Genomic DNA, 43,485 nt, shown 5'->3' with positions numbered 1-43,485 from the left:
AGCGCGATCAGGCCAAGCGCGAACGCGAGGCCCTCGGTCCGCTGGAAACGCCGGAGATTGCCGCCGCCGAAAAGGCGCTGGCCGACGCCCAAGCCGAATTGGTCGCTGCCCGCGAAGCTGTGGAAGCTGCCGAGACCTCTCGTGGTGACGCCGCCCGCGCCGAGCAGGACGCCCGCACCAAGGCCCGCGAACTGGAAGACCGTCTGGGTCGTCTGCAAACCGAAGCGCGTGGTCTGGCGCAACTGCTCGTCACGGGTAAGCGCCAGCATGCCCCAGCGCTGGATAAGGTTTCGGCCAGTAAGGGCTATGAGGCCGCACTGGCCGCTGCTCTGGGCGATGATCTGGATGCCGCGCTAGACAATGCTGCCCCTGCGCACTGGGCCGGAGCCGAGGCCTCGCCGCATAGCTGGCCGGATGGCGTCGAGCCTTTGTCGGCCCATGTGAATGCGCCCGAACAACTTGCCGCACGTCTGGCTTTCTGCGGCGTTGCCCCGCGTGACCGCGTCGCCGACCTCGCCCGCAGTCTGCCGCGCGGTGCGCGTCTGGTGACCAAGGAAGGCGACCTTTATCGCTGGGATGGTTTCGTCAGCCGCGCCGAGGCTCCGCGCCCCGCCGCCGTGCGACTGGCCCAGCGCACGCGCCTGTCGGAATTGGAAGCCGAGATCGACGCGGGGCGTCCTGCACTGGAGGCGGCACAAGCCGCCATGCGTGCCGCTACCGACGCATTCCGCGCTGCCGAAGAAGCCGTCAAACAGGCACGTACCCGCCCGTTCGGTCTGGACAAGGCCGTCGCCAGTGCCCGCGACCGGCTGGAGCATCTGCGCAGGGAGCAAACCCGCAAGGAAGCCCGCGCACAGTCGCTGGACGAGACCGTCGCTCGATTGGATGCCGAAACAGCTGAGGCGCAGACTGCATACGGCGCCGCGCAAAACATCGAGGAAGCGTCCGAAACTATCGCCACCCTGCGCGGTGATCTGAACGCCGCGCGCGGCGCTGCCGACAACGCCCGTCAGGCCGCGCAGAACGCCCGTTCACGCCGCGACGAGGAGCTGCGTGACCGCCAGCAGCGCGAACAACGCCTCGGTAGTCTGTCCCGCGCCCATGAAAGCTGGATCGGACGCTCGAAAGAAGCCACCGCCCGCATCAAGACGCTGGAAAAGGACGCCGAAAAGGCCGCCGCCCAGCTCAAGAAAGCCGAGGAAGCGCCCGCCGGATTTGCCGAACAACGCGGCAAGCTGATGGACACGCTGATCGCTGCCGAGAACCGCAAAAAGGCTGCGACCGACGCCCTGCAACATGTCGAGTTCGACGCCGCCGAGGCCGACCGCGCCGCCCGCGCCGCCGAAGCCGCTGCCGGTCAGGCCCGCGAAGCCCGCGCCGCCCTTCAGGCCCGCGCCGAAGCGGCCGATGAAAAGCTGGCCGACGCCGACCGCAACTTGCGCGAAACCGCGCAGATGACGCCCGAAGAACTGGGCAAGAAGCTTCAGGAAGATGCCATCGCCCGCCCGCCGGATACGCAGGGGGCCGAGAACCTGCTGTTCGCGCTGGAACGCGAGCGCGAGGCGCTGGGCGCGGTCAACCTGCGGGCCGAGGAGGAAGCCGCCGAATACGACGACCGCCTGGGCGCGATGAAGTCCGAGCGCATCGACCTGACCCAAGCCATCGCCAAATTGCGCGACGGCATTGATGAACTGAACGCCGAGGGCCGCGAGCGCCTGCTCGCCGCCTTCGAGATCATCAACGAGAATTTCAAAGCCTTGTTCGAGGCCCTGTTCGGTGGCGGTCAGGCCGAACTGAAGCTGGTAGAAAGCGATGACCCGCTGGAAGCCGGTCTGGAAATCTACGCCTGCCCGCCCGGCAAGCGCCTGTCGGTCATGAGCCTAATGTCGGGTGGCGAACAGGCCCTGACGGCAGCGGCGCTGATCTTTGGCGTGTTCCTGGCCAACCCTGCCCCCGTCTGCGTGCTGGACGAGGTGGATGCGCCGCTGGACGATGCCAACGTCGACCGCTTCTGCAAGATGCTGCACGAAATGCGTTCGCGCACCGACACCCGCTTCATCTGCATCACCCACAATCCGGTGACGATGAGCCGGATGGACCGCCTCTATGGCGTGACCATGCCCGAACGCGGCATGAGCCAGCTGGTCAGCGTCGACCTGAAACAGGCCGAGACCATCATCAACGCCTGATCAGGTCCCGATAGGCGGGTTTAAGCAGGAACCACGGCTCATAAAGGTAGCGGGACGCCAGTCGCTTGGGATCGCTGCACAGTCGGTACAGCCACTCGATCCCCCAGTCGCCCATCCAACGCGGCGCTGCTTTCTGGGCACCGACCTCATAGTCGAAAGCGGCCCCTACTGGCATGACGACGCACGGCGGTAGGTCTTCATAGTTTTCGGCGATCCAGATTTCCTGACGCGGCATTCCCATGCCAACCATCAGAATATCAGGAGCAAAGCGCCGAATGGTCGACAGAACCTTCTGGTTCGCCTCGCCGTCCTTGGTCACGTCGAAAAAGCCGTCATGGCCCGAGAAGCGCACGTCGGGATAGGCCATCTCCATCATACGCACGGCACCCGTCGCGATGCCGGGCTCCCCGCCCAGATAGAAGACGCGCAAGCCAAACCGCTGGGCCAATCCCCAAAAGTCGTCGCGCCAGTCGAGATAGGTCGAGCGATGCTCCGCCTTGGCAGGTTTTCCGGTCATCTGCGCAAACCGGATCAACGGCATGGAGTCGACCTGAATGAGATTGGCCATGTCATACAGGCGCGCCATCTCGGGATGGCGCTCGACCAGATACAGGCTGTGCAGATTGTGGTTGGCGACAATCGCACGCCGGCGGCCGCGCGCGGCATAGACCACCCACTCCAACACCTGACGCCCTGTCATCAGGTCCATCTGTTGGCCGAGCACAGTCACTCTTTGTCCCACGGGTCGGGACGATTTGATATTGGTGGTGGCTGTGGCGTTAAGATGCGGTTGGGTCATTAACCTGTAGCTTAGCTAACGCCGATTAACGATGAGTTCTCACACAGTGTCAAAACTTGCTACGCTCGCGATAGTTCTCGCATTCACCGGTGGCCAGACTGCCGAGCCAGAAGACGTGCGTATGCAGTTGGTGCGGGAAGGCCGGTTCGTCTATTTCGCCGAGCTGGACAGCATCACTCGCGACGGGGCCAACGCCCGCATGCGCAGCGTGCAGTTGAGCGCGGAGCCATCCGCCATTGGCGGAAAGAACTACATCGGCGGCTATTCCTGGTGGCAGTTCGACTGTATCGCCAAGACAGGCCAACGCATGGACTATGCGTCCTTGCGAGACGACTTGGTGATAGGCCCCGTGATGCCGATTGACGGCCCGGTCATCGAGCTATCGCCCGGAGGAGAAGCCGCCGAACTGGCGGCTGTGGCTTGCGGATGGGTCGAGCCTCGCGTGGACGCGACGCATTTGTCGAAGGCTATCCAGTTGACACGTGACGCTGATTAAGCGCCTTCGTTAAGAACGATCGCGCCCTTGGGCAAAGGCTTGGCCTGCGCCACATCCACGCGGTCGCGCGGCAGGGCCTCGGGGCATTCGTCGCGCATGAAGGCCAGCATCTTCTCGCGTATCTCGCACTTCAAGTCGAAAGCCGCAGAAGCATTGCGGGCGCTGGCGGTACAACGGATCTTGGCCGTGCGCTCGGTGATGTCGAACACCACCAGCGAGACCACATCGCCGTCCCAATGGATGGAGCCATGGACGATCTGTTCCAGCTTGGTCCTTAGACGGTCGATGGGCGCTTCATAGTCCACCCACAGAAAGGCCGGAGCCAAAAGGCGCGTATCCATGCGCGTCCAGTTCTCGAAAGGACGCTGAATGAAATAGGTCAGCGGCAGAACGATACGGCGCCAGTCCCAGAGCTTGACCACCACATAGGTTGAGGTGATCTCTTCGACCCGTCCCCACTCGCCTTCAACGACAACAGCGTCGTCAATGCGGATGGGTTGGGCGGTGGCAATCTGGATGCCGGCGATCAGGTTGGCGAGGAAAGGCTGTAGCGCCAGACCCGCAACGATACCGACCACACCCGCCGATGCCAGCAGCGACAGGCCCCACTGGCGAACGCCCGGTATAGTCAGAAGCGCCAAACCCAGCGTCACCAGCAGGATCAATACCTGCAAAACGCGGCGAAGAATGCGGGTCTGGGTTACCCGCTTGCGAGCGTGGGTGTTGGCGTCGTCTTCGGTGTCGTAGCGTTTGAGCTGGGCCGTGGCCCCGGCATCGACCAGCCCCGCCAAGGTCCAGCCTGTGACCAGAAGGAACGCAAACAGTAGCGTCCGCCGCGTGATGATCGACATCTCGACCGACAGCGGCGAGACCGTCACGGCCAGCGCCATCGCGACTATCATCACCAGCACGCCGATCTGGACCCGCGCCTTTTCGAGCGCGCGCTGCCAGAAGACATCGCGTTTGCGGGCTAAAAACTGCAGCACAAAGAAGACCGCATAGTTCGCCGCCCAACCCGCAAAGGTGAAGGCCGCGACAATGATGCTGATCACCGCCCATTTTGGCAGCCAGTTGAACTGGTTCCAAAGGGCGAAAACCGTGACGGTCAGATCTTTGACAAACTGAGGCATGCCCCCACCCTAACCGCGTTCCGTACTGTCCCCAAGCGCCCGCCTTAGGCTGCCAACAGTATTTAGCGGCCGCGCGCCGCCGCAGCCGCCTCGGCCAGATCGGCAAGGCGTTCCGCGGCGTCGGCAATGGCTACGCTTTTGGCCGCCGCGGACATGGTCGCGAGGTTTGAAGGGTTAGACAGGATTTCACCGACAACGGCACTCAGGGCCGGTGCGCTGAAGTCATCTTCGGCGATACGTCGTGCAGCACCCGCATCCACCAGAACCTTGGCATTCAGGGTCTGGTGATCGTCGGTCGCGATCTTCAACGGGATCAGGACGGACGGCATGGCGGCAACCGCCAGCTCCGAACAGGTCGAGGCCCCTGCCCGCCCGATCACCAGATGGGCCGTCGACAGGCGCTTGGCCATGTCATCGAAAAACTGTTCGACCTCGGCATTGATGTCGGCATCGGCGTATATTTTCTTGGCGGCAGCGATATTCTCGTAGCGGGCCTGTTGCGACACGACCAGACGCGCACGGATGTCGGCGGGCAGGGAAGCCAGCGCCTCGGGCGTCTCTTCCGACAGGATGCGTGCGCCCTGACTACCGCCGGTGATCAGGATGTTGATCGGGCCCTTGGCCGTCGGGGCCGCATAGGTGCGGTCAAACAGGGCACGGATGTCCGGTCGCACCGGATTACCCACCACATGGATGTTGTCTGCGACCGACTTGGGCGCGCGTCCCACATTCGGGAAGGCGGCGGCGACGGTGTCGACGGCTGCGGCGATGAACCGGTTGGTCTTGCCCAGCACGGCATTCTGTTCGTGAATGACTGTGGCGCGGCGGGTCGCGACAGCCGCAACCAGAGCCGGTGCAGACGGATAGCCGCCAAAGCCGACCACCACGTCGCATCCCTTGGCATTATAGGCGGTCGAGGCCTGTCCCACGCCCTTGATGATGGCGAACCCGGCTTTCAGCATCCCTACGACGCCCGAGCCCGTAGCCGCGTCCAGCGCCACGATCTTTTGAGCGGGGAAGGCCTGCGCATAGTTTTGGCCGCGCTTGTCGGTGGCGAGGATGATCTTCCAGCCGCGTGCGGCCATGACCTTGGCCAAAGCTTCGGCCGGGAACATGTGGCCACCGGTGCCACCAGCGGCAACAACACAAACGCGGGACGCAGAAGTCATATTGTTTCTCGGGTTCCGTTCTTCAGAACGACGACTAGGGCAGGATACGGCTACGCGAGGAAATGTTCGCGCCGGGTTCATAGGCCCCCGGACGACGTCGGGTCAAAGACAAGGCAAAGCCTGCAGTCAGCCCCATGGCGATCATGGACGAGCCACCATAGGAGATGAACGGCAATGTCATGCCCTTGGTCGGGATCAGGCTGAGGTTTACGGCCACATTGATGCAGGCCTGGAGGCCGATCAGCATGAACAGGCCCGCAGCAGCCGTCTGCTCGAACGGATTGGCAAGCTTCATCGCCTTGCGCATGCCGCGCAGTACGATGAAGGCATAAAGGCCGATGATGCACAGCGACAGCACCAGTCCATATTCCTCGGCACCAACCGAATAGATGAAATCGGTGTGCAGGTCGGGCACGTGACGCTTCATCACACCCTCGCCAATGCCGCGACCGACAAGGCCGCCCGCACGGATCGCTTCGGACGCACGGTCGATCTGGTGAGTGTCAGCCGTCTCCGGCGAGAAGAAGCGGTCAAGACGGTCGCGCATGTGTCCGAACGTCAGGAACAGGCCTGCGCCCGCCAGCGGAACAGCAGCGGCCACCCCGGCCACCCATTTCATAGGCATTCCCGCCATGAAAAAGACGGCGGCAAACGTTGTGGTGACCAGCAAGGTCTGGCCGATATCCGGCTGGATAAGCAGCAGAGCCACGACCGTCGCCCAGGCACCAACGGCGATACTCACGCCGGGGACGCCCTGCCCCTTGCCCGCCTCGGAGAACATCCATGCGGCAAAGACAATCAGGCCGGGCTTGGCGAATTCCGAAGGTTGCAGACTGAACGGACCAAGGTTGATCCAGCGGGCCGCGCCCTTGACCGTGTCGCCAATGAACGGCAGCGCCATCATGCAGACGATGGCCGCGCACAGCGCCAGTACGGACAGGCGGCGCACGCCCTTTACCGACAAGATGCTGGTGACCAGCATGGTCGCGCAGCCCAAGCCCGAGAACACCATCATCCGGTATGAATAATGGAATGGGTTGGTGAGGGATTCATCCGCCAGAATAGCGGCGGGGCTGGACGCAAAGCTGAGCACCACGCCGATAAACATCAGCGTCAGGACAGCCACCAACAGCGGGCGGTCAACAGTCCAGAACCAGCGCGCCAGAACGCTCTGGTCACTGCGCGAGAACGGATGGGCGTAAGACTGGCTCAATGATCGGACTCCGCAGTGGCTCCGAGGGCGAGAACCGCCGCACGGAAGGCTTCCCCGCGCACTTCGAAATCAGGGAACTGGTCAAAGCTGGCACAGGCGGGCGACAGAAGCACCACCTGATCACCGCCCGTCTTGGCCGCATCTTCGGCGGCCAACTGCACGGCGCGCTCGATCGTGTGGGCCACGACATGAGGGACGTCGCCCAAAGTTACAGCAAACGCGTCTGCCGCTTGTCCTATCAGATAGGCTTTGGCGATATGGCCGAACAGCGGACGCAGCGGCTCGATACCGCCCGCCTTGGGTACGCCACCGGCGATCCAGAACGTCTTGGGATAGGAGGCCAGCGCCTGATAGGCGGCGTCAGCATTGGTCCCCTTGGAGTCATTGATGAACCGCACACCGCCCAGACGGCCCACGGCCTCCATGCGGTGTGCCAGACCCGGGAAGCTGACGACACCGGCCAGTGCCTGTTCGTGCGACAGACCTAGCGCCAGCGCGGTTGCATAGGCAAAGGCGGCGTTCTGGGCGTTATGTCGACCAGGCAAAGAGCGGGCCGCCGTCAGGTCGATTTCGCGTTCACCCGTCAGCAACAGACCGGGGGCGGCACGCCAGCCCTCTCGCGGCAGGTCTTCAGGAGTGCGGGCAGTGGCGATGCGAATGACCTTCTCGCCCCGCGCCTCGACGGCATCGGAGAGGCCCTGCCCCCAGTGTTCGTCCACGCCGATCAGGGCGAGGTCATTGCCGGATTGGGCCTGGAAGATGCGGGACTTGGCTTTCACATAGCCTTCCATCCCGCCATGACGGTCGAGGTGGTCGGGGCTGATGTTGGTCAGGATAGCGACGTCCGGCTTGAACGCCGTCGTCAGGTCCAGTTGATAGCTGGACACCTCAATCACATAGACGGCTTCGGGCGTGGGCGCCGGCAAGGCCAGCACGCCGATACCGATATTGCCGCCCATGTGAACCTTCAGCCCTGCTTGCTTCAGCACGAAAGCGATCAGGGCCGTGGTGGTGGACTTGCCGTTGGTGCCGGTAATGGCGACGACCCGCGGGCGCTTGTCCGACGGCAAGGCATCGAGAGCGCGGGCGAACAGTTCCACATCGCCGATAACCGGAACCCCTGCCTCATGCGCCTTTTCGACGGTCCAGTGCGGTTTGGGGTGTGTCAGCGGTGCACCCGGCGACAGGACGAGAGCGTCAAAACCCGACCAGTCTGCGCTGGTCAGGTCTTCAACGTTAAAGCCTTCGGCCTCTGCCTGCATCCGGCCCGAGACGCCGTCGTCCCAGAGGACGGGTTCCGCCCCACCCGCCTGTAGCGCGCGGGCAGCCGTGATCCCCGATCGGCCAAGGCCGAAAACCGCAACGCGTCTGCCTTCAAAGCCGGGGACGGGGATCATGGGATTAACGCAGTTTGAGGGTGGACAGACCGATGAGCGCCAGCATGGCCGCGACGATCCAGAAACGGATCACGACGGTCGATTCCGGCCAGCCCATCTTTTCAAAGTGGTGGTGGATCGGGGCCATCAGGAAGATGCGCTTGCCCGTCAGCTTGTAATAGCCAACCTGAATCATGACCGATGCGGCTTCGACAACGAACAGGCCGCCGACGATGCCCAGCACCAGTTCATGCTTGGTCGCCACAGCCATAGAACCCAGAGCGCCGCCCAGAGCCAGCGAACCGGTGTCGCCCATGAAGATCTTAGCAGGGGGTGCGTTGTACCAGAGGAAGCCCATGCCGCCGCCGATGATGGCCGCACAGAAGATGGCCAGCTCGCCCGAACCCGGTACGTGGTGCACCTGAAGGTATTCCGCGAACAGGAAGTTACCCGTCAGATAGGCGATGATGCCGAAAGCACCCGCCGCCATCATGACCGGTACAATCGCCAGACCATCAAGGCCATCGGTCAGGTTCACCGCATTCGAGAAGCCCACGATGGTGAAGGCGGCAAAGGCCACATAGAACCAGCCTATGTTCAGCAGAACCGCCTTAAGGAACGGGAAGGCAATCGAGGTTTCCAGACCCGGCGAAGTCGGCGACTGGGTCATCCACAGCACCGTCAGAACACCAGCGATCACTGCCACAATCGTTTGGGCCAGAAGCTTTTGCTTGGAGGTCAGACCGGCCGACGACTGCTTGGTGACCTTGGCGTAGTCATCGACGAAACCGAGGACGCCGAAGGCAGCCGTCACGCCCGACACGATCCAGATATAGGGATTGGTCAGATCGCCCCACAGCAGTACCGCCACAGCGATACCGGCAAGGATCATCAGACCCCCCATGGTCGGGGTGCCGACCTTGGACAGGTGCGTCACCGGACCGTCGTCACGGATCGGCTGGCCCTTGCCCTGACGGGCGCGCATCCAGTTGATGAAGCGGCTGCCCATGGCCACGGCCACGATCATCGCCGTCGCCATCGCAAGACCCACGCGCACGGTCTGATACTGGATCAGGTGCAGCAGCGGATAGTTCTGGGCGACGTCTGCGTAATACAGATACAGGAGGTAAAACATCGGGCGGTGTTCCTGTTACTCGGCCGTGCTGTTCAGCGCTGCGAGGGCTTTGGCGACCAGAGCGGCCTTCGAGCCGTTCGATCCCTTGACCATGACAATATCATCGGGCGCTACCAGTTCACCGGCAATAGCGGCAAGCTCGGCAGCAGTTTCGCGCCATTCGCCACGCAGTGACGGCGGCAGGACGTCGTAAAGCAGGCGCATCTGCGGCCCGGCGAGGTGGACGACATCAATCTTGTTGAGAACCAGTGGCTCGGCCAGACCTTCGTGCAGGGCGCGGCTGTGCTCGCCCAGTTCAAGCATGTCGGACAGGACCACCACACGGCGTCCCTTCCCTTCCACCGGATGCTGGCCAAGACTGGTGAAGCCTGCCTTCATCGACAGCGGATTGGCGTTGTAGCTTTCGTCGATCAGGGTGAAGTGGCCACCCTTGTGGGCCACTACAGTCTGCTCGCCACGACCGGCGAGCGGCGCAAAGTTCGCCAGCGCCTCAAAGGCGATATCCAGCGAGACGTCCAGCGCGCGCAGCATAAGGATGACGCACAGGCTGTTCAGGCCCCAATGCACACCCGACTGAGCCAGACGGAAGGCATGACGTTTGCCCTCGATCTCAGCGACGACGGTCGCGCCTTCGGGATCGGCATCGAACGACAGCAGACGCGCGTCGGCATCTTCGCCCGTACCGAAGACTTTCAGCGTAGCGCCAGCATCACGAGCAGCCTGTTTGACGATCTCGGCATAGGCGTTGTCGCCGTTGATGACAGCCACGCCGCCTTCAAACAAACCTTCAAAGATCGCGCCCTTTTCGCGAGCCACGCCCGCTTCGCCGTCGGCAAAGGCTTCGATGTGGACCGGACCGACCGTGGTCACGCACGCCGCATGCGGGCGGACCTGTTGCGAGAGCGGGCCGATCTCGCCCGGATGGTTCATGCCGATCTCGAACACGGCACGCTCCGTATCGGCGGGCATACGCGACAGGGTCAGCGGCACACCGATGTGGTTGTTATAGCTCTTGATCGAGGCGTGGGATTTGCCGGCCAGATCTAGGCCCGCCTTGATCGCTTGGGTCACGCTGGTCTTGCCAACGCTGCCCGTCACTGCGCCGCGCTTGGCGTTGGAGCGATCACGCGAGGCCGCGCCAAGGGCTTCAAGGCCTTTGAGCGTATCGGGCACAACCACGTAGGCTCCGCCCTCGACCGGACGCTCGACCAGCGCCACGGCGGCACCTGCCGCAAAGGCGTTGGACGCAAACTCGTGTCCGTCGCGCTCGCCCTTCAGGGCAAGGAACAGGTCACCGGCTTGGATTTCGCGGCTGTTATAGGTCAGGCCACCGACGTCAGCGTCGGAACCTTCAAGCTTGCCGCCAACAGCCGAAGCAATGGCTTCGGCAGTCCAGAGCGGCGTTTTCAAATCAGGCATTTTCGGTCAGGGCCAAGGTCGCTTCAGTGGCGTCGTCGAAGGGATGTACGACTCCACCGACGATCTGTCCCTGTTCATGCCCTTTTCCGGCGATGACCACCACATCTCCTTCACGCATCATACCAATTGCGTAACGGATAGCTTCACGGCGGTCGCCGATTTCCTTGGCGTCGGGGCAGCCCTCTTTCACCTGCGAACGGATGAAGGCCGGATCTTCCGAGCGCGGGTTGTCGTCGGTGACGATGGCCACATCGGCCAGACGGCCGGCAATGGCACCCATCAGCGGACGCTTGGTGCGGTCGCGGTCCCCACCTGCGCCGAACACCACGATCAGTCGGCCCGTCGCGTGTGGACGCAGTGCGTTCAGGACAGTTTCCAGACCATCGGGCGTATGGGCGTAGTCCACATAGACCTCGCCGCCTTTCATTGATGGAGCCTGAATACGTTGCAGGCGGCCTTGGGCACCCTCGATCATTTCCAGAGCCGGAATGACCTTGTCCGGATCTTCACCCGCAGCGATGCACAGCCCGGCAGCGACCAGAGCGTTCGACGCCTGGAAGGCACCGGCCAGCGGCAGGAGGATGTCGTGGACACGGCCCTGAACGTCGAGGACCAGACGCTGGCCCTCCGGCGTCGGGCGGCGCTGGATCAGGCTAATATCGCGACCACGCTCGCCTACGCCCATCACGCCCAGACCCGCCATGATCGAAGCCGAGGCAAAGGCCGAATAGGCGTCGCTATCGGCGTTCAGAACTGCGGTGCGGCCACGCGGCAACAGGGTCTCGAACAGGCGCAGTTTGGCGGCGCGGTATTCGTCCATCGAGTGGTGATAGTCGAGGTGGTCCTGCGTCAGATTGGTAAAGCCAGCCGCCTTGATAGCCACGCCATCGATCCGGCGCTGATCAAGACCGTGCGATGAGGCTTCGAGCGCGAGGTGGGTCACCTCTTTGCGGGCCAGTTCGGCCAGAAGGCGTGCGGCCTCGGCGGCATCGGGGCTGGTCAGGCCGGGACCGGTCAAAGCGTAGGTCTTGTCACCCTTTTGGCCGACGACGCCCAGCGTACCCATGCTGGCCGACTTATAGCCCATGGCCGCCCACATCTGGCGGCAGAAGTTGGCGACCGAAGTCTTGCCATTGGTACCGGTGATGGCGACGCAGTTTTTGGGCTGGGCACCGTAGAAGGCACGCGCAGCGATGGCATAGGCGCGATGGACATCGCCCGAGCCGATCAGCAGCGGTGCAGCATCCGAAGGCGTGTCGTTAGGGGCCAGCACGGCGGCGGCACCCTGCGACAAGGCTTGGTGAATGTACGAGCGGCCATCCGTCTGCGTACCCGGCAAGGCGACGAACAACGAACCCGGCTTCACCTTGCGGCTGTCGGACGTGACAGAGGTGATTTCGGGGTCAGAACTGAGATCACGATTCAGCAGTTCTGACAGGCGTTGGGCGCTCATCGGCCGTCACCTTCTACGTCTTGGAATTCAGGGATGCGTTCGCCGGTCGCGGTGAACCAGCGGTCGGCCTTGCGCTCGACACCGAGGAACTCGGCGATACGGTCGGCAATGCGACCTACGGCCGGAGCGGCGACGAAGCCGCCGGTGCGCGGGTACTGGCCCGGCTCGTCGATCAGGACGAAGACGCTGTAACGCTTGGCAGTCACCGGACCATCGGTCGGGAACACAGCGGCGAACGAGCCGACAGCGACAGTCGGGTCATAGCGACCGTTGACCAGTTTGTTGGCCGAGCCGGTCTTGCCGCCGACGCGCAGGCCCGGTGCGTTGGCGCGACCACCCGAGCCACGGCTGACGTTGCGGCGCATCAGTTCCAGCATGGTGGCCGAGGTTTCCGGCGACACCACCCGGTGGGTCTTGGCATTGGGGTTACCGCCACGACGCAGGGTCAGCGGAACATACGTGCCGCCGTTGCTCAGGGCGTTGTAGGCGGCGACTGCCTGAAGCGGGGTCGCCATGATGCCATAGCCGAACGACAGCGAAGCCAGCGTAGAGTCGTCCCACTTGCGCGGCACGGTCGGGCGGTTGGACTCGCGCAGTTCGATCGGCGCGGCATCCAGCAGACCCAGACGCTTGAAATAGTCGCGCATCACGTCCGGACCCATTTCAACAGCCAGACGCGACGTGCCGATGTTGGATGAGTTCAGGAAGACTTCTTCCAGCGTCATCACCTTGTTCTTCGCGTGGAAGTCGGTGATGCGACGCTTGCCGATCTGGAAGGCCTGCGAGGCGTCGAACAGGGTGTTCATGTCGGCGCGGCCCGTATCCAGACCCGCAGCGACGGTGAAGCTCTTGAAGATAGAGCCCATTTCATAGTGGGCCGAGGTCACGCGGTTAAGCGTGGCGTTGTCGCCCTGAGCCACCGGACGGTTCGGGTCATAGGTTGGCCACGACGCCATGGCGAGGATCTCGCCCGTCTGGACGTCGGCGACCACAGCGATACCGCCCTTGGCCTTGTGTTCGATAGCGGCAGCGGCAAGTTCGTTCTCGACCACGCCTTGGATACGCATGTCGATGGAGATGGCGTAGTTTTCGCCCACTGCGCCAGCGGCCTTGATCTGGTCGTTAAAGGCCAGCTCTGCACCCGAGACGCCCTGCCCGCCCGTGTCGGCACGGCCCAGCAGGTGCGAGGCCGATGCGCCCAGCGGATAGACGCGGCGGTCTTCGGGTTCAAAGGTCACACCACCCAGAGCCAGACGGTGAACCGCCATACGCTCGTGCGGGGTCAGGCCCGAGGCAACAATCAGGCGACGCTCGCCGTCCAGAACACGATCCAGCTTCCTGGCAGGAATACGCGGCAGGGCTTCCAGCAGTTGCGCGCGGGCGAGATCACGATCCCAGACTTCACGCGGATCGATGTACAGGCCGTAGTGGGTGATGTTGGTGGCCATCAGCATGCCGTTGCGATCCACCAGATCGCCACGCGTCAGCATCGGTCGCGAAGAGCCAGCGCCGACGCGGCCCTTGTCGGCCAGCAATGCTGCGTGACCTGCACCCAGCGTCAGTACCAGGAAGACGAGGCTGAAGACGGCCATCACCAAGAAAATGCGGAAGCGCGGATCATCCTGAGCGCGGTCATGGCTGCGTGCGCGGCCATAGGCGTTCTCGACGTCCCAAACCATGGCGGCAACACGGTTGCCGATGGCCGCGAGCACACCCTCGAACGACGGAACCTTGACGTTACCGGGGGCAGGACGGGTCCAGCCCATATCGCGATGATCGTGAACGCTCATAGGCCATTCTCTTGGCTAGAGGTCTGGGGAGCAGTGACTTGCGGAGCAGCTTCGGCAGGCGCGGCAGCCGGTGCGGCAGCAGGCGCAGCAGCGGCGACAACAGGCTGGTGCGCAGCGGCCAGTTCAGAAAGGCCGTCGGCGTTGGCGCGGCGGGTGACCTCGACCGGCTCAAGGCCCAGTTGGCGCGAAAGAGCTTCTAGGCGGGCCGGCTGTTCCAGACGGGTAGCCTCGGCGCGGAGCAGACGAACACGCTGTTGGTCCTGACGGATTTCCGCTTCGATCTGGCTAATCTCGGAGCTTTCGCGGGCAGCCGCGGTCTTGACGATATAGACCGACACCATCACCGCCGCGAGGCAGACGACGCCGATCAGCTCGACGCAGCGAACGCCACGTACGCGCCAGTCGAACACGCGCTTAACACCCATCATGAAGCGGCTCATTTCGAAGCCCCCCATGCCGGTGCGTCGGTGCGGATCGCAGCGCGCAGCTTGGCCGAACGGGCGCGCGGGTTCACCGCGCTCTCCTCTTCGGTCGCAGCCTGTGCGCCCTTGAACTTGAGGGTGAAGGTCGGCTTGCGCGGATCAACCGCAACCGGAGCGTGACGCGAACCCGCAGGCGTATTGCCCGTGCGCTCGGTCAGGAAGTTCTTCACAATGCGGTCTTCCAGCGAGTGGAAGGTCACAACCACGAGGCGACCACCCGGTGCCAACTTTTGCTCGGCAGCCACAAGGCCGCGCTCCAGCTCGCCCAGTTCGTCGTTCACGGCGATACGCAGGGCTTGGAAGGTACGGGTTGCCGGATGGATAGCCGCGCCACGACGACCGCCCAGAGCCTTCTCGATGACTTCGGCCAGATCGAGCGTGCGAGTGAACGGCTTTTCCGTACGGCGACGCAAAATAGCGGTCGCCACGCGACCGGCCTGACGCTCTTCGCCATACAGTTTGATGATGTGCGCGAGCGGACCGTGATCCCAGTTGTTCACGATGTTCGCTGCGGTTTCGCCCGTGTCGGCCATGCGCATGTCCAGCGGACCGTCACGCATGAAGGAGAAGCCGCGGTCGGCTTGATCCAGTTGCATCGACGAGACGCCGATGTCGAAGACTGCGCCATCCAGCTTGGCCTTGCCGCTTTCCTCGAACGCACTGTCCAGATCGCCGAACGGGGTCTGGATCAGTTGGAAACGGTCGCCGAACTCGGCCTTAACGGCGTCGGCGTGCACCTGAACGGTCGGGTCGCGGTCAAGACCAATGACCTCTGCGCCAGTCGCGAGAATGGCGCGGGTGTATCCACCAGCGCCAAAGGTCGCATCAATGATGACGTCGCCGGGCTTTGCGTCTAGCGCTGCCAACACTTCCGGCAGCATGACTGAAAGGTGAGGCTTCTCGGTCATTCGCCGCCTCCCAGCTTCATCTGGGCTTGCAGCTTCAGCTTGCCGATCTGGCTCAGGCTGGCCTTGGCGACCGCGCGTTGTTCGGCGCGGCGTGCCATCCACTTGGCCTTGGACCAAATTTGAAAGCGGTCGTTCAGACCGACGATCACGACGCTGTCCGACAGTTCCGCCTCAGCGCACAGATAGTCCGGCAAGGTGATGCGGCCACCGCTGTCGTAGGACAGACGGACCTGCTCGCCCATGACCTGCCACTCCAGCGCCGAACGCTCTTCGGAGCCGAACGGCAGCGACTGGATCATCTCGTTATAGACGGCAAACAGGTGGTCGCCACCCGCTTCAAGGCAGTCTGCTTCGATGGAGGGGAACAGGAAGATGCCGTGTTCGGCACCGTTTTCAGCCGTGCGGAAATCACCCGGAACCAGCAGGCGGCGCTTAGCGTCCAATTGTTTCTCGTAGGTCGAGAGAAACACGCCCAATCCCATCGAGCCAGATGGCCCGTCCCTGATGCTTCCGGCAGGCGCGCAAAAGGCACGCCCTACAGCCGATTAAGTCAGCTTGTGGGATACCATGGGATCAAATGGGCCTCAATGGGATGAAGCGGGATGTTTAACTATGTTTTCACTATCGCGGTGGACAAGAACGTCCGCAAATCAAGAACATACACAGAACAATCCACAGGGCCTAACGTGCCCTCACGTTCAATAAGCGACATAAGCTCAAACACTTACCAAAGCGTATGGACATGAAACGGCCACGATTGGCGGCGCAGGGGCAGCCCATCCCATCACGGTAAATAAAATTTCGAGTTTTGTGGTGACCTATCCCATTTGCGACCGGCTACGCTTTCGCCCACCCATTTCGTCCATCGGGTAGAGCACGCACATGATTTCGACCCGTTGATGATATCGAGCACGGTCGGTATTCAAAACCGATGGGCAGCTTTGCGGACATAGATAGCGTGATCGCCAATGGGTCAGGGCGACCAACTCCAGACCCATTAAAAGCCTCAGGCCTCACCCTAGGTGTGGTGAGTTTGCCCCTTTCGAAAGGGTATAAATGCCAGACGGTCTATAAGCCGGGTTTTGTACCACCGAGGTGGTGACGATCATTCCTCTGGACCAACCATTGCTGGATGGTTCTCGCGACCTACCCGGACGTCCGGGGCGGTGAACCCTGCGGGCGAACCCGCGCGACGTCCCTATTTGGTCTTGCTCCAGGCGAGGTTTACCTTGCCATCTTCGTTACCGAAGACGCGGTGGGCTCTTACCCCACCCTTTCACCCTTACCCCGATAAATCGTGGCGGTTTGCTTTCTGTGGCACTGTCTCTCGGGTCACCCCGGGCGGGCGTTACCCGCCGCCTTTTCACCGTGGAGCCCGGACTTTCCTCGACAGGGTCAAGCCCTGCCGCGACCGTCCGACCGTCTGGCGCGGCCTAAGTGAGCGTTTCGGGTGCCGCCGTCAATGGAAACAGTTGAGTTAACTGTCGAGAACGCCCGTCGGGCTTTCGACGCTGGCCAGTTGCAACAGTCCAACCAGACGCGCGCGGCTCTCGCCGTCGGCAATGCCGTCCACGCGATGCTGACGCCAGTGGCGTTGGAAGGCTTTGACAGTCTGGACGGTTTCCTCGTCGTATTCGCCGCCCGGTTGGATGCCATAACCGAGGCGATGCAGACCGGCACGCAGCACGATCACGCCCAGCCCTTCGTCACCCGGTTGCAGCGGAACACCCAGCGCCTGAATACGCTCGGCAGCAGGCTCGAACCATAAGCCATGCCCCTCGCCTGCCAGACGTTTCCACGGGAACAGCTCGCCCGGATCGTCCTTGCGAGATGGTGCCATGTCAGAGTGGGCGATGATGCGGTTATCAGGGATGGTCCAGCGGCTGCGGATATCGGCGACCAATTTGATCACCGCATCAATCTGGACTTCGGGGAACGGGCGATAGCCGAACTCGTGCCCCGGATTGACGATCTCGATGCCGATGGAGGCACCGTTCACATCGTCTGTGCCCTGCCACACGCCACGTCCGGCGTGCCACGCGCGGCGCTCTTCGGCGACCAGACGGAAGATGCGACCGTCCTCTTCAACCATATAGTGCGACGACACCTTGGCCTCGGGATCGCAAAGGCGAGCCAGCGCCTCCTCCCCCGTCTGCATGCCGGTGTAGTGCAGGACCAAAATGTCCGGCAGTCCGGTACGCTGATCGAAATTAGGAGACGGGGCTTCGATAAAATCCATAGGCAGAGGATAGGGCGTTAACGCCCCTCACGCTCCCATCCATAGGCGACCCAGGTATCACCGACCTTGTGAGCATCGATGATGCCTTCGTCGGCAGCCTTGGCGGCCTGACGCATCTGACGCGTGCGGCGTGCGCGCAGGGCAAAGCCCGCGAAGAACAACACGACACCGCCAACCACAGCCAGAACGGCAACTGCCGCCGCCGTCAGGACAGCCAGCACAGCACCGATGGTCACAGCCACAGCAGTAGCGATCAAACCACCTAGCCAAACGAGGGACGACCACAGACCACCGCCAGCACGACGACGTGCGGCAAACCCGATTTGGGGCATGGGATCTGACTGGATCATATTCTCTATACCTTTCGGCGCGGGGAGAGCGCGACAGGACCTAATGTCGGATCATCAAGCTGAACGGTCAATGACCTGCGACATCACGGACGCGTCACGTCTCCCTAACCAACGCCTTAGAACGAAGGTTGTTCAGCCAGCACCGAAGCACCGCGCGAACGCAGTTGCTCGGTATGGACGCGCTGCATGACAGCCTCGGCTGCCGGATCGCCCATAAGCTGGCCGATACGGATCATGGTCGTCGCGGCTTCGCCCGACGCGCCAAAGGCCATAGCCAGCGCTTCCCACGGGGTTTGCGGGGTTGGATAGTGTTTGAAGCGGACGCCCTCGGCCGACGGAATATTGGCCAGTTGGCGCGCCTTAAGGATGGCTTCGTTCATGCCGCCGAGCTGATCAACCAGCCCCAGCTCCTTGGCTTGGGCACCGGTCCAGACGCGGCCCTTGGCAATTTCGCGAACCCGTTCGACCGGTAGCTTGCGGCCACGTGCCACACGCTCGACGAACTGCTCGTAGATCAGGTCCATCGAGGCGGCGAAGGCTGCGCGCTGACCTTGGTCAAAGCCTTGGGTCGGGCTGAAGGCATCGGCAAACTCGCCACCGACGGACAGGCCGCGCATATCGACACCAAAGCGGGCCAAGGCGTCGGCAAAGACGATCTTGCCGCCGAACACACCGATCGAGCCGGTCAGGGTCGTCGGCTGGGCCACGATCCAGTCCGCTTCCGAACTGACCCAGTAGCCGCCCGAGGCCGCATAGGCCCCCATAGATACGACGACCGGCTTGCCTGCTTTCTTGGCGGCGCGCAGGGCATCGAGGATCTGTTCGGACGCGTCGGGCGAGCCGCCCGGTGACGACACGCGGAAGACAATGGCCTTCACGTCCTTATCGTCGATCGCTTGGTAGATCGCGCGGGCTAGATCGTCCGAATAGATGTCGCTGCTGGTCGAGAAGGGCGAACCCGCGCCACCGCGGCCCGTCATGATGGCACCTTCACCACCGATGATAGCGATGGCCGACTTGGCCCCCGTTCCCATCGACGTGCGGAAACCCTTGCCCGAGGAATAGTCACCGAACGGGACGATCTTGGCGTCCTTGCCGGCCTTGTCCTTGATGTATTTCTCGGCTTCCTCGACTTGACCGATACGGTCGATCAGCTTGAGGTCGAGCGCCTGTTGGGCGTTATAGGGGCCCGCTTCGATAATCTGTTTGGCGACCTCGGGGGCCAGCTTGCGGTCAGCGGCAATCGCCGACAGGGCCGCCGAATGGATCGAGTTCATCCATGCCAGCATCGCCTCGCGGTGCGGGGCGGTGAAGTCCGACTGGGTGTATTCGTTGACGGCGTTTTTATACTCGTAGCGCTGCTCGAAATCGGCTTTGACACCGTACTTCTGGCCCGCACGACCCAGGAACAATGCGTCCGAAGCCAGACCCGTTGCCTGGAACGACGAGGTGTTCTGCATCCACAGCTCGTCCGCCGCCGAAGCCAGCATATAGGTGGACACCACCGCGCCAGACGGGGCGAAACCCTGCGCGTGGGCGATTACCGGCTTGCCCGACTTCTTGAAGCGCAAAATGGCCTGACGCAGTTCGTCGGCGTGTGCGGGGGTCATGCCGCCCTGAGGTGCGCGGATCAGCAGAGCTTTGACGCTGCTGTCGTCCTCCGCCTGAGCCAGCACATCGACCACCTTGGTGACCGAGTAGCCGCCGCCCAGCATGGCGAAGGGATTGGTCGAGGTCTGGTCCGACAGACCTTGGCGCAGGTCCAGTTCCAGCACGCTGTGGGATGGCGTCGTCGGCTTGGACGATCCCGCCGCAATGGCTGCGAAGAAGATCAACGCCAACACGGGAAGAACTACGAAGAAGGCCACAAGCCCGGCAAACACGCCAAGCATGGTCAGGAAAAATTGCTTCATAAGGTCGTCAGTCCGTGTTCAGCCACAAGTACTCAAAGGCAGAGGGAGGATAGCCCGATCAGGCTACCCTCCCCTACCACATAAGCCCTCGCCTCCGCCCCACAAAAGGCACCGACGTTACTTATTCTTAATACTGGCCTAGCGGGACAGGCTGTAGACGCCGGTGATGTCGATCTTGACCGACAGTTCGCCGCCTTCGATGGGCGTCGAGCCGCCCATATCCGCCGATGCCGCGCGTGCGTACATCACCGGACGGGGTTGCGGCACATAGCCGCCGCTCTCGGTCAGGCTACGGATCTCGCCCAGGGGCTTGCCGAGGGCCTGAGCATACAGAGCCGCCTTCGCCTGCAGCGCACGCACAGCCAGTTGGCGGGCCTGATCCTCGGCTGCGCTCGGATCGCGCAGTCCGAACTCGACGCCGTCGATCTGGTTCACGCCGGCAGCGACTACCGCATCGACCGTATTGCCGACCTTGGTCAGATCAGACACCCGTACCGTCACGCGGTTCGATGCCTGATAGCCGCGCAGGCGTGGCGGCTGGTTTTCCTGATAGTCGTACTGTGCAGAGAGGTTCAGACCCGAGGTCTGGACGTCGCGTTGCTCGATGCCTGCGCGGCGCAAGGCCGTGATGACCTGATTCATCTTCGTAGCGTTGGCGGACATGGCTTCTTGCGCGGTTGCCGCCTCGGTCATGACACCGAACGAGACCGTCGCCATGTCCGGCGCGATCTTGACCTCACCGGTGGCCGACAGATTGAGTGAAGGCAGGTCGGACACGGAAGGCGCTCCTGTAACAGATTGAGCTTGGGCGGCGACAGGCAGGGCTGCAATGGGCGCAGCCATGACCATCATGGCCGAACCGAACATCAGGGCACGCGAAAGGCGGGTCATCCGAGGGTATCTCCACTGGATATGAAGGCTTGATGCCAGTGCAGTCCTTATGGACAGCACATCATGAACACATATGAACGCGGGATTGTCAGCCTTCGTTCACTGACAGACCTCCTTTAAGCCTCGATCCCTCTTCTCAGGTGCCGCGACTACTGCTAGGCACACCATCCCTGCGAAAGCACGTTTCGGGGGCGTGTAGCTCAATGGTTAGAGCCGACCGCTCATAACGGTCTGGTTGGGGGTTCGAGTCCCTCCACGCCTACCACCCCCTCTGTAAGTCATTGAAATAATACGGCTAATAAAGGTTTACAGAGGAGGGTTTACTCTCCCCGTTCGGCCTTTGTCCCTTTTCTCGCCGAGGGACCTGTGCGAATCTTTGAGCATGAACGATCAGCACGCGCCCGTCGGCGGGGTCATGTATGGACTTCGAACAAATCGATCCACCGAGCGGGATCGGGACGTTTACTTCGTTCAAGGCCAGCAACTCGGGTTGATCAAAATCGGCGTCGCTACGGATGTCCAATCGAGGCTGCGGAGTATTCAGGCTTCCAGTCCTGATCGGTTGATACTGATGGGGCTAATCCGGTGCCACAATTTTGGGCAGACCGAGCGAGAAATCCACAAAAGGTTTGCTCACTGCCGCGCCCATGGCGAGTGGTTCCATCCAGAAACCGAACTGGTCGACTGGATACGTGCCTATGCCGAAAGCAACTCCCGCCGTGTAAGAGTTTGCCAACGTGATATCGATCTATGGATTGCTGGACATAGCCGCAGGCTCACAATCCGCGAACAGCGGATACGCGAGAAACTTTAGCTCACCCCGTTCTCGTTTCGGCCTTTTTCAGGCGTTGGATGGCTGTGTCGGACAGGCGCAGTTGGTCTGCGCTGCGGGTGTAGATCTCGACTTCGCTTAGGGTGCTGTGACCCAGTACCGCGGCGATTTCTTTGGACGTGCAACCAGCCTCGGCAAGGCGGCGGCCTGCGGCTTTGCGGAGCCCGTGCGGGGTCCGGTTTTCGAGCCCTGCCATGGCGGCGCGTTCGCGGAACCACTTAGTAAATCCAGCGGCCGTGAATGGCTTGCCATAGGCGGTGGTCAGGAAGGTGAGGCCCTTTGCCTGATCCAGTTCGGCTTGAAGCGCCGGATGTATGAGTATGCTGACCCGCTTGGTTGTCTTGAGCTGGTTGACGCTGATGCGGCCGTCGGAGACGTGCTGACGACCTATGCTGACGACATCCGAGCGGCGGACGCCCGTGTAAAGCAGCAGCGCTAGCGCCAGACGTTCGCGCGACCCGGAGGGCCAGTGCGCCTCGAACTGGGCGATGTCGTCTTCGCTCCACGGGATGAAGCCTTCGGTCTTGCGTTTGATGGTCGACGTATGGGCGACGGGGTTATCGGCGCGCCAACCAAGGCGCACTGCCAGACCGAAGACTTTGTTCAACCGTCGGCGCAGGTTACGCGCGGCACCGGTGCGGTCGCCCATCTTGTGAAATATGGCCTCGAGGTGGTGGGTCTGGATGCTGGCCGCGCCCTTGTCGCCGTACTGGGCGCGGAAACGGTCGAGGATGTTACGATAACCGCGCTTTGTGCTGTCACGCAGCTCAAGGAACGAGGCGGAGGAATAGTACTCGACGATCAGGGCATTGATCGACCGCGGCTGTACCTTCTCGCGCGGATCCACACGAGGTGCGCGGGCGTCGGCCTCGGCATAGGCGGCCATGAACTCGGCAGAGCCCGGCGTGCCCGGCAACGTCACGCGGGGGTACCCGGCTCGGCGGTAATAATGCCGACGCTTGCCGTGACGGTCGGTCAGGGCCTGCACATAAGGCAGATCGATCTTGGCCATGCGGTTCATGCCGGCAGAACTTCGTCCCACTCGTTCTGCCCGCCCTTAATGGGTTTCGGGATGCTGACGCCCTCCCCCACGACGAGACGGAACCCGCCTTCGGGTGGGAAATCGACAGCAGCCACAGACTTACCACCACTTTCGACCGCCTTGATAGCGCGCCGAATGTCGGTTTGCCGGAAGGCGACGTGGATGGTCACTCTGATCCTCCCTTGTATTGGGCATAGCGCAGGGCGGCGGTGTCGTACGGATCCTTGCCGATCGACTGCCACCAGCGACGTTCGTTCATGGCGTGCTGTTCGCGGTGGTGATGGGCGCATAGGGCATTGGCGTGCCGGTCGTGGTTCTTGCGACCTGTGCCGGGGTTCTGACGGTCAGGGCCGTCGTTGAAACGGATGTGTGCTGCTTCGATGGGTCCGCAGCAGCCGCCCATGTGCCGCGCCTCGCACGGTTGGCGACGCAGGAAGGCGAGGAAGCCGGTGTCGCGTTCCCTGCCCCGACTGCTCTTTTCATGCGGCCGCGACGACAGGACGTTACGGCGACGCTCGCGGTTCAGGCTGCGCTTGATCCGGTTGGCCTCGTTGAGGATCTCGCGCTCTTTGAGGGACAGGCTCACTTGCGGGCCTCCATCATGGCGTCGGCCATTGAGCGAAGACGACCCAGCATCTGCCGGTTCATACGGAAGTCCTCGTTGATGTCCCCATCGACGCAAAGGTCCACGATGAAGTCGCTCTCGTCCTTGTCCGGCTCGGATAGCTCAGCCTTAGCAGCATCGAACAGCGAGCGAGCCGCGCCATGCTCAAGCGGGAGGTTCAGTACCGTTAGGCAGTTGTCGCCATCTGGATGAACCCCGCAGACGTGTATGCCGTTGAAGCACGGACGGTAGCAGTAGTTAGCGGATCGCGGGTCAATGGAAGGCCACCCCTTGGCGTCATATTCGGCGTAGAGGTTGCTCACGACTGCGGCCCCTTGTGCTTGGCGATGGCGCGTTTGGCATTGAGGCGAGCTACATAGCAGTTAACGTTGTGAATAGCGTTGTATAGGTGGCCTACGACATACTTCGGCTGTGGCGCTTCACAGATGGCTCGCAGTAGATTTTCCTGATGATCTACGACTGCAAGCAGTTCATCACTGGCTGGGGCGGGGTGGCATTGCAAACAGTCGCAAACACCCATGCCTCGCTCTGGACAAGGCTCCTGCTCCACCTTCGGGGCTTCGGTCTGGGCATAGTCATAGGCAGCCAATCGACGGATAGCACTTTCGAGCCATTTCGAATGGTCAGACCCTACGGCTGTTTTATCTGCTTCGGATGCCGCCTTTACCTTGTCGAAGAACGCAACAGCATCCTTCGCGTCCTGTAAAGCAAGCGCCAACTCATCAGGATCGCTTACAGGTTCAGCCTGCGGGGCGGCTGCGAGCGCGTCCTTAGCCGCTTCGGTGGCCGCCTGCAGTTCTTCTGCCTCGGGCGACATGTCGTCGCTGTCGAGGTATCGGACGCCATAACTGTCAGCCGCCAAAATCAAGCGTTGAACAATCTCACGCGACACATTCACACTATCGGTCATCACGCGGCTCCTGCGATGGGTTGGCGGGCACCGGTGATAAGGCCGGCGCGGATTTTCTCGCCTTCGGTGGTCAGGCGGGCGCTGTAGGCGCACGGGGGGAACTTGGCCCAGCCGGTGGACTGCTGGGCGACGTACAGCAGGCCGTCCTTGACGAGGCCCAGCACCAGTTCTTCGGGGAAGGTGTGAGAAGTGTCCTCGATGCGGAACGGGCGGCCATGGAAGGCGGCGCGTGACAGGACGCTTGCTGGCCGCATACGGCGCAGCAGATCGGCTTGCGCGGGCGTGAGGGCGCGGTGGTCGAGGTCGATCATGCGGCCTGATCCTCGGTCTCGATGTAGCGGGCGTGCAGCTTGCGGCCTATCGGGGCGCGCAGATTGCCAGGGCAGGCCCGCAGGCCCAGCACGTTGGCGCATTCAAGCTGTTGGAGCTGGGTCGCGGTGGTGGCCAGATCGATGTAGCGGTTGATCGTGCCCGCCCATGCCTTCCAGTTCGTCTCGGTCAGGTTTTCCGGCAGGTAGAGCGAGGCCTCATAGTCCACCTCTTCCACGAAATCGGGCATGGGGTATTGGCCCGACCAAGCGACCGGATTTGCCGCATCCACGGGCGGTGGTGCCGCCACGGGGGCCACGCAGTTCAGCGCATTGGCAACACGGTGCGCAAAGGCCGCCGCATCTTCGACATAGGCAGACACGTAAAGGACAGGTGCGCCTATGGTGCCTTCCGAACGGTGCTGATCGATCCGGACGGTAGTGACGCCGAACAGGTCGATATCACGCTTGATCGTCGGCACCGAGGTTGCGGTATAGCGGGCCACCTCCGAGCGGGGGTTGTTAGCCCCACGCCCGGCCTTGGTGGATGAAAGGGATTGGGTCATGCGGCCACCTCGCGGTAGCAATCAGGGCGCAAGGCCTCCGGCTGCACGTCGAGGGGATGCGCACTGACTAGGAAATCGCGACCCTCAAGCTGCACACTGAGGTACTGTCTATTGCCGCCGAAATAGAGCGCAGGCTTTCCGCCCACGGTGCAGGCCACCGGCTCCGGCTGATAAGTATCGAGGCGGCAACGAGCGACACGCAGGAAGTCTTTGAAAGACAGGTGGCCGAACACATCGCTGCGCCACGCATCAGCCAAGGCTTTGCCTCTCGTCGTCGTGAGGTGACTACCTTCGCCGTAACCTTCCACGCTGACAATGAAGCGGCGCAACCGTGGGAAATCGCCCATCACGCACCTACCATTGCAGCGAGAACCCACAGGCCGATGATCCCAGCCAGCAGGAGCAGGCCCTTGGTCAGGTCGCCCAGCTCGCGGCGGGTGATGACGTAATCGGTGGTCGGGGTTTGACGCGGGTCGGGCATGGGCGGACGGGCGGCGAGATCACGAAGGCGCTCAGCAATCACCTCTCGCGGGTGGCGTGGCGTATCCAGAATGTCGAGGACGCGGGTCATGTGCTTTCCCATCGGTTGATCTTTAAACCGTAAGAAACATACGATCCCACGTCAAGCATGTTCCGTAATTTTCTTACGGCTCGCCACCGAGGGCTGACATTTTGACGTAACGCTGCGTTATCAACTTCGGCACTATCAAGCAGTCTAAGGGCTTGAGGTAGGGGCTGATGTCTAACGAATTTATTCTGCGGTTTGATGGTGCCGACGCATCGCGACACGCGATCGACATGGGGCTTTTAGGTAAATCGCTAGTCGGCGTAGACCAAGCCATTCACAAGGGTTTGTGGGCTTGCCACCACCCAACCGAAAAGTTGGGCCGCAAACGTACGGATATTAGGGTTCAAGTCGCGGCTCCCAGAGCCGCATGTGTCGAGGTGTCCGGATTTATCGCCGGTGCAATGGGCGTACTACCGTTTGTATACGAAGTATCGGTCTCCCTTGGGTCGGACTACGTCAAACATCTTTTGAGCTCAGTGGTGCTGTATCATGGCGGCCGCAAACAGGATGCGTCACAACATATGGAAAAGCTGCTAGAAATTTTTCAGGAAGCTCAGCGCTCGAGCTTCAACGACCGCTCCGAAGAACGAGCAACGATGGAACGTATGCACGCTCGATCATTGTCCGCCGTTCAAGACGCCATCGAGACAATGCTACCTCAAGCCAAGCAAATCGTGGCCCCCGTAGGTCGGACTTCCGAAGTGCTTCTGATTGGAGGCGGCGACATGCGAACAGCGACCGAAATTGACGTCGCGATAGCAGATGCTGTGCGTTCTGGTGGCAGCATTACAGTTGGTGATATGGAACAGTTTCACGTTAAATTTGATAGTCTTACTCGGCATAGCCGCAATGCCAAAGTGGAACTGGTCGAAGATCCGGGCCGTTTCATCGCCGCCGACATCCGAGATCCAGCCTTCGACGAGTTTCCGAACGTCTATTCGGCAGCTTTCAATGAAGCGCTTCCACTAAACGTCCAGGCAAAGCCGTCATTCAAAGACGATGTGCTTGTAAAGCTTCATATCCTGAACGCGGAGCCCACCAAAGAAACCTAACGAGGGTGAACCGCCTTTACCCGCGCCGCCCACTCAACTTCCTGATTGAGCAGCGGCTCTTCAGACGTGTTCGACAGTAGATGGAAGGTGCCATCGTTGGCGGCCTTGAGCATCTTTACGAGCACGCGCCCGTCCGGAAGGCCTACCACGCATAAACGACCGTGCAAGTCAGGCGTCACGGGCGAGCGGACATCGTCGTAGAACAAGATAGCTTCGTCCCAGACCGGTCCAAGGCTGACACCCTGCACCTTCAACCCAACGGTGCTAGCTGTCGCGTTCTGCGGCGGCTCAACGTAGTCCAAAGGTCCCTGCCCCTCAGCAAACAGGGTCGCGACTGACCCTGCTCCGACGTAGCCAACGACTGGGACAGTATCGGACGTAACGTTGTCGTCCTGACTGCCAACACCGCTATAAAGCCACTCGGCATTCACCCTGTAGGCTGGGGCATACCGTTGCTGAGCCATCTTGAACGAGAAAGTGCCGCGGCCATTTTCATGCAGATAATAGCTATTCTGGTTGAAACCCAGCTTACGGCAAGCGTCTGCCACGCTGTCGAAACCTGCGGCTAAGCGGGCCTTACGCAGGCGCTCGCCGCGTGCAACGACTTCCGGATCACGATCATCGGTGGTGCTCATGTATGTTTCATACGATGCACGGGCCGTAAGAACTTTACGATTTTCTCTTGCCACGAAATCGTAAGTTTCATACGATGTTTGCATGAGGACCTTTTCCGACATCATCCGTGACGCTGGTGGACCGACTGCTCTTGCTCGGACGCTCGGCGAAGACCCCAACAATGCTCACGCTTGGAAGCGGTGCGACAGCATTCCCGCGACACGCTGGGCGGCCATCTCCAAAGCGAACATCGCCAGCTTGGATGTACTCGCTGCCGCAGCCGCTGAAAAGCTGAAGGCGGCCTGACCCATGCGCCAGCCACGCCTGTCGGCTCAACCGCAAGCCGCTCCTGAAATCCACGAAGATGACGTTGTTTCTCATGCCACCTGCCTAAGCGGTGGTTCGGGAAGCGTCATCGAAACATCAACTCAGAACCTTTGGTGAACATGAGCATCCCCGTGATCAAGGCACTGACGAAGCGCATCCGCATTCGCATCGGTTCGAACGAGCAGGCGGCGAAGGCTGCAGGTGTCAGTCCGGGCGTCTGGTCGCACTATGAGAGCGCCGACAAGCCCGAGACGACGATCCCGCTGGGTCGTCTGGCCGAAATGGCCCTGACGGCCGCAGAGCGCCGCGAAATCATCGATCTGTTTTCGGAGCCGGAAGATACGTTGGTCGAAGACCTGATGATTGAGGCGAGCGAAGCCACAGAGGCCGCTGCGACCCTGCAAGGCATGGTTCGGCTCGCCACCCAAGATGGCCGGATTACCGAGGCCGAGGCCCGCCGCATCCGTGACGCCGCTCTGACCGCCAAGGAACAGATCAACGACGTTCTGAAAGGGGTGAGCGCATGAGCACCGCGATGAAGGACGTTGCGGCCTCGCTGCGATCGATCTCGCAGGCGGTGATCGCCCTGAACGATGCCCGCAAGGCCGGCTGCAGTGCCGAAGCCATGGCGCGCATGCAGGACGAACTGGCCGAGAGCGCCCACAAGGCCGTCGAGGTCGCCAACCATGCCGAAGCCATGCTGGACCGCGCCCATGCGGCAGTGCTGCGCAGTGGCGTGAGCAAAGAAAGGCTGAACTGATGTTCGGGTTTCTGATCCAGAAGGCACACCACGGCTTTCAATGGCTAGGTGGTTTGATCGCGCGCCGCATCGAGGCGCGGGCGTACGACGACTTCCAACGCTCGTTCCAAGAGCAGCGCGAGGCGGCCCGTGCGCGTCACGGCCAGACCAAGCACATCGACCAGGCACAACGCGCCGCCCTGCACGCTGCTTTGGCCGGCGGTAAGCGCCGATGAGCGTTCAAGCGATCAGCTGGGCCTTGTCGTATCCGGTCGAAAGCTCGACCGAGAAGGCCGTTTTGTTGGTGCTGGCCAACTATGCCGACGGGGATGGCGAATGCTTCCCCGGACAGGAGAGCATTGCCCAGCAGGCAGCGTGTTCGGACCGCACTGTGCGCCGCGTTCTGGAGGCCTTTGAGGCCAAGGGTGTGATTGCCCGTCAGGAGCGCCGTCGCCGTGACGGATCGCGCACCTCGGACGCCATCGTGCTGCTGGCTTTTCAGCAAGCGGCCAATCTGTCCGGTGGTGGTTCAGCAACCGGACAACGTGTCCAACCAACCGGACAATCTGTCCAAACCAACCGGACACCCTGTCCACCCTCACCGGACACAGTGTCCGGGCTCACTACGTTTGAACCGTCAGAGGATACGTCAGAAGGAATTGCTGCTGCTGCGTGCGCGACTGCGAACGATGCGAACCATTGCGAACCGGTGGTGTGTGTCGAGGGCACGGTGGTGGACGCCGGTGGTGACGACTGGCCTCGCGGTCAGGCCCTCGACTGGGCACAGGCGCTGGTGAAGGCGGCAGGCACGGTTCGACTGGACGTGAGCCGACAGCCCGGACTGGTGACGACGCTGGGCCGACTGGCCGCTTGGAAGCGGGCCGGTGCGAGCTGGTCCAATGACGTGCTGCCGGTGGTCACCTCGCTGGCCCAGCGCATGGGCACCCCGATTTCGACATGGAAGTTCTTCGACGCCGCCATTGCCCAGAGCATCGCGGACAACCGCAAAGCCTTGATCATTCCGGAGGCCAGACATGCAGCCGACGACAAACAACTCGCCAACCGTTCAAATCGAGAGCGTTCGTTTACCGGCGCTGGAGGGGCCGCTGCGCTCGTGGCTGCTCGAGGAGACTTCTGACGTGGTGGCGATCAAGGCCATTGCGGGCAGCGAGATCCTGCGCGGGCAAGCGGCCATGCTGCTCCCTGCCCTGCGGCACGAGGCGTTGAAGCCCGCAACCCCGCAAGAGATCGTCGGGATCATCCGCAGCCGCGAGCAGACGTTCGGTGACCTGCGGACGAAGCGCACCGATGCCGAGTGGACGATGTTTTGGGCCGACTACTTCGAAGCCCTCAAGGGCCTGACGGCCGCATCGATCGAAGCGGGCATGAAGGCCTATGTGGCCCTGCCGGATGCCGAGTGGGCACCCAAACCGGGCAAGCTGGCCGCACTGGCGCGTGAAACAACGGTCGTGAGCAAGTTCAGCCGCGCATGGCACCGCGCCAAGACGGCGATCCAGTCGGTGGCGAAGCCCGAAGAGGCCGCGCCAAAGCCGCTGGTGAAGCACAGCCCCGAACAGGTGAAAGCCATGGTCAGCGAGATCAAGCAGGCCTTGGACAGCACTCCGACCGCGATGGCGATGAAAGCCCGTCGAACCCTGAGCCGCCCGCCCAGCGCCCCGATGGAGGCCGGAAGCCACATGAGCGCGGAGATGCGAGCCAAACTGATCGAACAAGGCGTGATCGTCGCGTCGGTGGTTCAAAACGAGGAGGCCGCGTGATGGCGAAATGGATGGCCTTTGAAGACGAGTACCTGCGCCAGCACCGTGACCGGCTGTCGGTGAAGAAGCTGGCCGCTGCCTTGGGGCGTGGCGAGGATGCGGTGAAGAACCGGTTGGTGCGTCTAGGACTGGTGGCGGAAAGCCTCGGTGCCCCGCTCAAGCTGGGTGATGACAAGAAGCTGGTGGCCGCGTGCTTGGCCGAAGGAGGATTTCCCCGCGCGGTGGTTCACGCCGGAAAGACCTTCTGGGTGGCCCACGACGGGCAGCTGTGGCGTCGGGACATGGCGAAGGTGGCGGCATGAACGATGTCACACGCCACGACTTTGTGGTCACCGCAGCCGATCTTGCGCGGGTCGGGCCAGATGCTGAGACGCGGTGGTATATCGGTCGGGTCAATCCGAAGTGCGAAGCCCGCGCCAAAGCAGGGTTCGATGCGCTGCGCATTCCGGCCTATTACCCGCAGGAGACGCGCTATCACGGACGCGGTGCTGCCCGTCGCAAGGTGAACAGGCCGATCCTCGTGGGGTATGTCTTTTTCCAGCTGCGCCCAGGTCGGAGCTTTTGGGAGGTGCGCCGGATCGATGGGGTCAAGGCGGTGGTGTTCGGGCAGAACGGTGCCCCTGCTCCCGTCCCGCATGCCGAGGTGGCGCGGTTTGCTCGCAAGGAGGCCGAGGGGCGCTATGACCACACCCGCGATGCCAAGGAGGCCAAAGCGGAGACGGAGAAGCTAAAGGCCAAGCTGGGCGACCTGCAGTCGATGGGTGAACAGGCCGTCGCCACCATCATGGCGGCGCTCAAGGCCGATGGGGACTGGGATCAGGCCGCGTGAGATAAGCGTTGAAACTTGCCCAAATCAGCTGCAGAATTAGGGCAATTCACGCTGACGCGTGCGGGACGACCGGCGGATGAAATACGTAGAGGCTCCGGCCTCACGCCGATCCCGGTACCATTTGGTACCCTGATGAGGGCGTGTGCCCGCTTTGCGTCTTTTTTTAAACTCCCCAATTATTTGAACTTGAAGCCGCAACGTGATGCCCTCGTAACAACCGCGGCTCTGGTGCGGCCAAGCTTGACCGCAACCGCGCTTGGCGAATGACCTTGTTGGATCATGGTCCTGAGGGTGATGATATCTTCCACACGCCACTCACGTAGGTGATTATCGGGGTTCCTGATGGTCATGGTTTTCGCTTCACACATTGCCGCTGGCATTAAATACCAACGCTCCATCAATTTGTGATCGCCTACAACAAACTTCTTTCGTGTTAGGTTTAAGTGATGGCCCCGCGTCTGACCTCGCTCCCCAGCCGCCTAGCCTCAATGCCTTCTCGCATAGGCCAAGCCCCGCAGCAGGCCAGACAGACCCGCGACACGGTTCCATGGCGTCACTGGTACAAGACCAGCCGATGGCAGAAGCTGAGACAGGCCATCCTACTCAGGGACGCCTACACCTGCCGATCCTGCAAGCGAGTGTGCGGCGGCAAGTACCCTGCAGACGACAGCCCTGTCATCGACCACATCCAAGCGCACCGCGGCGACGAGCGCCTGTTCTGGTTGGAGAGCAACCTACAAGTGCTGTGTAAGGCACCGTGCCACGACAGCCACAAGCAGAAGCAAGAGCAGGCCAGCCGGTATCAGGTTGGCGATTGGAGCTGAACCTGACCGGGGGGGCTATCGAAAGCTCAGAAACCCTTTCACGCCCAGACCCGCGACCCCCTCACCGAGAGATTATTTTCCTGCTGGGGAAGTTGGAGTGCGAACCGAGACGGAGGACCATCGGTGGCTGATCAAAAATCGACCGTCGATTGGGAAGATATCCGCCGTGATTACGAGGCTGGAACCCAGTCGATACGGGAAATCGCAAGCTGGCATAACATCAGCGACACGGCAATCCGTAAGCGCGCGAAAAAGGACTGCTGGGTTCGCAAGGAAGTGCGCACCGGTTCGCACCGCGAACTGCTCTCCGCAGAGCCGCAAGCCAAGGTGTACGAAGGCACTGTTCTGACGCCGGAAAACACCAAACCTGAAGCCATTGTCGACAGAGGTCGCGCCCTGGCTGTGCGCATGCTCGACGAGCTGGATGCCACAACGTGCCGCCTTGGCGAGTTGGAAGCCCTGATCGAAACGGCTCTGGACGGACAAGAGGAGAAGGCCGTGCAAGCTGTGAAGGCTGCGGTGTCGCTCAAGACCCGTTCGGACGTTTTGAAGGCGCTGGCGACGGCAGCGAAGACCTTTAGCGAAAGCACTGCTGCCGCGGCTGGTGGAAAGAAGGCAGAACGCCAGCAAGCTGCTGAGAGCATTGGCGGTCGATTTGCCCCGCCGCCTCCCCCTAACCGACCGCTTCAATGATCTGGAGTACAGCTTGTCCTGATTGGCGCGAACGCATCGTCGCCAAGCGATCCCTCATACCCGCGCCGCTGTTTGCCGACGAAGCCCGCGAGGCTCTGGACGTCTTCAAATCGCTCAAGATCGTCGACGCCCCCGGCCAGCCGACCTTCGGTGAGGCGTGCGAGCAATGGGTGTTCGATTTCGTCGCGGCCATCTTCGGTGCCTACGACGCCCAAGAAGGTCGCCGCCTGATCCGCGAGTTCTTCCTGTTGATCTCCAAGAAGAACAGCAAGTCGACCATCGCGGCGGGCATCATGGTCACAGCCCTGATCCGCAACTGGCGACACTCTGCCGAGCTGCTGATCCTTGCCCCGACTATCGAGGTGGCCAACAACGCATTCGCCCCAGCGCGGGACATGGTGAAAGCCGATCCCGATCTGGACGCCCTGTTACATGTTCAGGACCATTACCGCACCATCACCCATCGCCTGACCCGAGCGGTCTTGAAGGTGGTGGCAGCGGACAACGATACCGTCTCGGGCAAGAAGGCCGCGTTCGTTCTGGTCGACGAGCTTTGGGTGTTCGGCAAGAAGCCCAAGGCCGACGCCATGCTGCGCGAGGCAACGGGTGGTCTTGTGTCGAGGCCGGAAGGCTTCGTTATCTACCTGTCAACGCAGGCAGACGAAGAGCCTGCTGGTGTGTTCCGCGCCAAGCTGAACTACTTCCGTCAGGTTCGAGACGGCGAGATTGTCGATCCGAAGAGCCTGCCGGTCCTGTACGAGTTCCCCGAGGAGATGCTGGCCGCTGAGGCCTATCTGGATCCGGCGAACTTCTACATAACCAACCCAAATCTGGGCCGGTCTGTATCCAAGGAGTGGTTGCAGGACGAACTGATCAAGGTTCTCGACGCGCAGGGCGGCGAAAAGCAGGTCTTTCTCGCCAAGCACCTGAACGTCGAAATCGGCCTGAAGTTGGCGAACAACCGTTGGGCCGGTGCCGATTACTGGGAAGCCGCGGGATGTGAGAGCGTCACGCTCGACGAGATCAAGCGCCGCTGCGGCGTGGTTGTGGTCGGGATCGACGGCGGCGGACTGGATGACCTAATGGGGCTGGCTGTCATCGGCCGGTGCCGGGACACGAAACAATGGCTGGGTTGGTGCAAGGCTTGGGCGCACGACGATGTGCTGGCCCGCCGCAAGGACATTGCCACTCAACTGCGCGAGTTCGCCAAGGACGGCGATCTGACCATCACGGATGATCCGGTGGCCCCCATCCAAGAGGCCGCGGACATTGTGCAAGATCTACAGGTCGCTGGTCTCCTTCCGGAGAGTTGTGGCGTTGGACTCGACCCATGGGGCGTAGCCGCCCTGATCGACGAACTGGCTGACAGAGGCATTGAGGGCGAAATCCTCACCTCGATCCGTCAGGGCGCAGCGCTTTCACCGGCCTCGTGGGGCCTAGAGATCAAGCTGAAGAACCGAACGTTCGTTCACAGCGGCTCGCGCCTGATGGCGTGGTGCGTCGGCAATGCCAAGACCGAGACCCGCGGCGGCGCTGTCCTGATCACGAAACAGACGGCCGGCAGAGCGAAGATCGACCCGCTGGTGGCCCTGTTCAATGCGGCCATGCTCATGAGCCGGAACCCGGAAGCGAAAGGTGATGGATGGAACGACTACCTCAACAGCCTTGGGGTGGCGGTTTGATCTCCAAGGCCTTCCGCGCGCTTGGACTTAAGGCCGCCGACACCGTTGTGAGGCTCGACACGACCCCTCCAGACGGTTGGCTGGGGCCGACCAACGCCGGTGTCGCGGTCAACGAGACCAGCGTACTGGGCCTGTCCGCCGCGTGGGCGTGCATCAACCTGCTGGCCGGGACAATCGGGTCTCTGCCGCTGATGGTCTATCGCACTGACGGCGCGGGCAACCGTGTTGTGGCCAAGGATCACCATTTGTATCGGGTGCTGCACGACAGTCCCAACTATGACCAGACGGCCCTAGACTTTTGGGAAGGCGGCCAGGTTGCCTTGGAGGTGCGCGGCAATCTTCACGCTCGCATCGAGCGCAACGCAGGGCGTCTAGTGGCCTTGCACCCCATCGTAAACCCAACAGTAACCCGCCAGACAAATGGGTCTTTGCGCTATCGGTGGACCGAAAACGGCAAGTCCTACGACGAACCGCAGGAGAATGTCTTCCACGTACGCGGCTTCGGCGGTTCACCGCTCGGGGGTCTATCGACGTTGAGCTACGGTCGTCAGGTGTTCGGACTGTCACTGGCCGTGGACAATGCTGCCCAGACGACCTTTGCCAACGGCGTGCGTCCCTCGCTGATCCTGACAGTGCCAAACGAGAAAACGCTTACCGCCGACCAGCGGGACGCTGTTGAGAAAGCCCTACAGGAGAAGCACCAAGGCGCGATGAACGCCGGTCGACCGATGTTGATTGAGGGCGGGCTTACACCGCACCAAGTTTCGCTCACGCCGGAAGATGCTCAGATGTTGGAGAGCCGAGCATTCAGCGTCGAGGAAATCTGCCGCTTCTTCGAGGTGCCGCCCCACATGATCGGGCACACCGACAAATCGACCAGCTGGGGCACTGGGTTGGAAGAGCAGACGTTGCGCTTCCAGAAGTTCACGCTTCGCCGCCGCCTCAAACGGATTGAGCAAGCCATCATGAAACAGCTGCTAACCCCTGCGGATCGCGCGGCAGGCATTGTGGTGGAGTTCAACCTTGAAGGGCTGCTGAGGGCCGACAGCAAGGGCCGCTCCGAGTTCTACCAGAAGATGACCCAGATCGGGGCCATGACCATCAACGAGGTTCGCGCCTTGGAAAACCTGCCGCCTGTAACGGGCGGCGACGTGCCGCGCATGCAGGCCCAGAACATCCCCATCAACATGGCAAACCCGCCAGCCCTTGTCGCAGGAGGCGGCGAATGACTTTGCGCACGAAAAATAGCGGCATCAGCCTCGACATCAAAGCTGTCGGTGAAGACGGAGTGATCGAAGGCTACGCCTCGACCTTCAACGTCATCGACAGCTACGGCGACATGGTAGCGCCAGGCGCTTTCAAGCAGTCCATCGCCAGCCTCAAGAAGTCCAATCGCGGCCTGAAGATGCTTTGGCAGCACGACCGCGATCAGCCCATCGGCATTTGGGATGAGCTGGTAGAGGACGAGAAGGGCCTGCGTGTCGTGGGTCGCCTTCTGAAGGACAGTGTTGCCAAAGCGGCCGAAGCCTATGCCCTGATCAAGGAGGGCATTCTTGACGAGCTTTCAATCGGGTATCGCGAGCTTGAGTCCTCGCCGCACCCCCAGCAACGGGGCGTTACGATCTTGAAAAAGCTGGATCTGCGCGAGGTGAGCCCCGTCACGTTCGGTGCGCTTGGCCAAGCGGCCCGCATCGACACCGTTAAATCCATCGTTTCCGGCGGCGAAAAGCCAACGGTCCGACAATTCGAGGATCACCTGCGGGAAGTAGGTTTCTCGAAATCCGCTGCGGCTGCCATGGCCTCAGCGTGCAAGCCGCACCTTCGGGGGGAACCCGAGGCGAAGGCAGATGACGCGCTGGCGTTCCTAACCGCGCTGCGCGGCTAACCCCTCGCCCATCAGGGCACAATCAGACAACGAGAGACCTCAATGACCCAACGTCACTCCCAGACGGTGGCACTTGCTGCTGTCCGCGCCATGGCTTTCCAAGCTGCCAGCGCCCCCCACATGCTTCGCGGTCTTCAGATCGCCTACGCCCCTGAAGACGAGCGCGGCCAAAAGTCGGCTGCCGACCTAGCCGCCGAGATCAAAGGCGACTTCGAAAAGAAGTTCGATGAAGTCAAAGGCATGGCTGAAAAGGCCGTAGCCGAGGCCCAGAAGGGCATCGATGCCACCTCTTCTCAGAAAGAGACTATCGACAACGCCCTGACCGCCATGAACGAGGCCAAGGCCCGTCTGGATGATCTGGAGCAGAAGATGGCTCGCGGCGGCAGTGACGCCGATGATGCCGCCAAGTCGATTGGCCAGCAATTCGTTGAAAGCGAAGGCTTCAAGTCGTTCGAGGCCACCGGCTTCTCCAAGACCGCCCAGCGCGGCGACATGCAGGTCAAGGCTACTCTGACCTCTTCCACGACCGCTGCCGCAGGCTCGGTGGGTGACGCTGTGCAGGCCACCCGCCTGCCGGGCATCATGCCCCTGCCCCAGCGTCGCCTGACGGTTCGTGATCTGCTCTCGCAAGGCCGCATGGACGGCTCGTCGCTGGAGTACGTCAAGGAGACGGGCTTCAACAACAACGCCGCGCCTGTGGCTGAAGGTGCCGCCAAGCCGGAGTCGGACCTGCAATTCGATCTGGTCACGACTTCGGCCAAGGTCATCGCCCACTGGATGAAGGCATCGCGCCAAATCCTGAGCGACGTGTCGCAGCTGCAATCGACCATCGATCAGCGCCTGTTGTACGGTCTGGCGTATGCCGAAGAGCAGCAACTGCTGAACGGTTCGGGCACCGGCCAGAACTTGCACGGCATCATCCCGCAGGCCAGTGCCTACGCCGCGCCTATCACCCTGACGGGTGCGACCAGCATCGACCAGATGCGCCTTGCCATGCTGCAAGCTGCCTTGGCCGAGTTCCCTGCAACCGGCCACGTGATGAACCCGATTGATTGGGCATTCATCGAAACCCTGAAGGACAGCGAAGGCCGCTACATCATCGGCAACCCGCAAGGCACCGCCGCACCGACCCTGTGGTCGCTGCCAGTCGTGACCACGCAGGCCATCGCCGTTGATAAGTTCCTGACCGGTGCCTTCAAGCTGGGCGCTCAGGTGTTCGACCGTTGGGACGCTCGCGTCGAGACCGGCTACGTCAACGACGACTTCACCAAGAACCTCGTCACCATTCTGGCGGAAGAGCGTCTGGCGCTGGCGGTCTACCGTCCGGAAGCGTTCGTGTATGGCGATTTCGGTCGCGTGACCTGATCCTGAAAACGGCTCGGCGGGGAAACTCGCCGGGCCTCTTTTCGTGGTGGCCGCTGTCGGCCCCCTCGCAAGGAGGCTCCCATGACCCAGAAATACCGCGTAGCCCGTCAGGTACTGTTCGACCGCCTCTACCACGAAGGCGAAACCTACGAGGCCGATCCGCGCACTGTCGCCCATCTGGTCGAGCGCGGCGTGCTTGAAGAGCCGAAAGCAAAAGCCGAAACGCCGCCGAAGAATAAGTCTGAACCGAAGCCTAAGAACAAGGCAGATCGCTGATGCTGAACGTAGTCGTTCTGACGACCGGCCCGCTCCTGACACTGGCCGAAGCCAAGCAGCACCTTCGCATCGATCACGCCGATGAGGACGCCCTTGTCGAGACATACGCCGATGCTGCGGTGCTGTCGTGCCTCAACCACTGCAATCGTCAGCTTGTTCCTCAGGGGGCTGAGCCCGCGTTCAAGGCGGCGGCAATGCTGATGACGAGCGATCTATTCAACACCCGCGAAACCGTCGTCACCGGCCAGTCGGTCGCCGTTTCTCCGACGGTATCGGCCCTTCTGGCTCCCTACCGCATCATCCGTATTTAGGAGCCCATCATGCGCGTTCGTTTTTTGAAAGATCGCAACTGGACCCCGCCCGAACAGCGCGGGATCACAATCGCCTACAAGACGGGGATGGAACTCACCATCAAGCGCGACTGGGGTACCCAGCTGGTGGCCGATGGCGATGCGGAAGAGATTTCGCCGCCGAGCAAATCTGACATCGAGAAGGCCAAGGGCTGATGGCGGTCGGTAGCGGAGCCCTGCGGGACAGGGTGCGCTTCGACGCACGCACCCCCGACGCCAATGGAGATCCGCTCGGCCCATTTGCACCGGGCTTCACGGTCTGGGCGGAAATCGAATATTTGCGAGGATCGGAAGCAGCGCTTGCCCATCGACTTGAGCGTCGACAGCCGGTGAGCGTGACTATCCGAGACAGCGCGCAGGCTCGTACCGTCAATCCCGCCATGCGCATGGTGAATGTCAGGACGGGTGAAGAGTTCAACGTAACGGCTGCTAGCCCGGCGCGAGACGCGGGGTATCGCAACGTCCTCGCAGTAGCAGGCGGCGCGACAGGCTGATGGCGTTCTCCAATCGTGACCGGTTAAAGCGCAAGCTGCGCGCGCTGCCTGCTGAGGCCGAGAAGGCGGTGAAGGCTCAGCTGGAAAAGGAAGCCAATGATCTTGCTGAGCTGATCCGGCGCCGCGTGCCTAAACGTACAGGCGCACTCCGAGACAGTATTAAAGTGGCACCTGGCGACAAGCCGTTGAGCCTGAAGATCAAGGCTGGCGGCCCAACCACCACGAAGAAAGTTCGTAAAGGCGTCAAGGATGTTGATTTCGCCAAGGTGAAGATCACGGGCGGCTCCCGAGGCGAATACGATTACGCGCGCGGCGTGGAGTTTGGCACCAGTGAGCAGCCCGCCCAACCATTCTTCTGGCCCAGTTATCGCCAACGGAAGCGTCAGATCCGTCGCCGCGTCAGTACTGCTGCCAAGAAGGCTGTGAGGAAGAAGGCCACATGACCGATCCCAGCCTTGCCATCCAGATCGCCATCGAAGCTGCTCTGCGGGCCTCAGGAGCCGTTGTTGGGGGTTTTTCGCCGAGTGCGGTGCGCATCTACGACATGTCGCCCCCGCTGGACGCGCCGTTTCCGCACATCCTGATCGGAGACGACCAGATCATTGGCGACGACACCGAATGCGCTTCGTCGTCCGAGATCGCAGTAACGGTCCACGTGTACGCCCGCGATGGAACGCCGAGCCAAAGCCGCGCGAAGGCCAAGTTGATTGCTGGAGCGGTTCGAGACGCCCTCACCCGCCAACTCACCCTTGAAGGTCATGTCTGCGACGACTGGATTTACGACGACACCCAGCACATGACCGACCCAGATCGCCTGACAGCCCATAGCGTCGTCAGGTTCACCTACTGGACTACGGCAACCGCCTAGCCAGACCCCGCCGCCTCAGGGCGGCTTTTTCATGCCCGAAGAAAAGGAGCCGCCTTATGGCTGCTGTGAAACATACCCGCGGGGTCAAGCTCGTGGTCAAGGTTGGCGATGGTGCCACGCCCGAAGTTTTTACCAAGCTCTGCACGATCAACGCTGAGCGCGGCATTACCTTCAACGCCCAGACGAATGATCAGACGGTCCCTGACTGCGACGATCCGGACCAAATTGCTTGGCTGGCGCGCGAGAAGCAAACGCTGTCCGTCGATGTCACCGGCGGTGGCATGAACCACAAGACTGACAACAAGATCCTGTGGGATTGGTGGAAGTCGCCGGATGCTCGCAACTGCCAAGTCATCCTTGACGATGATCTCCCCGCAAATGTCATCACCTATGAAGGTGCCTTCCACCTGACCCAGTTCGACCTGACCGGCAACGTAGGCGAGAAGGTTTCCTCGACTATGACGCTTTCGTCCGACGGCGAAGTCCAGGCAACCTTCGGCGCTAACGTCGGCGGCGCTTAATGAGCCGCGCTGCTGAAGTCACGTTGCCCTTCGGCGGGGAAGAGCGGTTGTTCCGCCTTCCCATCGCCCGCCTGCGCGCTTTGCAGGAAAAGACCGACTGCGGTCCGATGGAGCTGATCCAGCGGTATTCAGCCGGAACGTGGAGGCTGGACGATGTGCGGGAAGCTATCCTGCAAGGCCTGATCGGCGGCGGCTTGAACAGCCACGAGGCGACACAGGTCATCATGGGGCATTTCGACGACACGCCGATCTTTCCACACGTGACGATTGCTCAGGCGATTGTCGCATCTGCCGTTATCGGTGTGGACGATGAACAGTTGGAAAAGCCGAGCGCGGGGGCGAAGTCCAAGACCCGCTCCCGCGCCACAAAATCAGGTTCGCGCCCCTCTACGGCACGGGAGCAATAATGGGCTTCACGCCCCGCGAGGTCGACGACCTGTCGCTATGGGAGTTCGGAGCAGCCGTCGACGGCTGGGCTAAAGCCAACAGTCCAGAACCTACTCAGGCCTTAAGCCTCTCAGAAGACGATCACGACGCCCTTATGGCCAAGTATTCATGATACGCTTCCTGGCGGAGGTGATCATGAGAAAATTCCTTGCCTGCTGCGCAGTAGCTTTCGTTGCGGGGTGCGGAGCGTCCCAGCCCCAAGATCCTATCTTCGTGGATGGTTCGCGTTTGGCGTTCACAGCAGCGGCGAAGGAGGTGCTTCCGACCCGCGGTAACGCTCACCTGCATCCCGTGTCTGTCCGCGTCTCACTCGTTGATGAGTACGGAAACGAGACTTCGGCACCTGTAGTCACATTGAGTTGGGCGGAGAGCGACCTAAGCCAGATCAACTGGACTGGATTTTCCGACACTCAGCTCGCCAATCTAGCTAACGTCCGGATAGACGGCCGACACGGGGTCATCGCTTTCGCTGAATGGTGTGATGCGTATAGCGCGCTCACGCCGCGTCTTTGCCGACAAGAGCGAACGCGGGCGGAAGAGGATTGGGCCCATCGATTGGCGCAATCCGCCGGGTAATCCGGACAATTGTCACCACACACAGGCTCGCTTCGGCGGGCCTTTTTCTTTGCGGAGGCGTTATGGCCAGAGACCTCGAAAGCCTCGTGCTGACCATGAGCGCCGACATCAGCAAGCTCTCAAAGCAGCTGGACCGTGCGCAAGGGAAATTCGACAGCACTGCCAACGCTATCGAGCGGCGTCAGCGTCAGTTGGATAAGAATTTGGCTAGCCTTGGGCGGGAAGTCGGTAACTTTGCCAGACCCGCACAGGTGGCCGCCACGGTGGCCCTCGGTGCAATCACCGCAATGTCGTACAATGCTGCGAAGCGTGCGGAAGCTGTTAGCGGAGCGTTCGAACAGACATTCCGCGACATGCCAGCCGAGGCCGCAAAAGCGACCGCTACCATCTCCGAACAGTTCGGCCGGCTCGAAACCGACATTAAAGACAACTTCACGCAGCTTCGTTCGGTCGTGTCCGCCCTTGGGGTGGACGCTCAAACCTCCCTGGGGATCGTCGACCAGCTCCAACGCCGCTCGCTGGATATGGCGGCATTTAAAGACGTGTCGGACGCCGAGGCCTTTAGGGCAGTGATCTCCGGCATCACGGGGGAAACCGAGCCGCTCAAGCGCTTTGGCGTGGTGCTTAACGAAACAGCCGTTTCTGCTGAACTGGCGCGTCTAGGCTTCAAAGGCAAAACCAAGGATGCCTCTGAGGCCGCCAAGGTGATTGCCCGTGCCAATATCATCTTGCGCCAAACGGCGGAGATGAACGGACAAGTGGCACGCGAAGCTGACACCCTTGCCGAAAAAGAGAAGCGTGTGAGGGCAGAATTCACCAAGGCGGCCGAAGACTTCGGTCAGCAGTTCTTGCCTGTCGCAGCGAAAGTGCTGGAGTGGGCGACCAAGGCGCTCACCGCCTTTAATGATCTGCCATCGGGGATGCAGGCCGCTGGCCTAGCTATGCTGGCCCTGGTAGCGGCTGGTGGGCCTATTATGACCGTCATCAAGGGTCTTCAGGCCATCATCAAGGCTGCTATTGCCGCTCGTGCTGCAATGGCTGTTATCGGCGGAACGGCAGGCGCTGGTATTGCTGGCGGTGCAGCGGCGGGAGCCACGGCGGGGGCGCTGGCTCGCACCGCTCCAGTGGCAGCGGGAGCTATTGCGGTCGGCGCGGGCGTATCAAGTTTCGCACCTGCTCCGGTTCGCGACGAGGCTATGGTCCAGCGAGACCTCGCCCTTGAGCGTCAAAACCTCAACAATCTGAAAGCAAACGGCGCGAACGCTAACCGAATTGCGGCCGCTGAGCGCCGGGTCACCACCCGCTTAGCTGAGCTTTCAAAGGTTCAAAAAGCTGCCGATGCAGAAGCAGCAAAGGCCGAGAATGAGGTAAATTCCGCTGTCTCGGCCGCTCTTGCCAACGCCGGAGATTTCGGCCTTACGCCAGACCTCCAGACAGGAGGCGCGGGTTCTCGTGGCGAGCGCGGTTCCGGCAAGGCTGAAGCAGCCGCGGCTGAGCGCCAAGCCGACCTCAGGGATCAAATGGGCCTGCAGCTAGCCATCGATATCGCGCGCGCAAAAGGAGACGAGGCGGCGATTAAGGCGGCGGAACGCCGTCAAACGCTGGCCCAACTCACCGGTCAATACGAAAGCGCGGGGTACGAGGACGCCGCAAAACGTGCCCAAGAACACATCGGCTATCTGAACACCGCAGAAGACATGGCGGAGGCACGCGAGAAGGCTGCCGATGCAGCGGCTAAGCTAGAGAAAATCTTCGCTGACATCGCCGAAGAGCAGCGCAAAGCCGCAGAGCTCCAGCTTGATAGGACCATGGACCAACTTGGCTATCAGGCCGAACTGGCTCGTGCGTGGGGGGACGAGACCGGCATTAGGAATGCCGAGCGCCGCCTGTTCATCGAGCAGCGCACGCTCGAAATTCTACGCCTAAAGCTGGCCGCGACCGAGGCCGAAGCTCGAGCGATGGCTGGCAGCGAATACGACACGCTCGACCATGCCGAGGAAGCCCGTAACAGCGCCCAGACCATCGTGTCGGTTCTGCGGTCGGACAACATCTGGGAAGAGGCTGGGCGGCGTTTCAAGGACGCGGCTTGGGATGGCTTTGAGGACATTCTGTCCCAGATCATCGGCGCGATGACCAAGAGCGGCGGTAACGACGGTGGTAGCTGGTTGGAGAGCGCGTTCAGCTTCCTCAGCGGCAAGCGCGCCACTGGCGGGGGCGTTGTCCGTGGCCAGAACTATCTGGTCGGTGAACGCGGGCCGGAAATCCTGCAGGCTCCTTTCACGGGCAATATCATCCCCAACGTGAACCAAGCCATGAGCCGCATGCAGTCCGGCCAAGTGGCTCGCGCCCAGCCGGTGGTCG

General features: G+C 61.8%; 54 protein-coding genes, 1 tRNA gene and 1 other RNA gene. 29 read left to right on the top strand and 27 right to left on the bottom strand.

Features of this window, described 5'->3' with window-relative positions; genetic code table 11:
- Positions 1-2,189 (top strand): coiled-coil domain-containing protein (locus OB03_RS13485; RefSeq protein WP_461344507.1); only part of this gene is annotated, 2,189 nt, incomplete at its 5' end.
- Here OB03_RS13485 and OB03_RS13480 read toward each other — a convergent pair.
- Positions 2,179-2,988, bottom strand: coding sequence for a WecB/TagA/CpsF family glycosyltransferase (locus tag OB03_RS13480; protein ID WP_242913844.1), 810 nt, complete (start codon positions 2,986-2,988; stop codon positions 2,179-2,181). The two genes, OB03_RS13485 and OB03_RS13480, sit on opposite strands and share 11 nt — an antisense overlap.
- A 46-nt stretch (positions 2,989-3,034) precedes the next feature.
- Here OB03_RS13480 and OB03_RS13475 point away from each other — a divergent pair, with 46 nt between their 5' ends.
- Positions 3,035-3,484 carry a hypothetical protein gene (locus OB03_RS13475; RefSeq protein WP_242913843.1) on the top strand — a complete coding sequence of 150 codons (450 nt, stop codon included), beginning with the start codon at positions 3,035-3,037 and terminating at the stop codon, positions 3,482-3,484.
- Here OB03_RS13475 and OB03_RS13470 read toward each other — a convergent pair.
- The 16 genes from OB03_RS13470 to OB03_RS13395 form a co-directional block, all read right to left on the bottom strand.
- Positions 3,481-4,614 carry a mechanosensitive ion channel family protein gene (locus tag OB03_RS13470; protein ID WP_242913842.1) on the bottom strand — a complete coding sequence of 378 codons (1,134 nt, stop codon included), beginning with the start codon at positions 4,612-4,614 and terminating at the stop codon, positions 3,481-3,483. The genes OB03_RS13475 and OB03_RS13470 overlap by 4 nt on opposite strands.
- A gap of 62 nt (positions 4,615-4,676) precedes the next feature.
- The gene (murG, locus tag OB03_RS13465) at positions 4,677-5,783 is read right to left on the bottom strand and encodes an undecaprenyldiphospho-muramoylpentapeptide beta-N-acetylglucosaminyltransferase (RefSeq protein WP_461344506.1); all 1,107 of its coding nucleotides are present in this window, start codon (positions 5,781-5,783) and stop codon (positions 4,677-4,679) included.
- 34 nt (positions 5,784-5,817) lie between these two features.
- Positions 5,818-6,996, bottom strand: coding sequence for an FtsW/RodA/SpoVE family cell cycle protein (locus OB03_RS13460; protein ID WP_461344505.1), 1,179 nt, complete (start codon positions 6,994-6,996; stop codon positions 5,818-5,820).
- Positions 6,993-8,393 (bottom strand): UDP-N-acetylmuramoyl-L-alanine--D-glutamate ligase, encoded by a 1,401-nt coding sequence (gene murD / locus OB03_RS13455; protein WP_461344504.1) that lies wholly within the window; start codon positions 8,391-8,393, stop codon positions 6,993-6,995. The genes OB03_RS13460 and murD overlap by 4 nt, the downstream gene beginning before the upstream one ends.
- Positions 8,394-8,397: 4 nt before the next feature.
- On the bottom strand, positions 8,398-9,507 hold the full coding sequence (gene mraY, locus OB03_RS13450; protein WP_242913838.1) for a phospho-N-acetylmuramoyl-pentapeptide-transferase: 1,110 nt from the start codon (positions 9,505-9,507) through the stop codon (positions 8,398-8,400).
- Between the two features lie 15 nt (positions 9,508-9,522).
- A complete protein-coding gene (locus OB03_RS13445; protein ID WP_461344503.1) occupies positions 9,523-10,926 on the bottom strand; it encodes a UDP-N-acetylmuramoyl-tripeptide--D-alanyl-D-alanine ligase in 1,404 nt (467 codons plus the stop codon).
- On the bottom strand, positions 10,919-12,379 hold the full coding sequence (locus tag OB03_RS13440) for a UDP-N-acetylmuramoyl-L-alanyl-D-glutamate--2,6-diaminopimelate ligase (RefSeq protein WP_242913836.1): 1,461 nt from the start codon (positions 12,377-12,379) through the stop codon (positions 10,919-10,921). The genes OB03_RS13445 and OB03_RS13440 overlap by 8 nt, the downstream gene beginning before the upstream one ends.
- Positions 12,376-14,145, bottom strand: a complete 1,770-nt coding sequence (locus OB03_RS13435; RefSeq protein WP_427846576.1) for a peptidoglycan D,D-transpeptidase FtsI family protein — start codon at positions 14,143-14,145, stop codon at positions 12,376-12,378. The genes OB03_RS13440 and OB03_RS13435 overlap by 4 nt, the downstream gene beginning before the upstream one ends.
- A 20-nt stretch (positions 14,146-14,165) precedes the next feature.
- On the bottom strand, positions 14,166-14,609 hold the full coding sequence (gene ftsL / locus OB03_RS13430; RefSeq protein WP_461344502.1) for a cell division protein FtsL: 444 nt from the start codon (positions 14,607-14,609) through the stop codon (positions 14,166-14,168).
- The gene (rsmH, locus tag OB03_RS13425) at positions 14,606-15,559 is read right to left on the bottom strand and encodes a 16S rRNA (cytosine(1402)-N(4))-methyltransferase RsmH (RefSeq protein WP_461344501.1); all 954 of its coding nucleotides are present in this window, start codon (positions 15,557-15,559) and stop codon (positions 14,606-14,608) included. The genes ftsL and rsmH overlap by 4 nt, the downstream gene beginning before the upstream one ends.
- Positions 15,556-16,029 (bottom strand): division/cell wall cluster transcriptional repressor MraZ, encoded by a 474-nt coding sequence (locus OB03_RS13420; RefSeq protein ID WP_242913832.1) that lies wholly within the window; start codon positions 16,027-16,029, stop codon positions 15,556-15,558. The genes rsmH and OB03_RS13420 overlap by 4 nt, the downstream gene beginning before the upstream one ends.
- 585 nt (positions 16,030-16,614) lie before the next feature.
- An RNA gene (rnpB, locus tag OB03_RS13415) (RNase P RNA component class A) lies at positions 16,615-16,986 on the bottom strand.
- Positions 16,987-17,036: 50 nt separating this feature from the next.
- A complete protein-coding gene (locus OB03_RS13410; protein ID WP_461344500.1) occupies positions 17,037-17,798 on the bottom strand; it encodes a peptidoglycan recognition protein family protein in 762 nt (253 codons plus the stop codon).
- A 17-nt stretch (positions 17,799-17,815) separates the two neighbouring features.
- The gene (locus OB03_RS13405) at positions 17,816-18,148 is read right to left on the bottom strand and encodes a hypothetical protein (RefSeq protein ID WP_461344499.1); all 333 of its coding nucleotides are present in this window, start codon (positions 18,146-18,148) and stop codon (positions 17,816-17,818) included.
- A 116-nt stretch (positions 18,149-18,264) separates the two neighbouring features.
- Positions 18,265-20,061: a signal peptide peptidase SppA gene (gene sppA, locus OB03_RS13400; RefSeq protein ID WP_461344498.1), complete on the bottom strand. Its 1,797-nt coding sequence runs from the start codon at positions 20,059-20,061 to the stop codon at positions 18,265-18,267.
- A 138-nt stretch (positions 20,062-20,199) separates the two neighbouring features.
- Entirely contained in the window at positions 20,200-20,952 is a 753-nt protein-coding gene (locus OB03_RS13395) for an SIMPL domain-containing protein (RefSeq protein ID WP_461344497.1), read from the bottom strand.
- Between the two features lie 189 nt (positions 20,953-21,141).
- On the opposite strand from OB03_RS13395, the gene OB03_RS13390 reads away from it, so the two are divergent.
- Positions 21,142-21,217, top strand: a tRNA-Ile gene (locus OB03_RS13390).
- Positions 21,218-21,334: 117 nt separating this feature from the next.
- On the top strand, positions 21,335-21,766 hold the full coding sequence (locus tag OB03_RS13385) for a GIY-YIG nuclease family protein (RefSeq protein WP_461344496.1): 432 nt from the start codon (positions 21,335-21,337) through the stop codon (positions 21,764-21,766).
- 1 nt (position 21,767) lies between these two features.
- Here OB03_RS13385 and OB03_RS13380 read toward each other — a convergent pair whose 3' ends face one another.
- The 9 genes from OB03_RS13380 to OB03_RS13340 are packed head-to-tail and all read right to left on the bottom strand — an operon-like array spanning position 21,768 to position 25,806.
- The gene (locus OB03_RS13380) at positions 21,768-22,796 is read right to left on the bottom strand and encodes a tyrosine-type recombinase/integrase (protein ID WP_461344495.1); all 1,029 of its coding nucleotides are present in this window, start codon (positions 22,794-22,796) and stop codon (positions 21,768-21,770) included.
- A gap of 5 nt (positions 22,797-22,801) precedes the next feature.
- Complete coding sequence (locus tag OB03_RS13375) at positions 22,802-22,996, bottom strand: hypothetical protein (protein WP_461344494.1); 195 nt, start codon at positions 22,994-22,996, stop codon at positions 22,802-22,804.
- Positions 22,993-23,412, bottom strand: coding sequence for a hypothetical protein (locus OB03_RS13370; RefSeq protein WP_461344493.1), 420 nt, complete (start codon positions 23,410-23,412; stop codon positions 22,993-22,995). The genes OB03_RS13375 and OB03_RS13370 overlap by 4 nt, the downstream gene beginning before the upstream one ends.
- Positions 23,409-23,753, bottom strand: a complete 345-nt coding sequence (locus OB03_RS13365; RefSeq protein ID WP_461344492.1) for a hypothetical protein — start codon at positions 23,751-23,753, stop codon at positions 23,409-23,411. The genes OB03_RS13370 and OB03_RS13365 overlap by 4 nt, the downstream gene beginning before the upstream one ends.
- Positions 23,750-24,361 carry a hypothetical protein gene (locus tag OB03_RS13360; protein WP_461344491.1) on the bottom strand — a complete coding sequence of 204 codons (612 nt, stop codon included), beginning with the start codon at positions 24,359-24,361 and terminating at the stop codon, positions 23,750-23,752. Before OB03_RS13360 ends, OB03_RS13365 begins: the two co-directional genes overlap by 4 nt.
- Positions 24,361-24,672, bottom strand: a complete 312-nt coding sequence (locus tag OB03_RS13355; protein ID WP_461344490.1) for a hypothetical protein — start codon at positions 24,670-24,672, stop codon at positions 24,361-24,363. The genes OB03_RS13360 and OB03_RS13355 overlap by 1 nt, the downstream gene beginning before the upstream one ends.
- Positions 24,669-25,235: a hypothetical protein gene (locus OB03_RS13350; RefSeq protein WP_461344489.1), complete on the bottom strand. Its 567-nt coding sequence runs from the start codon at positions 25,233-25,235 to the stop codon at positions 24,669-24,671. Before OB03_RS13350 ends, OB03_RS13355 begins: the two co-directional genes overlap by 4 nt.
- Positions 25,232-25,582, bottom strand: a complete 351-nt coding sequence (locus OB03_RS13345) for a hypothetical protein (RefSeq protein WP_461344488.1) — start codon at positions 25,580-25,582, stop codon at positions 25,232-25,234. The genes OB03_RS13350 and OB03_RS13345 overlap by 4 nt, the downstream gene beginning before the upstream one ends.
- Positions 25,582-25,806, bottom strand: a complete 225-nt coding sequence (locus OB03_RS13340) for a hypothetical protein (RefSeq protein WP_461344487.1) — start codon at positions 25,804-25,806, stop codon at positions 25,582-25,584. Before OB03_RS13340 ends, OB03_RS13345 begins: the two co-directional genes overlap by 1 nt.
- A 167-nt stretch (positions 25,807-25,973) precedes the next feature.
- Here OB03_RS13340 and OB03_RS13335 point away from each other — a divergent pair, with 167 nt between their 5' ends.
- A complete protein-coding gene (locus OB03_RS13335) occupies positions 25,974-26,855 on the top strand; it encodes a DUF7946 domain-containing protein (RefSeq protein WP_461344486.1) in 882 nt (293 codons plus the stop codon).
- Here OB03_RS13335 and OB03_RS13330 read toward each other — a convergent pair.
- On the bottom strand, positions 26,852-27,490 hold the full coding sequence (locus OB03_RS13330; RefSeq protein ID WP_461344485.1) for a hypothetical protein: 639 nt from the start codon (positions 27,488-27,490) through the stop codon (positions 26,852-26,854). The genes OB03_RS13335 and OB03_RS13330 overlap by 4 nt on opposite strands.
- Positions 27,491-27,572: 82 nt before the next feature.
- Here OB03_RS13330 and OB03_RS13325 point away from each other — a divergent pair, with 82 nt between their 5' ends.
- From OB03_RS13325 to OB03_RS13210, 24 genes are all read left to right on the top strand, one after another.
- On the top strand, positions 27,573-27,776 hold the full coding sequence (locus OB03_RS13325) for a carph-isopro domain-containing protein (RefSeq protein ID WP_461344484.1): 204 nt from the start codon (positions 27,573-27,575) through the stop codon (positions 27,774-27,776).
- A 140-nt stretch (positions 27,777-27,916) separates the two neighbouring features.
- A complete protein-coding gene (locus OB03_RS13320) occupies positions 27,917-28,324 on the top strand; it encodes a hypothetical protein (protein ID WP_461344483.1) in 408 nt (135 codons plus the stop codon).
- Positions 28,321-28,557, top strand: a complete 237-nt coding sequence (locus tag OB03_RS13315; protein ID WP_461344482.1) for a hypothetical protein — start codon at positions 28,321-28,323, stop codon at positions 28,555-28,557. The genes OB03_RS13320 and OB03_RS13315 overlap by 4 nt, the downstream gene beginning before the upstream one ends.
- Positions 28,557-28,772, top strand: coding sequence for a hypothetical protein (locus OB03_RS13310; RefSeq protein ID WP_461344481.1), 216 nt, complete (start codon positions 28,557-28,559; stop codon positions 28,770-28,772). Before OB03_RS13315 ends, OB03_RS13310 begins: the two co-directional genes overlap by 1 nt.
- Positions 28,769-29,674, top strand: coding sequence for a helix-turn-helix domain-containing protein (locus OB03_RS13305; RefSeq protein ID WP_461344480.1), 906 nt, complete (start codon positions 28,769-28,771; stop codon positions 29,672-29,674). Before OB03_RS13310 ends, OB03_RS13305 begins: the two co-directional genes overlap by 4 nt.
- A complete protein-coding gene (locus OB03_RS13300) occupies positions 29,571-30,314 on the top strand; it encodes a hypothetical protein (protein ID WP_461344508.1) in 744 nt (247 codons plus the stop codon). The genes OB03_RS13305 and OB03_RS13300 overlap by 104 nt, the downstream gene beginning before the upstream one ends.
- Entirely contained in the window at positions 30,314-30,616 is a 303-nt protein-coding gene (locus OB03_RS13295) for a hypothetical protein (RefSeq protein ID WP_461344479.1), read from the top strand. The genes OB03_RS13300 and OB03_RS13295 overlap by 1 nt, the downstream gene beginning before the upstream one ends.
- Positions 30,613-31,143 (top strand): transcription termination/antitermination NusG family protein, encoded by a 531-nt coding sequence (locus OB03_RS13290; protein WP_461344478.1) that lies wholly within the window; start codon positions 30,613-30,615, stop codon positions 31,141-31,143. The genes OB03_RS13295 and OB03_RS13290 overlap by 4 nt, the downstream gene beginning before the upstream one ends.
- A 488-nt stretch (positions 31,144-31,631) precedes the next feature.
- Positions 31,632-31,967 (top strand): HNH endonuclease, encoded by a 336-nt coding sequence (locus OB03_RS13285; protein WP_461344477.1) that lies wholly within the window; start codon positions 31,632-31,634, stop codon positions 31,965-31,967.
- A 123-nt stretch (positions 31,968-32,090) separates the two neighbouring features.
- On the top strand, positions 32,091-32,660 hold the full coding sequence (locus OB03_RS13280) for a hypothetical protein (protein ID WP_461344476.1): 570 nt from the start codon (positions 32,091-32,093) through the stop codon (positions 32,658-32,660).
- Positions 32,657-34,342 (top strand): terminase large subunit, encoded by a 1,686-nt coding sequence (locus tag OB03_RS13275; protein ID WP_461344475.1) that lies wholly within the window; start codon positions 32,657-32,659, stop codon positions 34,340-34,342. Before OB03_RS13280 ends, OB03_RS13275 begins: the two co-directional genes overlap by 4 nt.
- The gene (locus tag OB03_RS13270; protein WP_461344474.1) at positions 34,303-35,571 is read left to right on the top strand and encodes a phage portal protein; all 1,269 of its coding nucleotides are present in this window, start codon (positions 34,303-34,305) and stop codon (positions 35,569-35,571) included. The genes OB03_RS13275 and OB03_RS13270 overlap by 40 nt, the downstream gene beginning before the upstream one ends.
- Positions 35,568-36,227, top strand: coding sequence for an HK97 family phage prohead protease (locus OB03_RS13265; RefSeq protein WP_461344473.1), 660 nt, complete (start codon positions 35,568-35,570; stop codon positions 36,225-36,227). Before OB03_RS13270 ends, OB03_RS13265 begins: the two co-directional genes overlap by 4 nt.
- A gap of 42 nt (positions 36,228-36,269) precedes the next feature.
- Positions 36,270-37,592, top strand: a complete 1,323-nt coding sequence (locus OB03_RS13260; protein ID WP_461344472.1) for a phage major capsid protein — start codon at positions 36,270-36,272, stop codon at positions 37,590-37,592.
- 81 nt (positions 37,593-37,673) lie between these two features.
- The gene (locus tag OB03_RS13255; RefSeq protein ID WP_461344471.1) at positions 37,674-37,868 is read left to right on the top strand and encodes a hypothetical protein; all 195 of its coding nucleotides are present in this window, start codon (positions 37,674-37,676) and stop codon (positions 37,866-37,868) included.
- Complete coding sequence (locus OB03_RS13250) at positions 37,868-38,179, top strand: head-tail connector protein (RefSeq protein WP_461344470.1); 312 nt, start codon at positions 37,868-37,870, stop codon at positions 38,177-38,179. The genes OB03_RS13255 and OB03_RS13250 overlap by 1 nt, the downstream gene beginning before the upstream one ends.
- A gap of 9 nt (positions 38,180-38,188) precedes the next feature.
- Positions 38,189-38,374 carry a hypothetical protein gene (locus OB03_RS13245; RefSeq protein ID WP_461344469.1) on the top strand — a complete coding sequence of 62 codons (186 nt, stop codon included), beginning with the start codon at positions 38,189-38,191 and terminating at the stop codon, positions 38,372-38,374.
- On the top strand, positions 38,374-38,712 hold the full coding sequence (locus OB03_RS13240; protein WP_461344468.1) for a phage head completion protein: 339 nt from the start codon (positions 38,374-38,376) through the stop codon (positions 38,710-38,712). Before OB03_RS13245 ends, OB03_RS13240 begins: the two co-directional genes overlap by 1 nt.
- On the top strand, positions 38,712-39,155 hold the full coding sequence (locus OB03_RS13235; RefSeq protein ID WP_461344467.1) for an HK97-gp10 family putative phage morphogenesis protein: 444 nt from the start codon (positions 38,712-38,714) through the stop codon (positions 39,153-39,155). The genes OB03_RS13240 and OB03_RS13235 overlap by 1 nt, the downstream gene beginning before the upstream one ends.
- A complete protein-coding gene (locus OB03_RS13230) occupies positions 39,152-39,580 on the top strand; it encodes a DUF3168 domain-containing protein (protein ID WP_461344466.1) in 429 nt (142 codons plus the stop codon). Before OB03_RS13235 ends, OB03_RS13230 begins: the two co-directional genes overlap by 4 nt.
- Positions 39,581-39,636: 56 nt before the next feature.
- Positions 39,637-40,101 (top strand): phage tail tube protein, encoded by a 465-nt coding sequence (locus tag OB03_RS13225; RefSeq protein WP_461344465.1) that lies wholly within the window; start codon positions 39,637-39,639, stop codon positions 40,099-40,101.
- Positions 40,101-40,508 (top strand): gene transfer agent family protein, encoded by a 408-nt coding sequence (locus tag OB03_RS13220; RefSeq protein WP_461344464.1) that lies wholly within the window; start codon positions 40,101-40,103, stop codon positions 40,506-40,508. The genes OB03_RS13225 and OB03_RS13220 overlap by 1 nt, the downstream gene beginning before the upstream one ends.
- Positions 40,508-40,660, top strand: coding sequence for a hypothetical protein (locus tag OB03_RS13215; protein WP_461344463.1), 153 nt, complete (start codon positions 40,508-40,510; stop codon positions 40,658-40,660). The genes OB03_RS13220 and OB03_RS13215 overlap by 1 nt, the downstream gene beginning before the upstream one ends.
- A 526-nt stretch (positions 40,661-41,186) precedes the next feature.
- A partial coding sequence (locus OB03_RS13210; RefSeq protein ID WP_461344462.1) for a hypothetical protein occupies positions 41,187-43,485 on the top strand: 2,299 nt, incomplete at its 3' end.

It is taken from the genome of Brevundimonas sp. GN22, assembly GCF_054824005.1.
The sequence above is the reverse complement of the archived record's forward strand: the minus strand, read 5'-3'. Positions and strand labels throughout refer to the sequence as shown.

Bases quoted from the DNA above. Each gene is read 5' to 3' on its own strand.
- OB03_RS13480 (WP_242913844.1), bottom strand. From the start codon at position 2,988: ATGACCCAACCGCATCTTAACGCCACAGCCACCACCAATATCAAATCG.
- OB03_RS13470 (WP_242913842.1), bottom strand. From the start codon at position 4,614: ATGCCTCAGTTTGTCAAAGATCTGACCGTCACGGTTTTCGCCCTTTGG.
- murG (WP_461344506.1), bottom strand. From the start codon at position 5,783: ATGACTTCTGCGTCCCGCGTTTGTGTTGTTGCCGCTGGTGGCACCGGT.
- murD (WP_461344504.1), bottom strand. From the start codon at position 8,393: ATGATCCCCGTCCCCGGCTTTGAAGGCAGACGCGTTGCGGTTTTCGGC.
- mraY (WP_242913838.1), bottom strand. From the start codon at position 9,507: ATGTTTTACCTCCTGTATCTGTATTACGCAGACGTCGCCCAGAACTAT.
- OB03_RS13445 (WP_461344503.1), bottom strand. From the start codon at position 10,926: ATGCCTGATTTGAAAACGCCGCTCTGGACTGCCGAAGCCATTGCTTCG.
- OB03_RS13440 (WP_242913836.1), bottom strand. From the start codon at position 12,379: ATGAGCGCCCAACGCCTGTCAGAACTGCTGAATCGTGATCTCAGTTCT.
- OB03_RS13435 (WP_427846576.1), bottom strand. From the start codon at position 14,145: ATGGGCTGGACCCGTCCTGCCCCCGGTAACGTCAAGGTTCCGTCGTTC.
- ftsL (WP_461344502.1), bottom strand. From the start codon at position 14,609: ATGAGCCGCTTCATGATGGGTGTTAAGCGCGTGTTCGACTGGCGCGTA.
- rsmH (WP_461344501.1), bottom strand. From the start codon at position 15,559: ATGACCGAGAAGCCTCACCTTTCAGTCATGCTGCCGGAAGTGTTGGCA.
- OB03_RS13410 (WP_461344500.1), bottom strand. From the start codon at position 17,798: ATGGATTTTATCGAAGCCCCGTCTCCTAATTTCGATCAGCGTACCGGA.
- OB03_RS13405 (WP_461344499.1), bottom strand. From the start codon at position 18,148: ATGATCCAGTCAGATCCCATGCCCCAAATCGGGTTTGCCGCACGTCGT.
- sppA (WP_461344498.1), bottom strand. From the start codon at position 20,061: ATGAAGCAATTTTTCCTGACCATGCTTGGCGTGTTTGCCGGGCTTGTG.
- OB03_RS13395 (WP_461344497.1), bottom strand. From the start codon at position 20,952: ATGACCCGCCTTTCGCGTGCCCTGATGTTCGGTTCGGCCATGATGGTC.
- OB03_RS13385 (WP_461344496.1), top strand. From the start codon at position 21,335: ATGAACGATCAGCACGCGCCCGTCGGCGGGGTCATGTATGGACTTCGA.
- OB03_RS13380 (WP_461344495.1), bottom strand. From the start codon at position 22,796: ATGGCCAAGATCGATCTGCCTTATGTGCAGGCCCTGACCGACCGTCAC.
- OB03_RS13360 (WP_461344491.1), bottom strand. From the start codon at position 24,361: ATGACCGATAGTGTGAATGTGTCGCGTGAGATTGTTCAACGCTTGATT.
- OB03_RS13355 (WP_461344490.1), bottom strand. From the start codon at position 24,672: ATGATCGACCTCGACCACCGCGCCCTCACGCCCGCGCAAGCCGATCTG.
- OB03_RS13350 (WP_461344489.1), bottom strand. From the start codon at position 25,235: ATGACCCAATCCCTTTCATCCACCAAGGCCGGGCGTGGGGCTAACAAC.
- OB03_RS13345 (WP_461344488.1), bottom strand. From the start codon at position 25,582: ATGGGCGATTTCCCACGGTTGCGCCGCTTCATTGTCAGCGTGGAAGGT.
- OB03_RS13340 (WP_461344487.1), bottom strand. From the start codon at position 25,806: ATGACCCGCGTCCTCGACATTCTGGATACGCCACGCCACCCGCGAGAG.
- OB03_RS13335 (WP_461344486.1), top strand. From the start codon at position 25,974: ATGTCTAACGAATTTATTCTGCGGTTTGATGGTGCCGACGCATCGCGA.
- OB03_RS13330 (WP_461344485.1), bottom strand. From the start codon at position 27,490: ATGAGCACCACCGATGATCGTGATCCGGAAGTCGTTGCACGCGGCGAG.
- OB03_RS13325 (WP_461344484.1), top strand. From the start codon at position 27,573: ATGAGGACCTTTTCCGACATCATCCGTGACGCTGGTGGACCGACTGCT.
- OB03_RS13320 (WP_461344483.1), top strand. From the start codon at position 27,917: ATGAGCATCCCCGTGATCAAGGCACTGACGAAGCGCATCCGCATTCGC.
- OB03_RS13315 (WP_461344482.1), top strand. From the start codon at position 28,321: ATGAGCACCGCGATGAAGGACGTTGCGGCCTCGCTGCGATCGATCTCG.
- OB03_RS13310 (WP_461344481.1), top strand. From the start codon at position 28,557: ATGTTCGGGTTTCTGATCCAGAAGGCACACCACGGCTTTCAATGGCTA.
- OB03_RS13305 (WP_461344480.1), top strand. From the start codon at position 28,769: ATGAGCGTTCAAGCGATCAGCTGGGCCTTGTCGTATCCGGTCGAAAGC.
- OB03_RS13300 (WP_461344508.1), top strand. From the start codon at position 29,571: ATGCAGCCGACGACAAACAACTCGCCAACCGTTCAAATCGAGAGCGTT.
- OB03_RS13295 (WP_461344479.1), top strand. From the start codon at position 30,314: ATGGCGAAATGGATGGCCTTTGAAGACGAGTACCTGCGCCAGCACCGT.
- OB03_RS13290 (WP_461344478.1), top strand. From the start codon at position 30,613: ATGAACGATGTCACACGCCACGACTTTGTGGTCACCGCAGCCGATCTT.
- OB03_RS13285 (WP_461344477.1), top strand. From the start codon at position 31,632: ATGCCTTCTCGCATAGGCCAAGCCCCGCAGCAGGCCAGACAGACCCGC.
- OB03_RS13275 (WP_461344475.1), top strand. From the start codon at position 32,657: ATGATCTGGAGTACAGCTTGTCCTGATTGGCGCGAACGCATCGTCGCC.
- OB03_RS13270 (WP_461344474.1), top strand. From the start codon at position 34,303: ATGGAACGACTACCTCAACAGCCTTGGGGTGGCGGTTTGATCTCCAAG.
- OB03_RS13265 (WP_461344473.1), top strand. From the start codon at position 35,568: ATGACTTTGCGCACGAAAAATAGCGGCATCAGCCTCGACATCAAAGCT.
- OB03_RS13260 (WP_461344472.1), top strand. From the start codon at position 36,270: ATGACCCAACGTCACTCCCAGACGGTGGCACTTGCTGCTGTCCGCGCC.
- OB03_RS13255 (WP_461344471.1), top strand. From the start codon at position 37,674: ATGACCCAGAAATACCGCGTAGCCCGTCAGGTACTGTTCGACCGCCTC.
- OB03_RS13250 (WP_461344470.1), top strand. From the start codon at position 37,868: ATGCTGAACGTAGTCGTTCTGACGACCGGCCCGCTCCTGACACTGGCC.
- OB03_RS13245 (WP_461344469.1), top strand. From the start codon at position 38,189: ATGCGCGTTCGTTTTTTGAAAGATCGCAACTGGACCCCGCCCGAACAG.
- OB03_RS13240 (WP_461344468.1), top strand. From the start codon at position 38,374: ATGGCGGTCGGTAGCGGAGCCCTGCGGGACAGGGTGCGCTTCGACGCA.
- OB03_RS13235 (WP_461344467.1), top strand. From the start codon at position 38,712: ATGGCGTTCTCCAATCGTGACCGGTTAAAGCGCAAGCTGCGCGCGCTG.
- OB03_RS13230 (WP_461344466.1), top strand. From the start codon at position 39,152: ATGACCGATCCCAGCCTTGCCATCCAGATCGCCATCGAAGCTGCTCTG.
- OB03_RS13225 (WP_461344465.1), top strand. From the start codon at position 39,637: ATGGCTGCTGTGAAACATACCCGCGGGGTCAAGCTCGTGGTCAAGGTT.
- OB03_RS13220 (WP_461344464.1), top strand. From the start codon at position 40,101: ATGAGCCGCGCTGCTGAAGTCACGTTGCCCTTCGGCGGGGAAGAGCGG.
- OB03_RS13215 (WP_461344463.1), top strand. From the start codon at position 40,508: ATGGGCTTCACGCCCCGCGAGGTCGACGACCTGTCGCTATGGGAGTTC.